Raw genomic sequence first — 54743 nt, forward strand, 5'->3', positions numbered from 1 at the left:
GGTGGTGGGGACGACTGTGGTGGTGGGGACGACTGTGGTGGTGGGGACGACTGTGGTGGTGGGGACGACTGTGGTGGTGGGGACGACTGTGGTGGTGGGGACGACTGTGGTGGTCGGGACGACCGTGGTGGTCGGGACGACCGTGGTGGTCGGGACGACCGTGGTGGTCGGGACCTGAGTGGTCGTGGGGGCCACCGTGGTCGTCGGGTGGCCGCAACCGTGACGATCGCGATCGCCGTGGCCGTGGTCGCAGTGCCAGCCGTGACGATCGCTGGGCCCGTCCCCGCTCTCGTTCGCTGCGATTGCGCCCTGATCGACCGAATCTGGGTATGCGGCAGCGATTCCCGGTGTCAGTGCCATAGACCCGACAAAGGCGCCGGCGGCCAGAATCCGCCAGCGCCCGGGTCGTCGCCGAGTTCCCCCCACCAGTGCTACTCGGTCGAATCAGGAGGTGTTGCGGGCAATCCCTCACTGCGACGGAGCTTCTCGGCCATGGCTGTGAGAAGTTCCTGCGATTCCGTCGAGAGGTCGAAGGCTCGGGCAGACAGGCGGCGCAATCCGTAGCCGCGAAGCTGGGCGAGCAGTTCCAGGTCGTGGTCGATGCGCGCGGCGTAGATGTCGTCGAAGAAGTAGTCCGACTTGACCTTGAAGAACTGGGCAAGTGCCGCAACGGTTTCCGGGGACGGATTGGTGCGTTGACCATTCCGCAGCTGCGAGATGTACGGCTTCGAGATCCGATGGCCTGCGGAGTTGAGGGCTTCGGCGACCTCGGTGTTCGTGTGGGGCTTCCGGCCGGCGGGATGAACAGTCTCGAAGAGCTTGTTCAGCCGAGAAGCGAAGTCTGACTCCATTGACGTAGGTCCCGATCCCTTCGTGTTTGTCTGACCCTCGTCAAGCGAGGACCGCCCCCCTGTGCGACTCATGGTAACCGATGGATAACCGACCGGGTAGAAGTTTGGGTACCGAACATAATGAATTCCATATTTGCAAATCTTCGCACGGCAAATGGCGCGGCCCCCGAAAGGGACCGCGCCATTTGCGTCTTGCTGAGAGTTAGCGAGGCTACCGCGCGAAGAGCAGCGCGCGCTTGACCTCCTGGATCGCCTTCGTCACCTGGATGCCACGGGGGCACGCGTCGGTGCAGTTGAACGTCGTGCGGCAGCGCCACACACCGTCCTTGTCGTTGAGGATGTCGAGCCGCTCGGCGGCGCCCTCGTCACGGCTGTCGAAGATGAACCGGTGTGCGTTCACGATCGCGGCCGGGCCGAAGTAGCTGCCGTCGCTCCAGTACACCGGGCACGAGGTGGTGCAGCACGCGCACAGGATGCACTTGGTGGTGTCGTCGAAGCGAGCGCGGTCGGCCTGCGACTGGATACGCTCGCGGGTCGGCTCGTTGCCCGACGTCATCAGGAAGGGCTTGACGGCACGGAACGCGTCGAAGAACGGCTCCATGTCGACCACGAGGTCCTTCTCCACCGGCAGGCCCTTGATGGGCTCGACGGTGATGGTGACCGGCTTGCCGTCCTTGGGCAGCAGGTCCTTCATCAGGATCTTGCAGGCCAGGCGGTTGACGCCGTTGATCCGCATCGCGTCCGAGCCGCACACGCCGTGCGCGCAGGAGCGACGGAAGGTCAGCGTGCCGTCCAGGTAGCCCTTCACGTACAGCAGCAGGTTCAGCATGCGGTCCGACGGCAACGCCGGAACCTGGAAGCTCTCCCAGTGCTGGCCCTCGCCGTCCTCGGGGTTGAGGCGAGCGATCTTGAGGGTGACCATCGTCGCGCCCTCGGGCACGGGCGGCAGCGCGGGTGCGTCCTTGTCTACAGCGGGTGCGGACATCAGTACTTACGCTCCATCGGCTCGTAGCGGGTCTGGACCACCGGCTTGTAGTCGAGACGGATGTCGGAGAGCAGGCCGTCGCCCTCCTTGTAGGCCATGGTGTGCTTCATGTACTCGGCATCGTTGCGATCCGGGAAGTCCTCGCGGGCGTGGCCGCCTCGCGACTCCTTCCGGTTGAGCGCGCCGACGACGGTGACCTCGGCCATTTCCAGCAGGAAGCCGAGCTCGACGGCCTCGAGCAGGTCGCTGTTGTAGCGCTTGCCCTTGTCCTGCACGGTGATGTGGTTGTAGCGCTCCTTGAGCGCCCGCACGTCGTTGAGTGCCTGGGTCAGCGTGGCATCGGTGCGGAACACCGACGCGTTGTTGTCCATGGTCACCTGCAGTTCCGTGCGGATGTCCGCGACCCGCTCGTGACCGTGGTCCGAGAGGATGACCGCGAGCCACTCCTCGACCATCTTGGCCGGCTCGTCGGGCAGCGGCACGAACTCGGAGTTGTTCGCGTGCTCGGCGGCGGCGATGCCGGCCCGGCGGCCGAACACGTTGATGTCGAGCAGCGAGTTGGTGCCGAGGCGGTTCGCGCCGTGCACCGAGACGCAGGCGCACTCGCCGGCGGCGTACAGGCCGGGGACGTGGTCCTCGTTGTTGCGGAGCACCTCACCGTTGATCTTGGTGGGAATGCCGCCCATCACGTAGTGACAGGTGGGGTACACGGGCACCAGCTCGGTGACCGGGTCCACGCCCAGGTAGGTGCGGGCGAACTCGGTGATGTCGGGGAGCTTCTCCTCGAGCACCTCCTCGCCGAGGTGGGTCACGTCGATGTAGACGTAGTCCTTGTTCGGGCCTGCGCCGCGGCCCTCGAGCACCTCGAGCACCATCGAGCGGGCGACGATGTCGCGGGGCGCGAGGTCCTTGATGGTGGGCGCGTAGCGCTCCATGAACCGCTCGCCGTCGGCGTTGCGGAGGATGCCGCCCTCGCCGCGGACGGCCTCGGAGATGAGGATGCCGAGTCCGGCCAGTCCTGTCGGGTGGAACTGGTGGAACTCCATGTCCTCCAAGGGGAGACCCTTGCGGAAGATGATGCCCATGCCGTCACCGGTGAGGGTGTGGGCGTTGGACGTCGTCTTGTACATGCGTCCCGAGCCGCCGGTGGCGAACACGATGGACTTCGCGTGGAAGACGTGGATCTCGCCGGTCGAGAGCTCGTAGGCGATGACGCCGGTCGCGACCGGGCCGTTCTCGGTCTCGGTGAGGGCGATGTCGAGCGCGTAGTACTCGTTGAAGAACTCGACGTCGTGCTTGACGCAGTTCTGGTACAGCGTCTGCAGGATCATGTGGCCGGTGCGGTCCGCGGCGTAGCAGGCCCGGCGAACCGGGGCCTTGCCGTGGTCGCGAGTGTGGCCGCCGAAACGACGCTGGTCGATCTTGCCTTCGGGGGTGCGGTTGAAGGGCAGACCCATCTTCTCCAGGTCGAGCACCGCGTCGATGGCCTCCTTGGCCATGATCTCGACGGCGTCCTGGTCGGCGAGGTAGTCGCCGCCCTTGACGGTGTCGAAGGTGTGCCACTCCCAGTTGTCTTCCTCCACGTTCGCCAGCGCGGCACACATGCCGCCCTGCGCCGCGCCGGTGTGGCTGCGGGTGGGGTAGAGCTTGGTCAGGACCGCGGTGCGTGCGCGCGGGCCGGCCTCGATGGCGGCGCGCATCCCGGCGCCGCCTGCGCCGACGATGACCACGTCATAACGATGTTCCAGCATGAAGTTTCTGCTCCCCTAGGCCGAGATGTTGGGGTCGAAGGTGAAGATGACATACGTGCCGAGGCCCATGATCAGGATCATCGACACCACGAGAATCGCGTTCAGCCAGAACCGCGTGGAGTCCTTGCGCGAGTAGTCCGCAATCACCGTGCGCAGGCCGTTGCCGCCGTGCAGCTGGGCGAGCCAGAGCATGGTCAGGTCCCAGAACTGCCAGAACGGGCTGGCCCACCGGCCGGCGACGAAACCGAAATTGATGCGGTGCACGCCGTCGTCCATCATCAGCATGATGAACAGGTGACCGAGCACCAGCACGATCAGCGCGAGGCCGGACAGGCGCATGAACAACCAGGCGTAGAGCTCGAAGTTGTTCTTCGCCTGACGCCGCGGCGAACGCGGGTTGTCCAGGCTGGCGGGACGGTCGTAGGACGTTCCCAGGCTCTTCGCTTCAGTCATCTCAGTGCCCCGCAAACATGTTGTAGAAGATGCGGCCCGCGCCGGGAATCATCACGACGAACCAGATCGCGATGATGATCCAGAGCATCGGGCGCTGGTACTGCGGACCCTTCGACCAGAAGTCCACGAGCATCACGCGGACGCCGTTGAGTGCGTGGTAGAGCACCATCGCGACCAGAGCGAGCTCCATGAGCCCGACGAGCGGGTTCTTGTAGGTCTCGATGACCCGGTCGTAGGTGTCCGGATTGACTCGCACCAGTGCGGTGTCGAGTACGTGGACGAAGAGAAAGAAGAATGTCGCGACGCCGGTGATCCGGTGTAGAACCCAGGACCACATTCCGGGGTCGCCCCGGTATAGCGACCGTGTGCGCTCCTTCGCCGGAGCGGCTTCAGTCGTGCTACTCATCGAGTGCTGTGCCTCCAACGTCTTTGGTGGACGTGTCGCACCCCGTTTGGCTGTTTCATCTGGGACGACCCTGGAGTTTTCAGCCTTGGCGCGACGTGTACCTGAACCGACTTCCTGCACTGTAATCCCCGGCCAATCTGGGAACTAATTCGACAGGCGGTTCGTACGAGCGCCCCGGAGGCATCTTAGGTTTGCCTGTCCAATGCCGTCGGCGGGGTTCGCGACGATCTTCTGCATCCATTCAGTGCGCGTGCTTTGATGGTGAACTGTGCCCGAGATTGACTGGAAGATGTTGCGCGACAAAGCAGATAGCGTCATGAGGTGTGCGTACGCGCCGTACTCGAACTTCCCGGTGGGGGCGGCGGCCCTAGTCGACGACGGTCGTGTTGTCACCGGATGCAATGTGGAAAATGTCTCATACGGACTCGGCCTGTGCGCCGAATGTGGACTCGTCAGTAACTTACACGCGACCGGCGGCGGCCGCCTGGTGGCGTTCTCCTGCCGCGACGCGCTCGGCCAGGTACTGATGCCCTGCGGGCGGTGCAGGCAACTGCTTTTCGAACACGGCGGGGTGGAGCTGCTGATCGACACCGCGACCGGTGCGGTTGCGCTCGGTGACCTGCTGCCGCAGGCGTTCGGCCCTGACGATCTGGCCAGGGTGCGGCGCAGCGACCAGGGACCGACACCGTGATCGCCGACGCGGTCTCGCTCATCACCGCAAAACGCGACGGTCGCGAGCTGACGGACGCGCAGATCGGGTGGCTGATCGGCGCGTACACCCGCGGCGACGTCGCCGACGAGCAGATGTCCGCGCTGGCCATGGCCATCGTCTTCCGTGGCATGACCCGCGCCGAGACCGCCGCCTGGACCCACGCGATGATCCGCACCGGACGCCGCATGGACCTCAGTGCGCTGGCCAGGCCGACCGTCGACAAGCACTCGACCGGCGGGGTGGGGGACAAGATCACCCTGCCGCTGGCGCCGCTGGTCGCCGCCTGCGGCGCGGCGGTTCCCCAGCTGTCCGGTCGGGGGCTCGGCCACACCGGCGGCACCCTCGACAAGCTGGAGTCGGTGCCGGGCTGGCGCGCGGATCTGTCACCCGCGGAGATCGGCGCCATCCTCGCGGACCCGGCGGTCAGCGCGGTGGTCTGTGCGGCGGGCGCCGACCTGGCGCCGGCGGACCGCAAGTTGTACGCGCTGCGGGACGTGACCGGAACCGTCGAGTCCATACCCCTGATCGCCAGCTCGATCATGAGCAAGAAGATCGCCGAGGGCGCGGGCGCGCTGGTGCTGGACGTGAAGGTTGGATCGGGCGCGTTCATGAAGAACGCCGCCGACGCCCGCGAACTCGCCACCACGATGGTCGAACTGGGCGCGGACGCAGGCGTGCGTACCGTCGCGCTGCTCACCGCGATGGACACCCCGCTCGGTTGCTCGGCGGGCAATGCGCTCGAGGTCGCCGAGTCCCTGGAGGTGCTCGCCGGGGGCGGGCCTGCGGACGTGGTGGAACTGACGCTGACACTGGCCCGCGAAATGCTCTGCGCCGCAGGACTCGACGGGCAGGACCCGGCCGAGGCGTTGCGCGACGGCAGGGCGATGGACCGGTGGCGGGCCATGCTGCGGGCCCAGGGCGGCGATCCCGCCGCGCCGTTGCCGACCGCGCGCGAGCGGGACGTGGTGACCGCGACGGAATCCGGTGTGCTGACACGCCTCGACGCGATGGCGGTCGGCGTGGCCGCCTGGCGGCTCGGCGCCGGGCGCGAGCGGCAGGGGCAGCCGGTGCAGTCCGGTGCCGGGGTGCAGTGGCACGCCCGGCCCGGCGACACCGTCGTTGCGGGGCAGCCGCTGCTCACCCTGCACACCGACACCCCCGCCAGGTTCGCCGCCGCGCGGCTGGCGCTCGACGGCGCCTGGTCGGTCGGCGACACGCCGCCGGAGGAGCCGCTGGTCATCGACCGCATCGGGCTCGTGCGGGTCTAGCGTCGACACATGAGCCCGGCACCTCTCGACCTCCCGACCGTGCGGACCGCTCCGAAGGCGCTGCTGCACGACCACCTCGACGGCGGACTTCGGCCCGCCACCGTCCTCGAACTGGCCCACGACTGCGGGTACGACCGACTACCCGCGAACGACGCGGACTCCCTCGCCGCCTGGTTCGCGGACGCGGCGGGCAGCGGCTCGCTCGAGCGGTACCTCGAGACCTTCGAGCACACCGTCGCGGTCATGCAGACGCCCGAGGGGCTCGCCCGGGTCGCCCGCGAGTGCGCGCTCGACCTCGCGGCGGACTCGGTGGTGTACGCGGAGGTCCGCTTCGCGCCCGAGCAGCACCTCGAGCAGGGCCTGAGCCTCGACGAGGTGGTGCACCACACGCTCCTCGGCTTCGAGGAAGGTGTGGCGCTCGCGCGCGAGCAGGGGCAGCAGATCCGGATCGGCTGCCTGCTCACCGCGATGCGCCACGCCGCCCGCTCGCTCGAGATCGCCGAGCTCGCGGTCCGGTTCCGGGACCGGGGTGTGGTCGGGTTCGACATCGCCGGCGCCGAGGCCGGGCACCCGCCGAGCAGGCACCTGGACGCCTTCGAACACATGCGGGCGAACAACGCGCACTTCACGATTCACGCGGGTGAGGCGTTCGGCCTGCCGTCCATCCACGAGGCCATCGCCTTCTGCGGCGCCGACCGGCTCGGCCACGGGGTGCGGATCACCGACGACATCGCGGTGAGTTCCGCGGACTCGGCAGAGCTGGGACGGCTCGCGAACTACGTGCGGGACAAGCGCATCCCGCTGGAGCTGTGCCCGAGTTCGAACGTGCAGACCGGCGCGGTGTCCAGCCTCGAGAAGCACCCGTTCGACCTGCTCGCCCGGCTGCGGTTCCGGGTCACCGTCAACACCGACAACCGGCTGATGAGCGCGACCAGCATGAGCGAGGAGATGGTCAAGCTCGCCACCACCTTCGGCTACGGGTGGAGCGACCTCGAGCGGTTCACGATCAACGCGATGAAGTCGGCCTTCATCCCGTTCCCGGACCGGCTCCGGCTGATCGACGAGGTCGTCAAGCCGGGCTACGCGGTGCTGATCGGGTGAGCGGCCGCCGCTACTCCGGGCGCAGTCGCGTCTCGAACTCCTGCTCGAGTGCCCGCCAGGACTCGGACTCGGCGGTGAACGGCGCGCTCGGCGACATCCGGTTCGGATCCGGGTCGAGCACGTAGGAGACGTACCAGCCGAGGGGAGTGGACGCCGCGAGCGCCTGCTCGGTGGACTCGTCGCGCGCGTACTCCGCGGCGTCGGTGAACAGTTCGACCGCCAGGTCCAGCTGGTCGGCGTCCACGGCCCGCGGTCCCGCGGCCAGGTCGTCGGCGAGTCCGGGCAGCACGTAGACGTTCTCGTCGGTGACCTCGACCTCCAGCGAGCCGTCCACCGCCGCGGCCTGAACGTCCCCGTAGGTGCTCACCCGCGCGAGGTCGTGGTCGTGGTTGTCGGCGAGGTAGCGGGCCAGCGCCCGCTCCGAGGTGAAGACCAGGATGCGTCCGGACTTGCCGAGGAACACCGGGTCGTCGTCGAGGTAGCACCGCAGGGTGAAGTAGGTGGCGGACGAGGTGATGATCTTCACCGGGTCGATGCCGACCGAGGTCCAGAACGAATCGTCTTCCGCGGCAAGGGCGGTCGGGTCGACGATCTCGTCGTCGAGGTTGAGCGTCATGAATTCGAGGTCGTCGGCGTCCTCGTCGGACTCCTCCGCCGCGTCGTCCGCGTCGACGACGTTCTCCTCCGCGGCCAGGATCTCCGCCTCGGCGACCGCGACCGCGGCCGGGTCGACCTCGGGCACCGCGACGATCCCGTCGACGGCGTCCAGCACGTTGTCCCAGCCGGCCGCGACCGCGGCACCGACCTGGTCCCACAGCTCCTCGCCGTCGCGTCCGACGAAGGTCGCGACCCCACTCGGAAGCGCCCGCAGGATGGGGTGCGAGCTGAAGAATCGGATGACCACGTCGAGTTCGCAGACCTCGCCGATGGTGCGCACCATCTCGAGCGTCGCGTCGAGTTCGTTCAGGGTCTCCGCGTCCGGGTCGCCCGCGGCGAGCTCGGGCACCCCGATCAGGTCGTAGGCGTGTTCCTCGTCCGGCTCGAACTCGTCCGCGGACAGCGCCGCCACCGTCGGCCACGAGGGGTGCTCGACCAGGTCGTGATCGGTCTCGACCCGGATGAATGCGGTCAGGTCGGCGACCGACGCGAAGGCGTAGAGGTTCTCCTCGTGCCCGAGGAACGCCTCCCACTCGTCGTCCCCCTCACGCCACCGCGGGGCCCACAGGGTGACGAGGTCTCCGTCGGTGAGACCGAGTTGGATCGGGACGATGTCTCCAGCCATGGCGCGAAGCCTAGTAGGTCAGTGCGTCGTGAAGCGATGCCAGGATCTGATCCCGTCGCCCGGCGACGATCTCGGCGGCCGCCGCGGTCGCCTCGACGACGGCACGCCCGAGGTCGCGGGCATCGACGCGGTCGAGCGCTTCGACGATCCGAAGGTCGCGCAGACCGCCCTGCTCGTCGACCTCCACGGTCACCAGACCGGACTCGTGGGTGACTCGGGCCCGCAGTGTCGTCAGCCCGCGCAGGGCCTGTTCCAGGTTCTCGATGCGCTGCGCTGCGCGGGCGACGACGGGGTCCATCTCGTTCGCAGTGTGAACGTTTCGCTCGCCCATGATGTTTCGCTCGCTCACAGGGTCATGGTTTCGCTCGCTCACAGGGCTATGGTTTCGCTCGCTCACAGCGGCCGCATCCAGCTCGTCGGTGCGGGCTCGTCCAGTTCGTCGGTCCGCTGTGAGCGGGCCAACTCCTCGCGGGTGGGCAGGCCGAGGCGGTCCAGTATGTCCGCCCGCACCCCGGCGCGGGCGAGGTCCTCACGCCGACGGACCTTGGCCTCGGCCGCCGACGCGTGGCAGATCTCGAGGATCGCGGCGGCCAACCGACCGCTGCCGTAGCGCAGCTCTCGCTGGTCGATGCAGACCTCCGACGGCTGACCACGGTCGGTCGCCGTGACCGTGACCGTGCCGGACCGGTTGCTCGTCGTCGCCGAGGCGGTGTCGGGGACGCCGGCGGCCGGTGAATCGGCGTCGTGCGGGGCGCTCATGCGGTCGGCCTGTAGAAGCCGCGGAATCCCATTCCGATGTTGTCGGTTCGCACCGCGCTCACGCTGACCGGATCGCCCGCTTCGACCATCTGGTTGTTCCCGATCACCATCGCGACGTGACCGTCCCAGACCGCGAGGTCGCCGGGCATGAGATCCGACCGGTCGACCTGGATACCGATGTCCTGCTGATCGGCCAGGCGGGGCAGGTTCACGCCCGCCTCCCCGTACGCCCACTGGGTCAGACCCGAACAGTCCAGCCCCTCGCCCGGGGAGGTGCCGCCCCACACGTACGGGACACCCTGCTGGGTCAACGCGTTGCGGACGGCGTCGGCGGCCTCCTGGTTCGGCGCCACCGCGGTGCTGCCGTCGGGCAGCGAGACCAGGACGCCGCCGCGGCTGCCGAGAGGATCGACGCTGCCGCCCCGAGGGTGCACCACCGGCCGGCCGCCCGCGGACGGCTCACTGCTCGATCCGGGTCCGAACATGCTGCTCCCGCCGAATCCCGCGTAGCTCTCGCCCGGTGTGGTGGACGCCGCCTGGGCGAAACCCCGGCCGAAGCCGCTGAACGCGTCGCCGCCCTGCAGTGCGGGCGGCCGCGACATGCTCGGCCCGGCACCGGACGGGCGCACCGATGCCTGCGCGAGCGCCGGGTCCGTCGTGCCCTGGGACGGGTCCGGCGCGGTGAGTTCGGTCATCGCCGAGGTGTGCGCGGTCAACTCGGCCCGCACCCGGGCCACCACGGCGAGGCCGCGGGACAGGTGGTCGATGGCCGACGCGACGACGGCGATCTGGCCGGCCGGCGTCGCGAGGGCGGGTCCGGCGGCAACGGCGACCGAGACGAAGGACTGCACGATCGCCTCGAGTTCGGCCATGCCGGCATTGACGTCCCGTGACGCGGCGGTGAGCACCCGTGCGATCTCCTGCCCGCGGTCGGACAGCACGACGTGCTGGGACTGGGCCTGCTCGGCCTTCGCGCTCGCGGTGCGCGCGGCGTTGCCCGACCACACGCCGCCGAGCTCGGCGAGGCCGAGTTTGCCGACCGCGTAGGCCGAGTCGAGGGCAGCGGAGGCGACCCGAAGTGCGTCCGCGGGTCCGTCGGAGGGCATGACCCCGGTGCCGAAGGTCTCCAGCAGCTCGACCAGGGGACGGGCGAGCAGGTCGATGCCGATCATGCTCACGCCTCCAGGCCTTTGCCGGACGCGTCGAGTCCGTCGGCGGCACCGAGGTCGGCGGTGTCGTAGGCCAGAGCGGAGGCGGCGGCGGTCGAACTCATGCTGCCGAGGTCGTCCGCGAGGTCGCGCAGTGCGGCGGCGTGCCCGCCGTGCGCGGAGGCGAACGCGACGAGGAAGTCGCCGCCGATCAGGCCGAACACCGGCCCGAGCATCGCCGGGCCCGCCGCCGCGGCCCCCACCGCAGCGGCGCGCACCTGGGCCGACATCGTCTCGGCGGTCACGCCATAGGCGCGAATGCCGTCGGTCACCGCAGAAATCTGTGTCATCTCGGCAATCCCCCCGGTCGTCGGTTGCAGATCGGTGACAGTGCCCGCCGCGAGGCCGGACGTGCTGTCACGAGTTTGGACGCAGTCCACCGTGGTCCGGTTCCACCGCGACGTCGCCGGCGCATATTCTGTCGGCCATGGACACGCGAGTGGTGGATCATCCGTTGGCGGCTTCCCTGTTGACCACGATGCGTGACGCCCGCAGCGACAATCCGGCCTTTCGGGCCGCGTTGCGCGAGCTGACCCAGATGCTGATCTACGAGGCCATCCGGGATGCCGAGGTCGAGGTGTTCGAGGTGCAGACGCCGGTCGCGCCTGCCCGCGGCGTCCGGCTGGCGCACCCGCCGCTGCTGGTGCCGGTGCTGCGCGCGGGCCTCGGCATGGTCGAGCAGGCGAGTTCGCTGATCCCGCAGTCGCAGGTGGGCTTCGTCGGGATGGCCCGGGACGAACAGACCCATCAGCCGGTGCCGTATCTCGAATCGCTGCCGAGCGACCTGTCCGCCGTCCCCGTCTACGTACTCGACCCGATGCTCGCGACCGGTGGGTCGATGGTGCGCACCATCGAACTGCTCGTCGACCGCGGCGCCACCGACATCACCGCCGTCTGCGTCGTCGCGGCGCCGCAGGGCGTCACCGCGCTCGAGGAGTCCGGGTTCCCGGTCCGCCTCGTCACCGCCAGTGTCGACCAGGGACTGAACGAGGACGCGTACATCGTGCCCGGTCTCGGCGATGCGGGCGACCGTCAGTTCGGTCCTCGCAACATCTAGCGGATGCCGGTCAGCGCGATGCGAACTCGAGCATTGGCTCGCGCGCGAGGATGGTCGTGCCGCGGGTGATGACGAGCGCACCGGGCGAGAGCGAGTAGGACGTCGACCCGTTCGTCACGACGAACAGGTCGCCGATGCGCAGTGGCCCGTCGAGTTCGATCGTCGCGCCGTCGCTCAGTCGCACCGCGCGGTAGTACAGGCCGCCCGTGCCGGTCTGGCAGATCGACACCAGCGACCGCGACGTCCGGCCCACGGCCACCGCGGGATTGACGGAATCGCACCGGGCGCCGGAATAGCTCACGAACCCCTGGGCGTCGGTGCCGCTGACGCCCAGCCCCGGCGCGGAGGGTGCGGCGACGGGCTCGGGCGCCTCGCGCGGTGGCGCGGCCTCGACGACGACGGTGGTGGGCGCGGGCGGCGGTGCCGGTGCCGGGGGAGCGGGCGGTTCGACGGTCGCGGTCACCGTGACCACGACGGTGCTCGGCGCGGGCAGTGCCGCGGGCGCGGCGTCCGTGCCCGATTCCCGGATCACGACCAGCGCGGTCGCGATGATCGCGGTCGCGACGATCAGTCCGACCGCGAACGACCCGAGCAGGATCGGCAGTCGCCAGTGGTGCGGATGTGCGGGTCCGCCCGTGGCGGGGGGATTGTGGGGGTACTCACCCGAATCGGGTTCCGGCTCTTGGGTCGGTGCGTACCGCGACGGGTCCTCGTTCATTGCCCCGCAGTCTAGGGACAGCTCACAGCCGGCGTGCGTGTTCGGCCACCGCTGTCAGCCGGGCGGTGGCCGCGGCGCGGGCGCGGGCCAGGTCCGCCGGGCCGCTGACCTGCTCCACCACCTCGAGGTAGCACTTGAGCTTCGGCTCGGTTCCGGACGGCCGCACCACCATTCGCGTGCGCCCTCCCTGCAGCACCACCGCGTCCGTGCGTTCCTGGCCCCGCCGGTCCGACAGGTCCTCGGCGGTCACCGCGTCGCCGGCCAGCTGCGTGGGCAGGTCGGACCTCAGCCGGGTCATGAGGTCGACCAACTCGTCCTGGTGCCCGACCCGCCGGGAGACCTGGGCGGTCGCGTGCACGCCGAACTCGAGCGCGAGATCGTCGAGGACGTCGAGCAGCGACCGGCCGCCGGCCTTCAGCGCGGCGGCGAGTCCCGCCGTGAGGACCGCCGTCGCGATACCGTCCTTGTCCCGCACGGAGTCCGGGTCGACGCAGTACCCGATCGCCTCCTCGTACGCGTACACGAGGCCCGGCCCCGACCTGACCAGCCACTTGAATCCGGTGAGTGTCTGCGCGAACCGTGCCCCGCGTGCCGCGGCGATCCGTGCCAGCAGTTGCGAGGACACGATCGTGGTGGCGACGAGGGGGTCCGGGCCTGCAGTGCCAAGCACGTGCTCGCCGAGGACCGCGCCGAGTTCGTCGCCGCTGAGCATCCGCCACCCGTCGGGACCGGGCACACCCACCGCGCAGCGGTCCGCGTCCGGATCGAGCGCGATCGCCAGGTCCGCGTCCACCCGCGCCGCCAGTTCGAGCAGCGCGTCGGTGGCCCCCGGCTCCTCCGGGTTCGGGAAATCGACGGTCGGGAAGTCCGGATCGGGTTCGAATTGTTCTGCGACGGTGTGCACATCGGTGAACCCTGCTGCTGTGAGCGCAGCGATCGCGGTCGCTCCGCCCACCCCGTGCAGGGGGGTCAGGGCGATCCGCAGGCGACGCTCCTCGCCACGCGGCAGCGCCGCGACCCTCGCCAGGTACTCGCAGACCAGGGTGTCGTCGGCCGGCGAGACCGGCAGCCGGGGCACCGACGCGGCGGGACCGACGGATTCGACGGCCTGTTCGATCTCCCGGTCTGTCGGTGAGATCAGCTGCGCGCCACCGTCGACGTACACCTTGTACCCGTTGTCGGTGGCCGGGTTGTGCGATGCGGTGATCTGGACTCCGGCCTGCGCGCCGAGCCGGCGGACCGCGAAGGCGAGTACCGGGGTCGGCAGCGGCCGGGGCAGCACGACCACGGAGAAGCCCTCCGCGGCAAGCACTTCGGCGGCCGCCTCGGCGAACTCGGCGGAGCCGTGACGAGCGTCCCGGCCCACCACCACCGTGGAGCCGCCGAGGCAGCGGCCCCGCAGCCAGGCGGCGAGGCCGGCGGTGGTGCGGACGACGACGGCGAGATTCATGCAGTCCGGTCCGTCGCCGAGTGGACCGCGCAGGCCCGCCGTGCCGAAGAGCAGACTCACAGCGCGGCCACCAGTTCGCGGAGCAGGACTCCGATCCGGCCCGCGGAGGCGGCGCCCGCGGCGAGCACCTCGGTGTGGTCGAGCGGCCGGCCGGTGATCCCGGCGGCGAGGTTGGTCACCAGCGACAGTCCGAGCACCCGTGCACCGACCGCCCGCGCCGCGATCGTCTCGTGCACGGTCGACATCCCGACCAGGTCCGCGCCCAGCGTGCGGAGCATCCGGATCTCCGCGGGTGTCTCGTAGTGCGGCCCGGGCAGCGCGGCGTACACGCCCTCGGTGAGCGACGGCTCGATGCGCCGTGCGAGGTCACGCAGTTCGGGGGAGTAGGCGTCGACCAGATTGACGAACTCGGCTCCCACGAGCGGCGAGCGCGCAGTGAGGTTCAGGTGGTCGGCGATCAGCACCGGCTCGCCGACGCTCAGGCCCTCCCGGATCCCGCCCGCCGCGTTGGTCAGGACGACGGTGCCCGCGCCCGCGGCGCACGCGGTGCGCACCGGGTGCACGACCCGGGACAGGTCGTGCCCCTCGTAGGCGTGGGTGCGCCCGAGCATCAGCAGGACCGAGTGGTCACCGACCCGGACGGACCGCAGTTCGCCGGCGTGCCCGGACGCGGTGGGGGCGGCGAAACCGGGCAGGTCGGCCATCGGCACCGTCGCCTGCGGCGGGCCGAAGGCGTCCGCGGCCTCCTGCCAGCCGGAGCCGAGGACGATCGCGACGTCGTGCCTCGGGACTCCGGTGCGTTCACCGAGGACGTGCGCGGCCTGCTGCTCGAGGTTGCCCATGACCGGACACAGTACTGACGACAGGCGAAGTTACTCGTAGGTAGTATTCGGCCATGCCTTATCTCGAGCGCGACGGCGACGTCTTCATCCTGTACCTCGGCAACGAGGGTCAGACCGACAGCGAGAACCGCTTCCATCCCGACTGGATCGACGCGATTCACGCCAAGCTGGACGAGGTCGAGGCCCACGACGGTCCCGCCGCGCTCGTCACGGCGGCCACCGGCAAGTTCTTCACCAACGGGCTCGACACCGACTGGCTGTTCGGAAACCTGGACAAGTCGCACTGGTACCTCGACCGCGTGCACACCGTGTTCGCGCGGCTGCTCACCTTCCCGATGACCACGGTCGCGGCCGTGCAGGGGCACGCGTTCGGTGCCGGGGCGATGCTCGCGACCTCGCACGACCTCCGGGTGATGCGGTCCGACCGCGGGTACTACAGCCTGCCCGAGGCCGCGCTCAACATGCCCTTCACTGTCGGCATGAACGCACTGATGACGCTGCAGTTGCCGCGCCCGACCGCGGTCGAGGCCATGACGACCAGCCGGCGCTACGGCGGGGCGGACGCCCTCGCGGCAGGCATCGTCAACGACACCGCGGAGGGCGAAGGCGTGCTGGCCGCCGCGGTGGCCCGCGCCGCCGCGACGACGAACCTGCGCGGCCCGAACCTCGCGGGCATCAAGCGTGGAATCCACGGCCCGATCCTCGCCGGGCTCGCCACCGCGACGGACCCGAGCAACCTCAGCTTCGGGTGAGTCCCCGGCCGATGGTGCCCTGATCGGGCACCATCGGCATCCGCCGGAGGGGCTCCTCGGGCGAAGCCTCGGGTTGGTCGAGGTGGCTCCTCGGGCGAAGCCTCGGGTTGGTCGAGGTGGCTCCTCGGGCGAAGCCTCGGGTTGGTCGAGGTGGCCTGCAGCGGTAGATGAGAGACTGAAACCGTGAACTCGGAAGTGGACGACGCGGTCGCCTCGGCGCAGGCCGACCTGATCGGGTTGTCCCATTCCATCCACGCCGAGCCCGAGCTCGCGTTCGCGGAGTATCGCAGCGCCGCGAAGACGGCGGACCTGCTCTCCCAGTACGGGTTCGAGATCGAGGCGCCGATCGCAGACCTGCCGACTGCTTTCAGTGCGACGTACGGCAGCGGTGAACTCGTGATCGGGATCTGTGCAGAGTACGACGCGCTGCCCGAGATCGGTCATGCCTGCGGGCACAACATCATTGCAGCCGCGGCGGTCGGCGCGGGTCTCGCGCTTGCGCCGCTGGCCGATCGGCTCGGCATCACGATCCGCGTGCTCGGCACCCCGGCCGAGGAGAGCGGCGGCGGCAAGGTCCTGATGCTCGAGCGCGGTGCGTTCGACGGACTCGGCGCGGCTCTGATGGTGCATCCGGGGCCCGAGGACATCGCGGGCGCCACCTCGCTCGCGATGGCAGATCTGGCGGTCACCTTCAGCGGGCGGGAGGCGCACGCGTCGGCTGCCCCGCAGCTCGGACGCAATGCCGCCGACGCCGCCACCGTCGCTCAGGTGGGGCTCGGGTTGCTGCGTCAGCACCTGTCCGCTGGGCAGCAGATGCACGGGATCGTCAGCGACGGCGGGACCGCGCCGAACATCGTGCCCGCGCGCACCGAGATGCTGTACTACCTGCGTGCCCGGACCGCCGACTCGCTCGCGGATCTGACCGACCGGGCCCTGGCGTGTTTCGAGGCGGGGGCGCTGGCCGCCGGCTGCAGTCACGAGATTCGAACCGTGTCACCGAATTACACGGAACTGCGACCGGACCCCTGGCTGGTGCAGGTCTACCGTGAACTGATCGAGAAGGCGGGGCGCACGCCGCTGGCCCCGGAATGGGAAGGATCTCGTCCGTTGGGCAGTACCGACATGGGGAACGTCACGCACGTGCTCCCGGGCATCCATCCGGTGATCGGCATCGACTCGGCCGGCGCGGTGACCCACCAGCCGGAGTTCGCCGCGGCCTGCGTCACCGCCTCGGCGGATCGCGCGGTGCTCGACGGTGCCCGAGCGCTGGCGGGCACCGCGATCGCCGCCGCCACCGATCGCGCGCAGCGTGAGCGACTGCTCCAGGGTGCGCAGCGACGCAACGAGGAGCGTCGGCGTGGGGTGGGCCGGTCGTGACCGCATCGATCGACCGCTGGATCGCCGAGCACACCGAGGACCTCTCGCGGTGGCGGCGGCACATCCACGCGCATCCCGAGCTGGCCCGCCGCGAGTTCGCCACCACCGAGTTCGTCGCGACACGGCTGATCGCGGCCGGGCTCGAGCCGCGAATCCTGCCCGGGGGGACCGGACTGACGTGTGACATCGGCCCGGACGGCCCGCGGATCGCGCTGCGCGCGGACATGGACGCGCTGCCTCTGCAGGAGGACACCGGTGCCCCGTACGCGTCCACCGTCGCCGGCGTCTCGCACGCGTGCGGTCACGACGCCCACACCACCATCCTGCTCGGAACGGGCCTCGCGCTGGCGAGGATGCCGGACCTGCCGGTCGGCGTCCGCCTGATCTTCCAGCCGGCCGAGGAGGTCATGCCGGGCGGCGCGTTGGACGTCGTCGCCGCGGGTGCCATGCAGGACGTGGCGAGAATCTTTGCCCTGCACTGTGATCCGCGGCTCGCGGCGGGTCAGGTCGGGGTGCGGCTCGGCGCGATCACGTCCGCGGCCGACACGGTCGAGCTGGTGCTCGACTCGCCCGGTGGACACACGTCGCGGCCGCACCTGACCACCGACCTGGTCTACGCGCTCGGCACCGTCATCACCGGACTGCCCGGCATGCTCAGCCGCCGGATCGATCCTCGGACGAGCACGGTGATGGTCTGGGGCGCGGTCACCGCGGGCCAGGCGCCGAACGCGATCCCGCAGTCGGGCAGGCTGGTCGGCACGGTGCGGACCGGGGACCACGAGACCTGGGCGCTGCTCGAGCCGCTGGTGCGCGAGATCGTCAACGGCCTGCTCGCCCCGACGGGCGTGCGCTACGAGCTGAACTATCGCCGCGGGGTGCCGCCGGTGGTCAACGACGAGGTCTCGACCCGGATGTTCGAGCGCGCGATCTCCGCGCTCGGTCCCGGCGCACTGGCGGACACCCCGCAGTCGGGTGGCGGCGAGGACTTCTCCTGGTACCTCGAGGAGGTGCCGGGTGCGATGGCGCGTCTCGGCGTCTGGTCGGGTATCGGCGAGCAGCTCGACATCCACCAGCCGACCTTCGACCTGGACGAGCGGGCGCTCGCCGTCGGGGTGCGGGTGCTGGTCAACCTCGTGCTCGGCGGAGCCGCGATCTAGGCGGTTCAGCCGGAGAAGCCCGAGGTCCCCGGGCCGACATTGCGGCTGTTGCGGGTGCGCAGATCGCGGACGTAGTCGGCGGGTGCGCCGGCGATCTCCGCCGCGTCGGCCATCACGCCGAGGTACCGCGCCGAGGGGAGCCCGCCCTCGTAGGCGTCGAGCACGTACAGCCAGGCCAGGACGGGCTCGCCGTCGGTGTCCACCCGCAGCCGGATCTTGCGGTGGATCCCCAGCTCGGACCCCTCCCAGCGGTCGAGGCTGACCTCGTCCTCGTCGGGGACGTCGTAGAGCACCACGAACACGCGGGAGTCGGGGTCCTCGACCACGGTCGCGAGCGCGCCCTCCCAGCCGATGTCGCCACCGCTGAAGGTCAGCCGCCAGCCGCTCAGCCAGCCGGTTCCCGCCATGGGGGAGTGCGGGCAGCGCTCGAGCATCTGCTCTGGGTGCATGTTGGATCCGTAGGCGGCGTAAATCGGCACGGCGAAAGCCTAAACCGTACCGGGCGGACCGCGAACCGCACACAGCATTTTCCGACCCGTTCGGCGCATGGAACTCGTGCCAGAGTGCGAGCGCGAGCTGCGGTGGAATAGCGTGGACACACCGAGATATGCGCGAACCTGCCGAAACATGGAGGATGAATGACCCGGATCGTGATCATTGGTGGCGGACCGGCGGGCTACGAGGCTGCCCTGGTTGCGGCCCAGCACGGCGCGACCGTGTCGTTGGTCGATTCGGACGGCGTCGGCGGCGCCTGCGTGCTGTGGGACTGCGTGCCGTCGAAGACATTCATCGCTTCCACCGGTCTGCGGACCGACATGCGCAAGGCGAGCGATCTCGGAATCAGCTTCGACCTGTCGCAGGCCACCGTCTCCCTGCCGAAGATCAACTCCCGCGTCAAGAGCCTCGCGCAGGCGCAGTCCGCCGACATCCGCGACAAGCTGCAGAGTGCCGGCGTGGACCTGCTCTTCGGCACCGCGGAACTGATCGACTCCGTGATCGGGATGGCCGTGCACCAGGTGCGGGCCAACCTGGAGAACGGGTCCGAGCGGATCCTCGACGCGGACGTGGTGCTCATCGCGACCGGTGCGTCCCCGCGCATCCTGCCCACCGCGCAGCCCGACGGTGAGCGGATTCTGAACTGGCGTCAGCTCTACGACCTGGAGGCGCTGCCCGAGCACCTCGTCGTGGTCGGTTCGGGTGTCACCGGTGCCGAGTTCGTCTCGGCCTACACGGAGATGGGCGTGCAGGTGACCATGGTCTCGAGCCGGGACCGGGTGCTGCCGCACGAGGACGCGGACGCGGCCCTGGTGCTCGAGGAGGCGCTCTCCGAGCGCGGAGTGAACCTGGTCAAGCACGCCCGCGCGGACGCCGTCGAGCGCACCGCCGACGGCGTGCTGGTCAAGTTGGCGGACGGTCGCACGGTGACGGGCAGCCACGCGTTGATGACCGTGGGGTCGACGCCGAACACCGCGGGTCTGGGGCTCGAGAAGGTGGGCATCGACCTCGACAAGGGCGGATACCTGCGGGTGGACCGGGTCTCGCGCACCTCGGTCTCGGGGATCTACGCCGCAGGCGACTGCACCGGCCTGCTGCCGCTGGCCTCGGTCGCGGCCATGCAGGGGCGCATCGCGATGTACCACGCCCTCGGCGAGGGCGTGAGCCCGATCAAGCTCAAGACCGTCGCGTCCGCGGTGTTCACCCGCCCGGAGATCGCGACCGTCGGCGTCAGCCAGGCCGCCATCGACGGGGGCGAGGTGCCCGCCCGCACGGTGATGCTGCCGCTGAACACGAACCCGCGCGCCAAGATGTCGGGGTTGCGGCGCGGCTTCGTGAAGATCTTCTGCCGACCGGCGACCGGCGTCGTGATCGGTGGTGTGGTGGTCGCGCCGACGGCGTCCGAGTTGATCCTGCCGATCGCGATCGCGGTCCAGAACAACCTCTCGGTCAACGACCTGGCGCAGACCTTCTCGGTGTACCCGTCGCTGACCGGTTCGATCACCGAGGCCGCGCGCCAGCTGATGCGGCACGACGACCTCGACTGACCGTTCTCGACATGTGAGACGAATGGTTCACTTGGTGGACGATTTCGTGCGATAGTCGGAGGGTCGGCCGGTACCCCCGGCCCCTTCGACGCCTCCCGCCCCGCGGATCCGCCGGCGATCAGGTGCCCTCACCTCGTTCGTTCCGCTGCCTCCTGGGAGGTCTCATGTCCCTCACTCTCGCCCGTCGGATGGGCGCACTGCGCAGTTCCGCCATCCGCGACCTGCTCACCGTCACCGCGCGCCCCGACGTCGTCAGCCTCGCCGGAGGCCTGCCCGATCCCGAACTCGTTCCGCGTGAACGGATTCGGCAGGAGTCCGAACGGGTGCTCGGCGCGTCGGGCGCGCTGCAGTACACGGAGACGGCGGGGTGGTTCGGCCTGCGGGAGGTGATCGCGTCGCGCGAGGTCGGGGGTGCGGTGAGCCCGCACGAGGTGGTCGTCACCCACGGCTCCCAGCAGGCGCTGAGCCTGCTGGCCCAGGTCCTGCTCGATCCGGGTGCGAGTGTGGTGGTCGAGGAACCCGCATACACCGGTGCGCTGCAGGTCTTTCGGGCCGCGGAGTCCCGGGTGCTCACGGTGCCCGTCGACGTCGACGGCATGCGCACCGACCGCCTCGAGGAGTTGCTCGACCAGGGCGAGAGGCCGGTGGTGGTGCACACCGTGAGCAACTTCCACAACCCGCGCGGCGCCACCATGACCGCCGCGCGGCGCGCGCACCTGGCCGGGCTGGCCGAGCGCTTCGGGTTCTGGATCGTCGAGGACGATCCGTACGGTGAGTTGTACTACGGCAGCGCGCCACCGGATCCCGTTGCCGCACAATCAGACCGGGTGATCAGGCTGTCGAGCGCGTCGAAGATCCTCGCGCCCGCACTCCGGGTCGGCTGGCTGCGCGGACCCCGGGAGCTGTGCGCGGCGGTCGAGTTGGTCAAGCAGGGCGCCGACCTGTGCGGGTCGACCCTGACCCAGCAGATTGCGGCCGGACTGCTGGCCGACGCGCCGTGGCTGGACGAACACCTGGCTGCGATCCGCGCCGCGTACGGGGCGCGGGCGGAGGCGCTGCACGCCGCGCTCACCGCCGAGTTCGGCGAGTCGGTGGAGTCGACCCCGGCGGGTGGCGGCATGTTCAGCTGGGTGGAGTTTCGCGACGGCACCGACACCGACGCGTTGCTGCAGAGGGCGGTCGAGCGGCGCGTCGCCTTCGTCCCCGGCTCGGCCTTCGCGGTCGACGGCGGACATCGCCACGGGGCACGGCTGTGTTTCACGACGAACACCGCGCAGACCCTGGAACTGGCGGTCGAGCGGCTCGGGCAGGCGCACCACTCGCTCACCCCCTGACCGCCCACCTCCCCGATGTCACACTGGTTCGACCCACCCGAACCGATGCGACATTGGGAAGGTGTGGGGGTGGGTCAGTCGACCCAGTCGTAGGTCCGCTCGACCGCCTTGTTCCATTCCCGGTAGAGCCGATCGCGTTCGGTGGCGGTCATGGCGGGAGTCCAGGTCTGCCCGACCTCCCAGTTGGCCCGGATGTCCTCCTCGCTCGACCAGAAGCCGACCGCGAGCCCGGCCGCGTAGGCCGCGCCGAGCGCGGTGGTCTCGTTGACCACCGGCCGGATCACCGGGACGTCGAGGATGTCGGACTGGAACTGCATCAGGGTCTGATTGAGCACCATGCCGCCGTCGACCTTGAGGGAGGTCAGCTTCACCCCGGAATCGGCGGCCGCGGCCTCGATCACCTCGCGGGTCTGAAATGCCGTGGCCTCGAGCGCGGCTCGCGCCAGGTGTCCCTTGTTGACGAACCTGGTCAGGCCGACGATGGCGCCGCGCGCGTCCGACCGCCACCGCGGGGCGAACAGTCCGGAGAACGCAGGCACGAAGTAGGCGCCGCCGTTGTCGGGTACCGAGGTCGCGAGCTCCTCGACCTCCTTGGCGGAGCCGATGATGCCGAGGTTGTCACGGAGCCACTGCACCAGCGAACCGGTGACCGCGACCGAACCCTCGAGTGCGTACACCGCCGGAGCGTCGCCGATGCGATAGCAGACCGTGGTGAGCAGGCCGTGCCTGCTGTGCACCGGCGTCGTGCCGGTGTTGAGTAGCAGGAAGTTCCCGGTGCCGTAGGTGTTCTTGGCCTCGCCGGGACTCAGGCACGCCTGGCCGAAGGTGGCGGCCTGCTGGTCGCCGAGGATGCCGGTGATCGGCACACCGGCGAGGCCGGTGCCCTCGCGGACCTGCCCGTACCGTTCGGAGGAGCTGCGGATCTGCGGCAGCAGGGACATCGGGACGGCCATGTCGGCGCAGATCTGCTCGTCCCAGTCGAGGGTCCGCAGGTTCATCAGCATCGTCCGGGACGCGTTCGTCACGTCGGTGACGTGCAGCCCGCCGTCCGGGCCGCCGGTGAGATTCCACACGATCCAGCTGTCCATCGTGCCGAAGCACAGTTCGCCGGCCTCCGCTCGGGCTCGAACGCCCTCGACATTGTCGAGGATCCAGCGCACCTTCGGCCCGGAGAAGTAGGTCGACAGGGGCAGCCCGGTGCTCTCGCGGTACCGGTCCGGCCCCTCCGCGCCCCCGAGCTCGGTGCACAGTTCGTCGGTCCGGGTGTCCTGCCAGACGATGGCGTTGTAGACGGGCTCGCCGGTGCGCCGGTCCCAGACGACGGTCGTTTCCCGCTGGTTGGTGATGCCGACCGCGACGATGTCGTGTCCGGTCAGGTCCGCGCCGGCGAGAGCCTTCGCGGTCACCTCGCGGGCGGCCCGCCAGATCTCGAGCGGGTCGTGCTCGACCCAGCCCGCCCGCGGGAAGATCTGCTCGTGCTCCTGCTGTGCGACGGCGACCACACCACCCGCGTGATCGAAGATCATGCAGCGGGTGGAGGTGGTGCCCTGATCGATCGCGGCGACATACACGGCTTGAAACTACTAGCCTGGACAAGAATCCGTCGACAACTCACGGGAGCTCACGTTGGCCAAGCATCAGGAAGCACAGTTTCTCGGTCCGCAGCAGCGGGCAGAGGCCTGGGACAACCTGCAATCCGAGCAATTCGACGTGGTGGTGATCGGTGGTGGGATCGTCGGTGCCGGCGCGGCGCTCGACGCCGCGACCAGGGGCCTGCGGGTGGCGCTGGTCGAGGCGAGGGACTTCGCCTCGGGCACCTCGTCCCGGTCGTCGAAGATGTTCCACGGTGGCCTGCGCTACCTCGAGCAGCTCGAATTCGGGCTGGTGCGAGAGGCATTGCACGAGCGGGAGCTCTCGCTCTCGACGCTGGCCCCGCATCTGGTCAAGCCGCTGAAGTTCCTGTTCCCGCTGACGCACCGGGTCTGGGAGCGGCCGTACATGGCCGCCGGTTTCCTGCTCTACGACCAGATGGGCGGGGCGAAGTCGGTGCCGCACCAGAAGCACCTGACCCGCTCGGCTGCGCTGCGAATGTCGCCGGGGCTCAAGCGAAGTGCGCTGATCGGTGGTATCCGCTACTACGACACCGTCGTCGACGACGCCCGCCACACCATGACGGTCGCCCGCACCGCCGCGCACTACGGCGCGGTGGTGCGCACGTCGACTCAGGTCGTGGGGTTCCTGCGGGAGGCGGATCGTGTTTCCGGTGTGCGCGTACGTGATTCGGAGGACGGCAGCACCGCGGAGGTGCGCGGCCACGTCGTGATCAACGCCACCGGCGTGTGGACCGACGAGATCCAGTCGCTCTCGAACCAGCGCGGCCGATTCCGGGTCCGCGCCAGCAAGGGCGTGCACATCGTGGTCCCGCGCGACCGGGTGGTCAGCGAGGCCGCCATCATCCTGCGGACCGAGAAGTCGGTGCTGTTCGTCATTCCGTGGGGTGGTCACTGGATCATCGGGACCACCGACACCGACTGGAATCTCGATCTCGCCCACCCGGCCGCGACCAAGGCCGACATCGACTACATCCTCGGTCAGGTGAACAAGGTGCTGGTCACCCCGCTCACCCACGCGGACATCGACGGGGTCTACGCGGGACTGCGACCGTTGCTGGCGGGGGAGAGCGACGAGACCTCGAAGCTCTCGCGCGAACACGCGGTGGCCCGCGTGGCGCCGGGATTGGTCGCGATCGCGGGCGGCAAGTACACCACCTACCGGGTGATGGCGGAGGACGCCGTCGACGCCGCGTCCGAGGACATTCCGGCCCGGGTGGCGCCGTCGATCACCGAGAAGGTTCCGCTGGTCGGCGCGGACGGGTACTTCGCGCTGGTCAACCAGGCCGTGCAGGTGGGTCAGAGCTACGGACTGCATCCGTACCGGGTCAAGCACCTGCTGGACCGGTACGGCTCGCTGATCCACGAGGTGCTCGACCTCGGTGCGGCGTCGCCGGAGCTGCTGCAGCCGATCACCGATGCCCCCGACTACCTGCAGGTCGAAGCCGTGTACGCGGCGGCGGCCGAAGGTGCGTTGCACCTCGAGGACATCCTCGCGCGGCGCACTCGGATCGCCATCGAGTACCCGCACCGCGGCGTCAACTGCGCCGAGCAGGTCGCGCAGTTGGTGGCGCCGATCCTCGGCTGGGACCAGGCCACCGTGGACCGTGAGGTCGAGACCTATCGCGCACGGGTGGTGGCGGAGGTCGAGTCGCAGGCGCAACCCGACGACGCGTCCGCGGACGCGTTGCGGGCCGCCGCGCCCGAGGCCCGGGCGGAAATCCTGGAGCCGGTGCCGCTCTCGCGCTGACGACCGGCGGTGCGGCGGTCAGTGCGTGAGGAGTAGCTTGACGCCGACGATCGCGATCGCCACGAGACTCAGCGTGATCGACGCGGCGAGCGTGCCCCGGTTGGGCCGCTCGCCGCGCAGCCGCGTGATCACGTAGGTGATGCCGGCAATGCGGGTGACCACCCAGATCTCGGCGAGCAGCAGGGCGGTCGAGAGGTCGATCCAGCCGAGCCCGCCCATCCCCACCACCATCGCGGGGATCAGCGCGGAGGTGAGCACGGGTACCGAGTCGCGCAACTCCTCGAGCTTCTCGATCCGGGTCAGGGACCGGCCGGACCGGGTGCTGCGCCCGACGGATTCGGCGAAGGCGTGTGCGATGAATGTCGAGATCCCGGTGCCGATGACGACGAATCCGGCGTGCGCGACGCTGGTGTTGTTCAGCGGGACGAGGGCGGTCAGCACCAGGATGTTGCCGTAGACGTAGGCGCTGATTCGGCTTGCGTAGTCCTCGGGGGACAGGGGCTCGCGCGTCATGCGATACAGCTTCGCACGACGCACAGCGCGCGGATCGGTCAGTGAGGGCGCGCGACGGATCGCGGGACCGACCGGGCGGCGATCCCGGAGTACGCCATGACGAGGAGGCTGACGACGGCGAGGGGTGCGATGATCATGCCTTCGATCCTCGCTGGCGAAGCCGTGACGCACATCGACGTGAAGTGTGAACTCGCTGAGAGTCGAGTAGTCCGAAAGTCGGACCCGTGGTCATCCCGCAGACGGATCCAGGGCCGAGCCCACCCCGGCGGTGAGGGCTCGGATGCAGCGGACGGCGATGTCGGCGGGAGTCGGGCCGGTGTCCTCGTCGCCCGCGGTGTCTCCGGTTCCGGCCCAGGTCTGGATGGCCAGGCGCATGGCGGTGTTGCCCGCGACCGCGAGCAGTCGGACCTCGAGCGGGTCCGCGTCGGGGCCGAGTCGCTCGCCGAGCACCGTCACCAGCGCCTCCTCGGTGTCGTGTACGACGCGGAACCACACCGCCTCGAGCGCGGGGTCGCCGGGGACGGCGCGCAGCAGGGCGCGGGTCAGGCGCAGCGAGTCCACGCCGAACCGGTCGGTGCGGGTCAGGGTGAGGCGGGCCGACGACTCGAGCGCCGCGGCGGCGGGGACGTCGGCAGGGGTGGCGGTGAGCTCGGTGATCCAATCCGTGACGCCGCCGGCGAGCAGCGGGCCGACCGCGTCCTCCTTGGTGCGGAAGTAGCGGTAGAACGTGCGCAAGCTGATGCCGGCCGCGGTCGCGATGTCGTCGGCGGTGACAGTGGAGACACCGCGCTCGGAGAACAGTTCGGCCGCGCAACGGGCGATGTCGAGCTGGGTCTTGGCCTTGCGCCGTTCGGTGAGCGAGAGGGGGGCTTGCGCAATCGGGTCCACCATGGACACCATCATGGCACGTTGTGCCACTCCGGCGTAGCGTGCAACTTAGGCTATCGACATCGTGAACTAGAGGGAGTGCTGAACATGAATCGCTTCGACGGACGCAAGGTGATCGTCACCGGCGCGGGATCGGGCATCGGCCAGGCCACCGTGGCCCGGATCCTCGACGAGGGTGGCGTCGTCGTCGGCGCCGACATCAACGCGGAGGGCCTCGAGGTCACCCGGCAGCGGGCCGAGGAGGCCGGCACCGCCGACCGCCTGAGCGTCACGACCGTCGACATCTCCAACGAGGACTCGGTCCGGGAGAACATCGGCGGCGCCATCGAGCGGCTCGGCGGGCTCCAGGTGCTGGTCAACGCCGCCGGCATCCTGCGGTCCTCGCACACAGCCGAGACCTCGCTCGAGTTCTGGAACACCGTGGTCGGCATCAACCTGACCGGCACCTTCCTCGTCACGCGGCAGGCGCTGCCGGCGCTGCTCGAGAACGGCAAGGGCGTGGTCGTGAACTTCAGCTCCACCTCCGCGCACTTCGCGCACCCGTACATGGCGGCCTACGCGGCGACCAAGGGCGGCATCCGGTCCTTCACCCACGCGATCGCGCTCGAGTACGCCAAGCAGGGCCTGCGTGCCGTGGCGGTCGAGCCCGGCTCCATCGCGTCCGGCATGACCAGCAACCCGGGCTTCCCGGAGGAGGGCCTGGACCCGAGCCTGATCGGCAAGCTGTACCCGTGGATCGGCGAGGGCTTCGCGCCGCCGGAGGACGTCGCCGGTGTCATCGCGATGCTCGCGTCCGACGACGGAAAGTTCGTCACCGGCACCGAGATTCGGATCGACGGCGGCACCCACATGTGACCGACTCGGCCCGAATACACTGGGGCCGATGAGCACCACCGACCGCCCCGGCCTCGACCAGCGCCGTCTGCAGAGACGGACCCGCCTGGTCGAGGTCGGGGTGGACCTGCTCGGCGACGCCGACGGGCCGGCGGTGAGCGTGCGTGCGGCGTGCCGCGCGGCAGGGGTCACCGAGCGGTACTTCTACGAGAGCTTCGCCGACCGTGACGCCTACATCCGCGAGGTCTACGCGGAGGTCGGCGAGCGGGCCCGAACGGCGCTGGTGTCCGCGGTCGCCGGCGCCGAGACCCCGACGGAGATCGCGGAACTCGCGGTCCGCGCGTTCGTCGCGCTCGTTCTCGACCACCCCGAGGCGGGTCGGGTCCTGCTGCTGGCGCCGCTGCGTGAACCCGCACTGGGCGGCCGGGGGCTCGCGCTGGCCCCGAGTTTCGTTGTGCTGGTGCAGGATCAGCTGCGAGAGGTCGCCGATCCCGACGAGCGTGCCCTGCGGGCGCTCGGTCTCGTCGGTGCTCTGACGAGCTTGTTCATCGGAGTCCTCGACGGCACCGTCGCCGTGCCGCGGGAGACGTTGATCCGGCACTGCCTGGGCCTGCTCGACCGGGCGAGCCGGGCGTAGCCCGAGGGGGCCTCCACCGCACCTGGCGGACACGCGTATCAGGATGCGCGCTCGGGTTGTCGACGGGTGACCCTGATCAGGTGGGCTCGCAGGGCGTCGGAGACGATTCCGGGGTTCTCGAGCATCGGAATGTGTCCGACGCCGGGGAGGACGACTTCCTCGACGTGGTCGGGCAGTTCGTCGATCAGCCGCTGCATGCATTCGTTCCGGGTCAGGAAGGTGTCGAACTCGGACAGGATCAACGATGTCGGGGCGGCGACCCGGTGGAGCTCCGTGAGCGGTCCGTCGCGGAGAAATGCCAGCTGGATCGGCAGGTAGACGGGGCAGTGAGAAACCGCGCGGAGCACATTCGCCGCATCGTCGGGGTCGACGGCGGTGGTGTCCCGGCTGCAGTTCCGGATGATCGGGCGTTGGAACCTCTCGCGAGTTGCGACTCGATCACCGAACACGCGGGCAGCGGCAGCGAGGGGGAATTGTGCAGTGAACCCAAGTCCGAGGCGAAACTCCGTGTAGGAGAAGCGCTTCCAACCTCCGCCGGGATTGATCGCAGCGAGGGATCTCGCGCGACCTCGGCGCTCGAGTTCGAAGCCGACCTGGCCGCCCAGCGAGTTTCCCGCGACGTGGCAGGTGTCCCAGCCAAGCGCGTCGAGTTCACGTTCGATTCCATCGGTTATCCCGCGGACCCCGAGATCGCGCAGACGCAGCCGAGGGCCACCCCAGTGCCCGGGCATCGTCATCGCAAGGACCTCGTAGTCGCTCGAGAGTCGGTCCACGACGCCGTGCCACACATGGTGCGACAGGGTGAATCCGTGGAGAAGGAGCACGGGCTCACCCGATCCCGCTCGGTTCACAGATGGCATCAGGTCCCCTCCCGCCACTGACCACTCAGTAGTAGCAGGGTTGGGCCGGAGGTGTCCACAGGTGATTTCCGTGAACGGCGTTCCCCCGCAGGTCGGTCGCTGCATGCGGTGCCCCACGGTATCCGGCGGTCAGGCTGCCCGTGGGTGGCGGCGTCGCTGGCGACCGAGCCTGGTGCGAACCGGTGGATGCGTGGGAGTGCCTGTTCGCCGCCCGATTGTCGAGGGTGTCGCGTCGAATGCGGCGCCGAGCCCGTCCGCGTCGCCGAGTCGGTCGGCCGCGAAGTCGTCAGCCCGGAACTCGAGCAACCACCTCAGGGGAGCGACGATCGCCACCCCGATGAGGATCGAAGCCACCGCCGGCAACAGTGTGTCGGTTTCGAAGACGAAGTCATTCTTCACGGCATCGGAGATGCTGCGCCACAGGCCCCATACGAGCGCGGCGACCGGAATGACGACGAGCACGGCAAGTCCCGTCATCCACGCGACCGTCGAGGCATTCTTGTCGCCGCGGTGCCCGAGTTCGTGGTGGATCGTCCAGGTGACAGCGTCGGACTCGGGTCCGCCGGCAGCGTCCATCCATCCGCGCTGGAAGGTGAGGGTGTCGTGGCGGGTGTCGTAACGCGCCATGAACGAGTTGCCGTCGACGAAGAGGACTTCCCGGATCGCGGTTTGACCCAGATCGGTGGCGATCTGCCGGACCCGATCCCGTACTCGGGATTCCGCCCCGGTCTGCGCTGGCTGCGGCTGTTGACGAGAGCTGCTCGGGCTCTGGTCGTGCATACGTGGGTCCCCTGATCTTCCGAGTCCGGACAGCACTCCGCAAACTACCCGGCGGTTGGCGTTATGTGGCGTTTGCCGGGTGTTCGGGGGGCGGTTGGCAGTTCGGGCACCAGAAGACCCGTCGCTCGCTGTCGGGACCCTCGCCGAGGGCGCCCGACTCGACGAGGGTGCCGCAGCGCAGACACGGTCGGCCGGCGCGGCCGTACACCCACGCCGTGCGGCCGCGGCGGCGGTCGCCGGTGGTCACCCGGACGGGGCGGTCCCGGTTCGCGACGAGCAGGCGACGGGCCAGGTCCATCCAGGCGGGTAGCTCGCCGACGGAGCCGACCGGCGTAGCCGGGTGCGCCCCGCGCAGGAAGCACAGTTCGCTGCGGTACTCGTTGCCGATGCCGGCCAGCACTCGCTGGTCGAGCAGCGCGACGCCGATCGGACGATCGAGGTCGGCGGACAGGTTCGCGGCCGCGAGCGCGGGATCCCAGTCGGGTCCGAGCAGGTCCGGCCCCAGGTGTCCGACCGCCGTACGTTCCTGCTCGCGAGTGAGCACCTCCACCGTCCCGAGCTCGAAACCGACGGCCAGGTGCCGCTCGTTGCCGAGCAGGATGCGGGCCTGCCAGGCGGGCCGACGCCACCGCGCCCCCGGCCGGTACACCTGCCACACGCCCTCCATCTTCAGGTGCGTGTGCACCGTGCGGCCGCCCACCCGGATCAACAGGTGCTTGCCGCGGCTGAGCACCTCGTCGACCGGTGCCGGTGTCAGGTCCACCGTCGCGTACCGCGGAACCCGGATGTCGCACACCGTCAGCGGCGCGCCCACCAGCGCGTCGCGCAACTGCCCCGCGGTCCGCCAGACGGTGTCACCCTCGGGCACGGTCAACTCCGGGCATACGAGGCCCGCTTCCGCAGTCCGCGTGGTGTCGCGGCGAAGCCCGCCTCCACCAGCACGGGCGAGAGCGTACTGCCGTGCACCGACTCGCCGTTCACCTTCTCGACCACGATCTTGTCTATCGCGCCGCCGTCGACGACACCCCCGAGCGCGCCCGCGGCGAGGCGAAGCGCCTCGCCGTCCTCGGCGAAGGTGAGCAGTGTCTTGCCGCCGCGTTCGACGTACAGCACCAGCTCCCCGTCGACCAGGACGACCATCGCTCCGGCCTTGCGTCCGGGCCGGTGCCCGCCCTCGGTCGACGGCCACGGCAGCGCAGCGCCGTACGGATTCGCCGGGTCGGCGGCGGCCAGGATGACGGCGCCGCCCGTCGGATCGGCGCGGGCGGTGGCGCGGTCGCCGGTCGTCTCCGCGTACCCGCGCAGCCGGTCGACCACCTCGGATGTGGAGAACTGCGCGGCGCCGAGACCGTCGACGAAGTAGCCGCGCCTGCACCGGCCGCTGTCCTCGAAGCCGCGCAACACCTTGTACATCAACGCGAATCCGCCGGGCACGTCCTCGGCGACGACGGCGCCGCGGGTGAGCACCCCGTAGCGGTCGAGCAGCAGGTCGGCGCGGGCGTGCGCGCGGACGGTGGGATCCGGTTCCGGTTCCGGCAGCAGGGACCACCGGCCGCCGACCGACGGCGGCCCGGTACGCGACGGCAGCGTCGGCCTGGGCAGGGCCCGGTACGCGCGGGTCCGTGGCGCCCGGCGCGGGGCCCGGTGACTGGGCGTCGCGCGGGTGGTGCCCGACAGCAGCGCACGCAGCGGAGCGAACGAATCGTTGCTCACATGCCCGGCCCACACCAGCTGCCACAGGGCATCGACCAGCACCGCATCGTCGGTGGATCCGATCTGGTCGGACAGGTTGCGGAAGAAGAACGCGCCGCCCGGTGTCAGGGCGTCGAGGATCGCCCGGTGCGTCTCGGACAGCTCGACGTCCTGCGGGGCCGGCAGCGTCAACGGCGCGGCGTCGGCCAGGTGCAGGCGCACCCAGCCGTCGCTCCCGGAGATCTGCCCGGCCCCCGACCACAACACCTCGCCGGTGGTGGTGAGTTCGTCGAGCATCGCGGGCCGGTAGTCGCGCACGCGCGACGGCAGCACCATCGACTCCCACGCCGAGGCCGGGATCGGGACGCCGGCCAGCTGGTCGATCACGGCGGCGACGCCGTCGACACCACGCAGCCCGCCGCCGACGTGCTGCCACTCCGGCAGGAACCGGCCCAGCACCTTCGGGTCGACGGGCTCGACCTCCTTGCGGGCGGCGGCCAGGGACCGGCGCCGCAGCCGGCGCAGCACCTCCGTGTCGCACCATTCCGAACCCGTTGCCGCCGGCCGGAACTCGCCCTCGACGACCCGCTTGTCCAGGGCGAGCCGGTGCAGGACGTCGCGGACCACCGAGGTGCCGAGGCCGAACCGGGCCGCGGCGTCGGCGAGCGTGAACGGTCCGTGGGTGCGGGCGTACCGGCCGATCAGGTCGCCGAGCGGGTCGTCGACCGGCTCGATGAACGCGGCCGGGGTGCCGATCGGCAGCGGCACGCCGAGGGCGTCGCGCATCCGCGAGGCGTCCTCGATGGCGACCCACCAGGACTGCCCGGCGAACCCCACCCGCATGGCGCGCTTGCGGGATTCGAGCTGCCCCAACCACTCCCGCGGATCGGCGACGCAACGGGCAGCGACCTCGACATCGGTGAGCGGGCCGAGCAGGCGCAGCAGATCCGCGACCCCTTCGGCGTCGCGGGCCCAGCGGTCCTCGACCAGGCGTTGCAGTTCGCGTTCGGTCTGCTCGATCACCGCCTCGTCCAACAGTTCCCGCAGCTCCACCCGCCCGAGCAGTTCGGCGAGCAGAGTCGAGTCCAGGGACAGGGCGGCGGCGCGACGTTCGGCGAGCGGGCTGTCGCCCTCGTACATGAAGGCGCCGACGTAGTCGAACAGCAGCGACGTCGCGAACGGGGACGGTGACGGCGTCTCCACCTCCACGATCCGGATCCGCCGACGGCCGACATCCGTGAGCAGCCGGGTCAGCGACGGCAGGTCGTACACGTCCTGCAGGCACTCGCGGACGGTCTCGAGCAGGATCGGAAACGTCGGAAACTTGCGGGCCACGTCCAGCAGTTGCGCGGACCGCTGCCGCTGCTGCCACAGCGGGGCGCGCCGGCCGGGATTGCGGCGCGGCAGCAGCAGGGCGCGGGCCGCGCACTCGCGGAACCGGGACGCGAACAGCGCCGAGTGACCGACCTGCTCGGTGACGATGTCCTCGATCTCGTCGCGGTCGAAGACGAACAGGTCCGCCCCCGGCGCCGCGTCCTCGGTGTCGGGCAGCCGGACGATGATGCCGTCGTCGGATGCCGTTGGCGCGGAGTCGATCCCGTACCGCTCCTGCAGCCGCGAGCCGATGGCCAGCGCCCACGGTGCGTGTACCGGCTGCCCGTACGGTGAGTGCAGCACGAGCCGCCAGTCGCCGAGCTCGTCGCGGAACCGTTCGAGCACCAGGGTGCGGTCGCTGGGCACCTGCCCGGTCGCCGCCCGCTGCTCCTCGACCAGGGCCAGCAGATTGTTCGTCGCGTTCTCGTCGAGGCCCTGCGCGGTCAGTCGTGTCCGCAGGTCCGCCGGGTCGCCGAGCGCGGTTTCACGCAGGAACCCGCCGAGCGCGGCGCCGAGTTCGGCGGGCCGGCCGAGGCCGTCGCCGTGCCAGAACGGCAACCGGCCCGGCATCCCGTACGCGGGGGAGACCAGCACCCGGTCGTGGGTGATCTCCTCGATCCGCCAGCTGGTCGCGCCGAGCGCGAACACGTCCCCGACCCTGGACTCGTAGACCATCTCCTCGTCGAGCTCACCGACCCGGGCGTTGCGTTCGCCCACCATGTACACCGTGAACAGCCCGCGGTCGGGGATCGCGCCGCCGGAGGTGACGGCCAGGCGCTGGGACCCCGGCCGGCCGGTCAGCACGTCGGCGTCCCGGTCCCACACCAGCCGCGGCCGCAGTTCGGCGAACTCGTCGGACGGATAGCGGCCGGCGAGCAGGTCGAGGGTCGCGTCGTAGGCCGAGCGGGGCAGGGTCGCGAAGCTCCCGGTGCGCCGGACCGCGTCGAACCACACGCCGGCGTCGATCGGGTCGAGCGCGCACACCGCGACCGTGTGCTGGGCCAGGATGTCGAGCGGATTGGCCGGTACCGCAAGGGCCTCGATCTGCCCGGTCGTCATCCTCTCGACGGTGACCGCGCAGTGGATCAGGTCGGTGCGATGCTTGGGGAACAGCACGCCGCGGGAGATCTCGCCGACCTGGTGCCCGGCCCGGCCGACGCGCTGCAGGCCGCTGGCCACCGACGGCGGCGCCTCCACCTGGATGACCAGGTCCACCGCGCCCATGTCGATGCCGAGCTCGAGGCTGGACGTGGCGACCACGCACCGCAGCCGGCCGGACTTCAGGTCGTCCTCGATCAGCGCGCGCTGGTCCTTGCTGACCGATCCGTGGTGGGCCCGCGCCAGCAGCGGATCGGCGCCGTGGTTCACCTCCGACGTCGACCCGATCTGCGAGGCTGGTGCGTGCACGGTCGCGACCGGCTCGCCGAGCCGCGACGCGTACACCTCGTTCAGGCGCGCGGTCAGTCGTTCGGCGAGCCGGCGAGAGTTGGCGAACACGATCGACGAGGAGTGCGCGAGCACCAGGTCGACGATCTGCTCCTCCACGTGCGGCCAGATCGAACCCTGCTGCGGTGCAGTGGATTCCGATGTCGGATCCGGGTCGGTGACGCCGAGCTCCGTCATGTCCTCGACCGGTACCCGCACGGTGAGGTCGAAGGTCTTCGGCGCGGGTGGCGCGACGATGTGCACCGGAGCCGACCCGGCGAGGAACCGGGCCACCTCCTCGTGCGGGCGGACGGTGGCGGAGAGCCCGATCCGCTGCGCGGGCCGGTCCAGCAGCATGTCGAGACGTTCGAGTGAGAGGGCGAGGTGCGCACCGCGTTTGGTGGCGGCGACCGCGTGCACCTCGTCGACGATCACCGTCTGCACGGTCGCCAGGGTCTCGCGCGCCGCGGAGGTGAGCATCAGGAACAGCGACTCGGGGGTGGTGATCAGGATGTCCGGCGGGGTGCGCAGCATGGTGCGCCGCGCGGCGGGCGTGGTGTCCCCCGACCGAACCCCCACGGAGATCTCCGGCGGTGTCACGCCGAGGCGCTTCGCGGTCTGGGTGATCCCGACCAGCGGGGCCCGCAGGTTCCGCTCGACGTCGACGGCGAGCGCCTTGAGCGGCGAGATGTACAGGACCGTGGTGCCCGGCCGACGTTCCTCGTCGGGCGGACGGGCGGCGAGCTGGTCGAGCGCCCACAGGAAGGCGGAGAGGGTCTTGCCGGATCCGGTCGGTGCCACGACCAACGCGTGCGAGCCGTCGGCGATCGCCTCCCACGCGCCCAGCTGGGCGGCAGTGGGCCCGGGAAAGGCACCGGCGAACCACTCCCGGGTGGGGGCGGAGAACCTGCCGAGCACCGTGTCCATGGTCTCCATAGTGCCCCGGCCCCCCGACACGGGGCGCACACTGAGGGTGGCGTGGCACATCCGAGGAGTCGGTAAACGCCGGCTCCGCTTCGCTTGGTCCGGAGAGGTGAACCGTCGTGTCCGAGAAGTCGAGCGTCAAGCAGGAGGTCGCGGCCCGCACGTCGATCGGCGCCGCGGTGCTCCTGGTCGTCGTCGGGGTGCTCCAGGTGCTCCAGGGGATCGCCGCGGTCGGCAACGACGAGATCTTCACCGTCGGCGTCGACTACACGTACGAGCTCGATCTGACCGCGTGGGGTTGGATCCACATCGCGCTCGGTGTGGTGATCGCGCTGGTGGGTGTCGCCTTGTTCGGCGCAGGGATATGGGCGCGGACGCTGGCGATCGTCATCGCGGGACTGTCGATCGTCGCCAACTTCCTGTGGCTGCCCTACAGCCCGTGGTGGGCAGGCCTGATCATCGCGCTCGACGTGGTCGTCATCTGGGCGGTCTGGAACTGGATCCCGAGCTCCGGCTGGGAGTAGCCGGTGCGGTAGGTGGAGGTAGCCGTGGCGCCGAAGGTCCTGGACTCGTCCGGCGGTCCGCCGGGTGCTGGAGTCGACGACGGTGTGCCGTCCGAATCCGGCGAGCAGCGGAAGCTGCTGTACCTCACCCTTCCCGGGTGTTGGGGCGCACTCGTTTTCGCGTGCCTCTCGTTCACGCCGTCGCTGCTCCCTCGCGGAGGACTCCTGCAGGGAGTGGTCGGTGGAATCACCGCAGCGATCGGGTACGGGCTGGGGGTGCTGGTGGCATTCGTCTGGCGCGCGTTCGCCGACCGAGGTCCTCGGCGTCCACGACGCGGCGCCTGGCGTGCTTTCGTCGTCGTCGGGGTGGTGCTGTTCGCTGTTGCGTTCGGCGTCGGGCAGTACTGGCAGCACCAGATCCGCGCGCTGATGGGGGTGACCGAACACAGCATCCCGCTCGTGGTTCTCGCACCCGTCATCGCGGCGGCGGTGTTCTGCCTCATCGTGGCGGTCGGGCGCGGCATCCGCGGCCTGTACCGCTGGAGCGCGAGGCTGCTCGACCGGTGGATCGGGCGGCGGGCGGCGGGCGTCGTCGGGTGGTTTCTGATTGCCGGACTCGTCTACGCGGTGGTGTCGGGGGTGCTGCTCGGCGGCCTCGTCGGTGTCGCCAACAGTGCCTTCTCGTTGCGGGACACGAAGACCCCCGAAGGCGTGCAGCAGCCGGTGACCGGCCTGCGCTCGGGTGGCCCCGGATCGGTGGTGCCGTGGGATTCGCTCGGGTGGCAGGGGCGCAGCTTCATCGGCGCAGGCCCGTCGACCGACCAGATCAGCCAGTTCGTCGACCACCCGGCCCTCGAACCGATTCGCACCTATGCCGGTCTGGCGTCGTCGGCGGATTCCGAGTCCCGCGCGGCGTTGGCGGTCGAGGACCTCACCCGGGCCGGGGGTTTCCAGCGCGGCAACCTGCTCGTGGTGACGACGACCGGGAGCGGATGGGTGGACCCGGCCCTGGTGGACACCTTCGAGTACCTCACCGGCGGCGACGCGGCGACCGTCGCGATCCAGTACTCGTATCTGCCGTCGTGGATTTCGTACCTGGTCGACCAGTCGAAAGCCCGGGAAGCCGGGCGCGATCTGTTCGACGCGGTCTACGACGTGTGGTCGAAACTGCCGCAGGACCACCGTCCCCGGCTGTTCGTCGCCGGCGAGAGCCTGGGCTCGTTCGGCGGCGAGACCGCCTTCAGCGGCGAATACGACCTGCGCAACCGAACCTCGGGAACGTTGTTCGCGGGCCCGCCCAATTTCAACACCCTTTTCCGCGAGTTCAGCGATCGGCGTGAGGCGGGGAGCCCGGAGGTCGAGCCGATCTACAAGGACGGGCGAACCGTGCGCTTCAGCAACGACCCCGGGGGCGGAATTCCACCCGCGGCGCGGCCGTGGGACGGCAGCCGTGTCCTGTACCTGATGCATCCGTCCGACCCGATCGTCTGGTGGAGTCCGAACCTGATCCTGACCGAGCCGGACTGGATCGGTCAGGCGCCCGGGCGGGACGTGCTCGAGGACATGGTCTGGATACCGTTCGTGACGTTCTGGCAGGTCACCGCCGACCTACCGTTCTCCACCGGAGTTCCGGGTGGTCACGGCCACACGTACACCAGCGAGTACGTCGACGGATGGAACGCTGTCCTGCGACCGGCGGGTCTCACCGCCGAGAAGCTCACCACCCTCAGGGGCGTGATCGGCGCGGGTGAGTAGCAGCCCCACGGACAGGGCGGCTGGCCGGAAATCGCAGAATCGGGGCGTACACCGTCCTACCGTGGAGAAATGGACTCGAGCGGGACTCCGTATCGCAGGGTGGGCAGCGGTGACCCCGTGCTCCTGATCCACCCGTTCGCCCTCTCTCACCACGTCTGGCACGCGACCGCCGACCTGCTCGCGGCCGAGTACGACGTGCTGGCGGCGTCGTTGCCGGGCCACTGGTGCGGTGAGCGGATTCGCGCCCGGGACGTGAGCATCGGCTCGTTCGCCGACGGGCTGGAACGGGTGCTCGACGGCCTCGGCTGGGACACCTGCCACCTGGTGGGTAACTCGCTCGGGGGGTGGCTGGCCTTCGAACTCGAACGACGCGGACGCGCCAGGTCGGTGACCGCGATCGCGCCGGCGGGTGGATGGGTGAACCCGTCGTGCGACGAGCTGCGGTTGGGTGCGATCTTCCTGGGACTGGCTCCGCTGATCGGCCTCGGCCGGGTGCTCGGCGACGCGGCGGCACGGATCCCGCTGGTGCGCAGGCAGTCGCTGCGGCTGCTCAGCCGCGACGTCGAGGCGGTGTCCGAGCGAGATTTCCGTACCGTCGTGCGGGCCGCCACGCACTGCAGTGCCTACCTGCCGACCGAGTGGATGGGGCTGCGGGACGGCGGGATTCGCGGCCTGGGTGCGGTGCGGGCGCCCACCCGGCTGGTGCTGTGCGACCACGACGTGCTGCTGCCCGTCGAGCGGTACGCGCGCAGGTTCCTCGACGAACTGCCGCCCGCGGTCACCAGCACGGTGCTGCCCGGTGTCGGACACGTGCCGATGCTGGAGGACCCGGTGTTGGTGGCCGACGTCATTCGTTGGCACGTCGAGCAGGTGCGTGCGGGCCGGGCGATCGATCAGTCCAGGTAGCGCAGGACAGCCAGCACGCGGCGGTGGTGCCCCTCCGACGGCGGCAGGTCCAGCTTGGTGAAGATGTTCCCGATGTGCTTCTCCACGGCTCGCTCGGTGACCTGCAGCGACGCGGCGAGCGCCGAGTTCGACAGCCCCTGCGCCATGAGGCCGAGCACCTCGCGTTCGCGTGGCGTCAGCCGGTCCAGCGCCTCGGTCCGCCTGCTCGAACCCATCAACTGCGTCACCACCTCCGGATCGAGCGCGGTCCCGCCCGCCGCGACCCGTTCCAGCGCGCCGACGAACTCGGCGACGTCGGCGACCCGGTCCTTGAGCAGGTACCCGACCCCCGCCGCCCGGCCCCCGAGAAGTTCGGTGGCGTAGCGGGTCTCGATCCACTGCGAGAACACCAGCACCCCGACGTCCGGGGACCTGCGGCGCAGCGCGACCGCCTCGACGAGCCCCTCGTCGGTGAACGTCGGGGGCATCCGGATGTCGACCACCGCGACGTCCGGCCGGTGCGCGGCGACCGCCTCGCCGAGCGCGGTCGCGTCGCCGACGGTGGCGGGCACCTCGTGGCCGCGCTCGATCAGCAGCTGGGCGAGGCCGTCCCGGAGGATCGCGTTGTCCTCGGCGATCACGATGCGCATCAGCGTGTCCCGTCGACCGGCAGGCAGAGGGTGACCACCGTCGGACCGCCGGCCGGGCTGTCCACAAGCAGTGATCCGTCCACGGTGCCGGCACGCGCAGCCAGGCCGGCGAGCCCGCTGCCCGCCCCGACGACGGCCCCGCCGACACCGTTGTCGCGCACCACGACCGACAGCGAATCGCCGTGCAGGCCGGCGGACACCCAGGCCCGCGTCGCACCGGAGTGGCGGGCGGTGTTGGTCAACAGTTCGGCGACGGTGAAGTAGGCGATGGTCTCGGTTCCGCGTGAGGGCCGCGGATCGATCGCGACGGACAGTTCGACCGGGACGGCGCTGCGGGCGGCCAGGGTCTCGAGTGCCGGGCCGAGCCCCAGGTCCAGGGCGGGTGGATGGATGCCGCGGACCATCTCCCGCAGCTCGGCGAGTGCATCCTTCGCCGCCGAGTGCGCGTCGTGCACCAGGTCGGACGGATCCTGGCCGGTTGCGATGCGTTCCTCGGCGCGGCCGAGGGTCATGGCCATGGCCACCAGCCGGGCCTGGGTGCCGTCGTGCAGGTCGCGTTCGACCCGCCGCAGCCTGGTCGCGGAGTCCTCCACCACCGCGGAGCGGCTGCGTTCGAGTTCCTCGACCCTGCGATCGCGCGGGGACGGGCCGAGCAGGAGCTGGATCAGGATGCGGTCGAGCGAGGCAAGCCCGCGAATCGGCCACGGCGCGAGGAACAGTCCCACGACGCCGACGGCCGACAATGCCAGCACCCCCGGCCAGCTGTCGACGTACACGTCGCCGAACTGGGCGATCGAGCGCCGGGGCGTGCCGGAGGCGTCGATGTTGACGGGGTCGATCAGCCACCACAGCAGCGGTGACGCGGTCAGGAACATGGCAATCGCCGAAAACAGCAGTGCGCCGAACACCGACACCACCGACAGCATGGACTTGATCAGCACGAACAGCACTGCGCGCCAGCCCGTCCGGTCGGTCAGGCAGGAGCGGACGAAGCCGAGGACCCCGGGCCGCGGCGCGAACACAGGCGGTTCGTCGACGTGGAGACGCAGCAGCGCCGCAGCGAGTCGGCGGTGGAGCAGGCCGAATCCCCTCGTGCCCACGATCATCGCCGCGAGCAGTGGAATCCCGATCAGCGTGACGACGAGCACCGCCCCGAAAATCGTACCTACGAACAGATACGTGAAGCCGATGACGGCCACTGCCGCCGAGGCCGCCAGATAGCCCGCCTCGCGCCAGGTCTTCGCGGCCACGGGCGCGCGGAGGAAGTCGGTGAATGTCATGACTGCGATGCTTCCCGAAAGGTGCTGTCGGTTCGAGGGGGCTGGCCCTCGGGCCGGGAGTGTGGCTACCCACACCCTCCTCGACGGCGCCGCGATCGTTCGGTCAGCGCTCCGCGTTCGCGCCGAACCGGTCCAGCAGCGCCGACCTGATCTGTGGCCGGGACGCGGCGACCATCGTCAGGGTCGCCTCCCGCACGAGCCGTTCGGCGGTGCTGCCGCTGAGCGCCGCGGCACTACCGGTGGCCGCCACCAGCGCGGCGGCCGCCCGCAGGGCGAGCTCGGAGGCCTGCGCGCGTGCGGCGAAGAGATCTCCGCGACCGGACTGCGCGGCGTCGAGGTTCGCGCGCACGCCCGACACCTCGTCCGCCAGCCGGGTGGTGTCACAACCCGTCTCGGCGAGTTCGGCGAGGCAGCGTCGCGTCACGCCCGTCGCCATGCACGCGTTGAGCCACGATCCGAAGGTCTGCCCGGCCCGGAACTGTTCGGGGGAGGCCACGTTCACCACCCGGTCGTCGGCCACCTCGAATCCGTCGAAGCGCATGCGCACGGTGTTGCTGCCGCGGGCCGCGATCAGCGGCAGGTCCTCGACGGCGATCCCGTCGGCCGGGCCGGCGGTGACGAGCGCGTGCACGATCGAGTCGTCGAACTCGTCGCGCGCGCTCAGCTGCAGGACGTCGACGATGCCCCAGCCGGTGACGAAGGGGGCCACCCCGTCGAGGACGTAGCCGCCGTCGACCCGGCGCGCGTACAACAGCGGTGGTTGCGGGATCGCCCCGGCGAAGGCGACCCCGGCGCGAACGGTTCCGGCCAGCAGGCCGTCCCAGTACCGTTCGCGCAGTGCCGGATTGGGGCTGCCGGCAAGTCCGGCGACCACGCCGTGGTGCTGCATCCAGGTGAAACTTGTGGCCAGGCATCCGCCGCACAGCGTCTCCACCACGGCGACCAGGTCTTCGAGTTCGAGTGTGGGACCGCCCGTCTCGGGTGGCGCCGCCATGGCGTAGAAGCCGGCCTCGGCCAGCGCCTCGAAGTGGCTCACCGGGATCTCACCGTCGGCGTCGACGCTGCTCGCGGCCGGGAACAGCACGTCCTCGGCGATGTCGTGCGCGAGTTTCGGCCAGTTCGTCACCGAAGTCAGGGTAGTGCGGTGGACCTCGAAGCGGTGAGAAGCGCGCGGACGTTTCGGGTGAGCGCGCCGGTGGAGATCGTCGGGTCGATCGCGCGCTGGATGCCCAGGCCCACACCCATGCTCAGCGCGCTCGTCGCGGCGTCCTCCGCCGATACCGGCAGGGTGACCTCGCCGGACGCCACGAGCGAGGCGAGCACGGCGGCCACCATGCTGTGTACCGTGCCGAGGCCGGCGCCGAGCGCGGCCCGCAGTTCCGGGTCGTGGCGGGCCAGCACGATGACCTCGAACTCGAGCATCGTCCACCCGACGTCGCCGAGGGTGCGCTCGGCCCACTCCTCGAACGCGGCGAGCCGCTCCTCCAACGGCGCCTGCCGTGCCAGCACCGCGGCGACCTCGGCGCCCTTGGTGGTGTGGATGAGTTGCAGCACCTCCAGGCACAGCTCCTTCTTGTTGCGGAAGTTCGAGTACACCGCCCCCTTGGAGTAGCCGGCCTCCTCGGCCACCTTCTCGAGCGAGGTTGCGGCGTACCCGTCGGCGAGGAACAGGTCGCGCGCGGTCGCCACCAGGTGTGCCCTCGTCTGGGCCTGACTCTCCGACCTGGTCATTCGCGCCATGACGACTCCGTTCCGAGAAAACTCTCCGATTTGGCATACCCATCGTATTCGAATACTGCTAGTTTCTGAATATGACTGCGAGTGACAGACAACTTCGTCGGGGCCTGGTGATCGGCTGCGGCGGCACGCTCGGTGCGGCGTGGACGGTCGCGGCGCTGGCCGCGGTCCGTGACGCGCTGGACTGGGATCCGCGCGAGGCCGAGGTACTGGTCGGCACGTCGGCAGGTGCGGAACTGGTCACCATGCTCGGCGGTGGGGTGGGGGTGGACGAACTGCTCGCGATGCAGCTGGGGGAGCAGGTCACCCATCCGGCGCTGCGCGCCCACCTCGCCGACGCGCCGGGACGGATCCCGCCGCTGCCGCGGTTCGGGCTCGGCTCGCCGCGGCTGGCGCGTTCCGGCCTGCGTCGCCAGGTCGCGCCCGTCACCGCGCTGAGCGGCCTGCTGCCGACCGGCCGTGGCGACGCCGGCTGGCTGCACCGGCTCGCGCTCGGTGTGGCCCCGGGCGGCACCTGGGTCTCGCACCCCGCGACCTGGCTCGTCGCGATGGACTACGACAGCGGAGAGCGTGTCGCGTTCGGCTCGCCCGGTGCCCCGGAAGCGACACTCTCGCAGGCACTTCGGGCCTCCTGGGCGATACCGGGCTGGCTGCCGCCCGTGCGGGTCGGCGACCGCCGGTTCGTCGACGGCGGCGCGGCGTCGACCGCCTCGGCGGACCTGGTGGCACCCCTCGATCTCGACGAACTGGTGGTGCTGGCGCCGATGGCCTCTACCGGGCGGGTCCCCGGCCGTGGCGCCGCGCGGGCCGAGCGCCTGGTCCTGCGCGGCTGGATGAGCGCAGGCCTGGACGCGGAGGTCGCCGCCGTCGAGGCGGCGGGCACCCGGGTTGTCCGGCTCGATGCCACCGCCGAGGACCTGGCCGTGATGGGCCCGAACTTCATGGACGACCGCAGGCGACTCGCCACCCTCGAGTCCTCGCTGCGGACCACCAGGGCCGCCCTGGCCCACCGACTCGCAACGGGAGACGTGCGATGACGCAAGCACAGCATTTCGAGTTCCTCATCGTCGGCGCCGGGATATCCGGCATCGGCGCGGCCATCACCCTGCGCAGGATGGGGATCACCGATTTCGCGATCCTCGAGAAGAGCGACTCGTTCGGCGGGACCTGGCGCGACAACAGCTATCCCGGGTGCGCGTGCGACGTCCCGTCCGGCCTCTACTCCTACTCGTTCGCCCCGAACCCCGAGTGGACCCGGCTCTTCGCCGGGCAGGAGGAGATCCGTCGGTACATCGACCGCACCGCCGCCGAGCACGGCATCGAGGCGCACGTGCGTTTCGGCACCGAGATGGCCCGCGCCCAGTGGGACGAGCCGCGCAGGCGGTGGATCGTGGAGACCTCGGCGGGCACGTTCACCGCGAACTCCGTCGTCGCCGCCGCGGGCCCCTGGAACGAGCCGCTGACTCCCGACGTCCCGGGCCTGGACACCTTCGAGGGCGAGGTCTTCCACTCGTCCCGGTGGAACCACGCCTACGACCTGACCGGCAAACGGGTCGCGGTGGTCGGAACCGGTGCCTCCGCAGTGCAATTCGTACCCGCGATCCAGCCCGAGGTGGAGCGGCTGCACCTGTACCAGCGCACCGCGCAGTGGGTGCTGCCGAAGCCCGACCACTACGTGCCGAGGATCGAGCGATGGGCGATGCGGCGCATCCCCGGCGCGCATCGGGCACTGCGCTCGGTCGAGTACGCGATCATGGAGGCACTCGGCGTCGGGTTCCGGAACCCGTGGATCCTGCGGATCGTGCAGCAGATCGGCCGCGCCCAGCTGCGGGCCCAGGTCCGCGACCCCGAACTGCGCAAGGCCCTCACCCCCGACTACACGCTCGGCTGCAAGCGGCTGCTGCTGTCGAACACCTACTACCCGGCGCTGACCGAGCCGAACGTCGAGGTGCACGCGAACGCGGTCGCGGCCGTGCGCGGGAACACCGTCGTCGGCGCCGACGGCTCGGAGCGGGAGGTCGACGCCATCATCTTCGGCACCGGCTTCCACATCCTGGACATGCCGATCGGCAGCAAGGTCTTCGACGGCGGTGGCCGCAGCCTCGACGACCACTGGAAGGGCAGCCCCCAGGCGTACCTCGGCACCACCGTCGCCGGGTTCCCCAACGCGTACGTGCTGCTCGGTCCCGCCCTGGGCACCGGCCACACCTCCGCGTTCATGATCCTCGAGGCGCAGCTCGAGTACATGGCGCAGGCGATCGCGGCGGCCCGCGCGGGCGGCTGGACCAGGATGGAGACCCGGCCCGAGGTGCAGGCGGCGTTCAACGCCGACGTGCAGCAGGCGCTGGCCACCACCGTCTACAACGCAGGCGGATGCCAGAGCTACTTCCTGGACGTCAACGGGCGCAACAGCTTCAACTGGCCGTGGTCCACGGACCGGATGCGGACCCGGCTCGGCGAGTTCGACGAGCGTGCGTACGAGACCTCCACCGACCTCCCCACAGAAATGGCGACCCGATGAACCTCACAGCACAGCAGCGGTACCCCGCGATCGACCTCGCCGGGGCCGTCGTCCTCGTCACCGGCGCCGGGCGCGGGATCGGCCGGGCCACCGCGCTGGCCATGGCCGCGCGCGGCGCCAAGATCGCGGTCGCCGACCTCGACCGCGCCGCGGCCGACGACGTCGCCGCCGAGATCGGTTCGGCGGCACGGGCCTACACCCTGGACGTGCGCACTCGAGCGTCCTGGGACGCCTGCGTGGCGGCGGTGACCGCCGACCTCGGCCCGATCGACGTCCTCGTCGGCAACGCCGGCGTGATGCCGGTCGCCCGGTTCCTCGAGGAGCCGGACGAGATCGGCGAGGCCACCATCGACGTGAACGTGTGGGGCCTGATCCACGGGATGCGGGCGGTGGCCCCGGCGATGATCGAGCGCGGTCGCGGGCACATCGTCAACGTCGCCTCGCTCGCCGGGAAGATCGCCATCCCCGGCCTCGCGGTCTACAACGCCAGCAAGTTCGCGGCCGTGGGACTCTCGTCCGCGGCGCGGCTGGAGTTCGCCGACCACGGGGTGAGCGTGTCCACGGTGCTGCCGAGCGCGGTGCGCACCACGCTCACCTCCGGGCTGCCGTTGGGCAAGGGCCTGCCGACGGTGGAGCCCGAGGACATCGCCGCCGCGGTCGTGCGCACCTGCCGCACCCGCCGGGCGCAGACCCCGGTGCCCGGCTACCTGGCCGCCCTCGACCTCGGCCTGGCGCTGGCCCCCGAACCGCTCATCGTGCTGGTGCGCCGGGTGGTCGGCGGGAACCGGGCTGTCACATCCGTCGACCAGACCGGGAGGGCGGACTACGACGATCGGGTTCAGGCGCTGACGCGCAGTGGTGCGGATACGGAGGGTCCGGACTCCGAAAGCACACCACTGCGGCGGAGCCGCATCAGCCGAACCTGACGCCCTGGGCGAGGGGCAACTGGGTCGAGTAGTTCACTGTGTTCGTGGCCCGGCGCATGTAGGACTTCCATGCGTCGGAGCCGGACTCGCGGCCGCCGCCGGTCTCCTTCTCCCCGCCGAACGCGCCGCCGATCTCCGCGCCGGAGGTGCCGATGTTCACGTTGGCGATTCCGCAGTCGGAGCCGTCGGCGGCCAGGAACCGCTCGGCCTCGCGCTGGTCGAGGGTGAAGATCGACGAGGACAGGCCCTGGGGCACGTCGTTGTGCAGGGCGATGGCCTCGTCGAGGGAGTCGTAGCCGAGTACGTAGAGGATGGGGGCGAACGTCTCCTCGCGCACGACCTCGGTCTGCGCCGGCATCCGGACCAGGGCCGGCGTGACGTACACACCCTCGCGGGGGAGTCGTTCGCCTCCGCAGACGAGCGTCCCGCCGTCGGCCGCGGCCCGGTCCAGCGCGGACGTCATCGCGGTCCAGGACTGTTCGCGGATCAGGGGGCCGACCAGCACGCCGTCGTCGCCGGGGTCCCCGACCCGCAGCTGTCGGTACGCGTCGGCGATGCGGCCGACGACGGCGTCGACGATCGAGGTGTGCACGATCACCCTGCGCAGGCTGGTGCACCGCTGGCCGGCGGTTCCCGCCGCGGAGAACACGATTCCCCGCACGGCCAGATCGAGGTCCGCCGACGGCGCGACCACTGCGGCGTTGTTGCCGCCCAGCTCCAGCAGGCACCGGCCGAACCGGGACGCCACACGCGGCCCGACCGCCCGGCCCATCCGGACCGAACCGGTCGCGCTGACGAGTGCGACGCGCGGGTCGTCGACCAGTTGCTCGCCGACCGGTCCCGCACCGAGTACCAGCCGGTGCACGCCGTCCGGCGCGCCGACGTCCCGTGCGGCCCTGCGCAGCAACGCATCACACGCGATCGCGGTCAACGGGGTCAGCTCGGACGGCTTCCACACCACGGTGTCGCCGCAGACCAGGGCCAGCGCGGTGTTCCAGGACCACACCGCGACGGGGAAGTTGAACGCGGAGATCACCCCGACCACGCCGAGCGGATGCCAGGTCTCCATCAGCCGATGGCCGGGCCGCTCGGAGGCCATCGTCCGCCCGTACAGCTGCCGGGACAACCCGACCGCGAACTCGCAGATGTCGATCATCTCCTGCACCTCGCCCAGCGCCTCGGAGGTGACCTTCCCCGCCTCGACGGTGACAAGCTCGGCGAGGTCGGCCTTGTGTTCGGTCAGTAGTTCCCCCAGTCTGCGGACCAGGGTGCCGCGCTGCGGGGCGGGAACCGTGCGCCAGCGCGAGAAGGCCTGGTGTGCATCGTCGATCGCGTTCGACACCTGCCCGGCATCGCTCGGGGCGAGTCGGTACAGGACGGAGCCGTCGATCGGGGTGGACGCGAGCAGGTCGCCGCCCGCGTCCGGGGCGGCAGCGCCGCAGGCGCGCAGCGCACGGTCGGCGCGGGTACGCAGTGATGCGCTCATCGGACACTCCTCGTGGGTACGTGGACGGGGCGTACTGGGTTAGCCTGCCCAGATGCCGGAGCCATTGGACGAGATCGACACGCTGCTCGTGCGTGAACTGGTCGACGACGGCCGCGCGACGCTGGCGACGCTGGCGCAGAAGGCCGGGCTGTCGGTCTCCGCGGTCCAGACGCGTGTGCGCAGGCTCGAGACGCGCGGGGTGATCCGTGGGTACACCGCGCGCGTCGATCCGGCGGCGCTGGGGGAGGCGTTGTCGGCATTTGTGGCGATCACCCCGTTCGATCCGTCGAGTCCGGACGACGCACCCGCTCGGCTCGCGCACATCCCGGCGATTCGATCGTGCCACTCGGTCGCGGGGGAGGAGAGCTACGTGCTGGTGGTGCGGGTGGCGTCGCCGCGCGAACTCGAGCAGTTGCTGCAGGAGATCCGCACGACCGCGAACGTCCGAACGCGCAGCACCATCGTTTTGCAGACATTTTACGACAGGGAAGTCCAGTAGAGGCAAAGTTACTGTTTGACGTGCCATATTCAGGATGTTTGACATAACCTGAACGTATGAGTGGTGCGATCGGACGCCGCTTCGGCGGCGCGGACCTGGACGCGGAGCAGGTGCTCGGCGTGTTGTCGACGAGCATGCTCGTCGACGGATTCGACCTGGTTCTCGATCTCGAGAACTCGCGCGGCCGGTGCCTGGTGGACCTGCGGGACGGCACCGAGTACCTGGACATGTTCGGCTTCTTCGCCTCGTCGGCCCTCGGAATGAACCACCCGGACCTGGCCGGCGACCCTCGGTTCCTCGCCGAACTGGCGGAGGCCGCCGTGAACAAGCCGAGCAACTCGGACGTTTACACCGTGCCGATGGCGCGGTTCGTGCAGACGTTCGTCCGGGTGCTCGGCGACCCGCGACTGCCACACCTGTTCCTCGTCGACGGCGGCGCCCTGGCCGTCGAGAACGCGCTCAAGGTCGCGTTCGACTGGAAGAGCAGGCACAACCAGGCACGTGGCCGCGATCCGGCGCTGGGCACGAAGGTCCTGCACCTGACGCACGCGTTCCACGGCCGCAGCGGCTACACCCTGTCGCTGACCAACACCGAGCCGATCAAGGTCGCCCGGTTCCCGAAGTTCGACTGGCCGCGGGTCGACGCGCCGTTCCTCGAGTCCGGGCGGGACGTGGCCGCGGACGAGGCGAGGGCGCTGGCCCAGGCGCGGGCGGCGTTCGACGAGAACCCGGACGACATAGCCTGTTTCATCGCCGAGCCGATCCAGGGCGAGGGCGGCGACCACCACTTCCGCCCGGAGTTCCTGCAGGCGATGGCGGTCCTGTGCCGCGAACGGGACGCCCTGTTCGTGCTCGACGAGGTGCAGACCGGGGTGGGCATGACCGGATCGGCCTGGGCGTACCGGCAACTCGGCCTCGAGCCGGACGTGGTCGCCTTCGGCAAGAAGACGCAGGTGTGCGGAATCATGGCCGGCGGCCGGGTGGACGAGGTGCCCGACAACGTCTTTCGGGTGAGCTCGCGGATCAACTCCACCTGGGGCGGCAATCTCGGTGACATGGTGCGGGCCCGGCGGATCCTCGAGGTGATCGAGCGGGACCGGCTGATCGATCGCGCGAGGCTGCTCGGTTCGCAACTGCTCGCCGGGCTGACCGCCCTCGCGGCGCGGCACGCATGCGTCACCGACCCGCGCGGCCGCGGACTGATGTGTGCGGTGACGCTCGACACCGCGGACCATCGCGACGCGGTGCTCACCCGACTGCGCGAACGCGAGCACGTGCTCATGCTCGGGACCGGGGATCGGGGGCTGCGATTCCGTCCCCCGCTGACGGTGACCTCCGCGGAACTCGACACCGCCGTCGCGGCGCTGGATCGGGTGCTCACCGGGTAGCCACCGCCGCGAGGCGGGTCAGTCCCGCGCGAGCGCCGCGTCGATCCGGCCCAGGCGGGTGCGGTCGGCCACGATGAACATCTCGACGATCCGGCCGTTCGCGATGGTCACGGCCATGACCGACTGCATGCGACCGTCGGGGGCGGTGACGAGCCCGACGGCGCCGTTGACGAGCGTCGGCACGGACGAGTGGGCGAACCGGGCGAAGCTGAGGGCCTGCGCGGACACGGCCTCGGCCCCGCGAACGACCTTGAGGATTCCCGCTCCGGTGTCGACCCTGAGCACCACGTCCGGGTCGAGAACCGCGACGAGGGCGTCGAAGTCGCCGCCCCGGGAGGCGGCGAGGAATGCGTCGACGACCTCCCGCTGCCGGCCGAGGTCGGGGGCAGGGGGCGGGGTCGAGCCCCGCACGCGGCGGCGTGCGCGGCTGGCGAGCTGCCTGGTGGCGGCGGTGGACTTCCCCACGACGAGCGCGACCTCCTCGAAGGACACCGCGAACATGTCGTGCAGCACGAAGGCGAGGCGCTCGGCGGGGGTCAGGGTGTCGAGCACTACGAGGAGTGCAAGTCCCACCGAATCGCCCAGCAGCGCCTCGTGTTCGGGGTTGGTGCCCTCCACCGGACTGACGATCGGATCGGGCAGTTGCCGGTCGTCGATGGAATCCTCGCGGCGGACCTTGCGCGAACGCAGCATGTCCAGGCACACCCGTCCCATGACGGTCGTCAGCCACCCACCGAGATTCGCGAGGGTGTCGGCCTCGGACCGGCTCAGCCGCAGCCACGTCTCCTGGATCGCGTCGTCGGCATCGCTCAGCGAGCCGAGCATCCGGTAGCCGACCGCCCGAAGATGGGTGCGATGGTCCTCGAAACGCACCGCCAACCAGTCGTTTCCGTCCATCTGTCACATTCTCCCGTCGAGTTCCGTCACCACTGTGACGGACGAAAACCTGGACAACACTGGAGGAGTCATTATGCAGGCACGAATGGGCAACCCGGCGATGGTCGTTCCCGATGCGATGGACGCCCTGCTCGCGTTGGGGAAGGTGAGCGCGAAGGGCACGGTGCCGGCGGTGACGCACACGATGGTCCACTTGCGCGCCAGCCAGATCAACGGCTGCAGCGTCTGCGTCGACATGCACGCCCGCGAGCTGAAGAAGGAGGGCGAGTCCGACGAGCGGGTGTTCGCGGTCGCGGCCTGGCGGGAGACGCCGTACTTCACCGACGCCGAGCGTGCGGCCCTGGCACTGACGGAGGCGGTCACCCGGCTCAGCGATCGCGCCGACGCGGTGCCGGACGAGATCTGGGACGAGGCCGCGGACCACTACGACGAGCAGGAACTCGCCTCGTTGATCCTGTCGATCGCGACGGTGAACCTCTGGAATCGCCTCAACGCCGCCACCCGGCAGGTGGCGGGGGCGTGGGGACAGTGACGTCGTTGTCGCGGTCGAACACGAGCTGCGCGCGCCGGGCCATCTCGGCGCCGATCTCGAGACCTTGGGCGACCAGCTGCTCGTGCACGTGCGGGTCCGCGGTCTCCGCGCCGTAGAGCAGCTGCACGGACGCGTCCTCGATTCGCGAGTACCCGGCGATGCCGTGCTGCATCTGGGTCGTCATCGACTCCTTGTATCCGCGCCGATCGTAGGAGCCCTCGTCGACGGCGGCGACCCCGACGAAGTGCAGTGCCCTGATCGCGCTCGGACCGCCGCCGGGGCCGTCGTCGTAGGCCCAGCCCCGCGTGAAGACCCGGTCGACCCAGCCCTTGGCGAGGGCGGGCATAGCCCACCAGTACACCGGGAAGAGGAGGACGACCACCTCCGCGGTATCGAGGAGTTGCTGCTCGCGCAGCACGTCGGCGGGAACGGTCGCGCGACCGCGGTAGTGCGCGAGATCCTGCTCGCCGAACACGGGATCGAATCCCGATCTCGACAGGTCGTGTGTCGTCACGGTCGCGGTTCCGTCGGTTCGGATCCCCTGCTCGATCGCGCGGCCGATGGCCCAGGTCGCGGACTCCTGATCCGGGTGCGCCACCACGAGAACTACGTTCGGCCGACTCGCTTCGTTCGTCATGCGGCCAAGGTAAAGTATGACATTAACGTCAATGTCAAGGTGGAGGCCCGAATGCGGATCAGCGAACTGAGTGCGGTCACCGGTGCGACCGCACGAATGCTCCGCCACTACGAGGACGCCGGCGTCCTCTCGCCCGGTCGGGACGCCAACGGCTACCGCCGCTACCGATCCGAGGACGCCAAAACCGTCGACGACATCCGGTGCCTGCTGGCGTCGGGTCTGTCGCTGGCCGAGGCCTCCTCGATGCTGCACGTCGTGTGCGGCGACGAGCCGGACACGCCGGCGGCCGAACTCGAGGCTGCACTGGTCAAGCTCGACGAGCGGAGTCGCCAGTTGGATGCGGCGATCGCGCGACTGGTCGACGAGAAGGCCGGTATCCAGGAGATTCGTTCAAGTATCGAACGAAATCGTGGGCGGGCCTGAGAGGGGGCCGCGATCGTGGTTTACCGTGCAGGTATGAGTACCACGCCCATCGGCGCCCCCATCCCCATCTCGTCGGTCCCGAACCTGCGCGACCTCGGCGGCTACGCGGCCGCCGACGGCGCCCGGGTGCGCTCCGGCGTGGTGTACCGGTCCACCGACCTCGGGCGGGTCGCCGACGGTGACGTGGCCGCGCTCGACGCGCTCGGCATCACCGCGGTGTTCGACCTGCGCACGGCGGCCGAGCGCGAGCTGCTGCCCGACCGGGTTCCGCAGGGCGCCAAGGAGATCGCCCTCGACGTGCTCGCCGACACCGACCCCGGTGCGGCCCCCGCGATGATGCAGGGGATCCTCACCGATCCGGCCCTCGCGGAGAGGCTGCTCGGCACCGGCGACACCAACCAGTACCTGCTCGGCAGCTACCGCGACTTCATCACCTTGCCCAGCGCCGTCGCGTCCTACCGGGCGCTGTTCACCGAGCTGGCGCACGGCCCGACCACCCCGGCCCTGATCCACTGCACCACCGGCAAGGACCGGACCGGCTGGGCCTCGGCGTCGCTGCTGTTGCTGCTCGGGGTAGACGAGGCGGACGTCTTCACCGAATACCTGCTCACCAACGAACAGCTGCTCCCGTCGTTCGAGCCGGTCTTCGACTCGTTCCGTGCCGCCGGCGGCAACCCGGACATCCTGCTGCCGATCCTCGGCGTGCGGCGGGTGTACCTCGAGGCCGCGCTCGACCAGGTGCGCATCGACTTCGGCGGCATCGAGAACTACTTCGCAACCGGGCTCGGCCTGCCCGACACCACCCTCGCCTCGCTCCGCGAGCGGTTGCTCACCCGCGACTGACGGTGAACCCCAGGGCGCCCTCGGCGAACCGCGAGATCACCTCGAGCGCGGTGTCGAGGGCGTCCTCGTGTCCGGTCCGTGCCCAGCCGGTCAGGGCAGCGTCGGACCCGGCCGGCGTCAGGACGACCTCGGCGAGCAGTTCGCCGGTGTTCGGCTGGCACACCGCCCACGAATAGTGCTCGTCGGCCGCCCACTGCGCGGTACGGGTGGCGACGTAGTCCGGGTCCGTGACACCGCCGTCGGCGAGCGCGGGCCGGTCGTCCACCCGGTCGTCGGCGCGCAGGGCTCGCAGGTACCAGGCGCCGGCGTTGACCTCGATCGGTTCCATCAGTCGCGGCCTCGGCGATCGCGCCCGCGGGAGCGCTTCCTTCGTTCGCGGTCGCCGCCGTACAGCAGCGCACCGGCGATGGGTACCGCGAGGAACCACAGCCAGGAATGGGTGACGAAGAACAGCACCAGCGCGATCAGCGGGACGACGGCCATGACGCGTCCGGCCCAGTCCGGACCGGAGTCTCCGTCGGCGGGCGCGGGCAGCTCCGGGTCGACCGTGGTGGTCTCGGGCTCCGCGGGCAAGTCCGCGAAGACCTGCACGAGCTCGCCGCGCGTGGTCGCGGACGTGATCAGTCCGCTTCGCTCGTCGAACTCGGTGACGGTCAGCCTGCCGTCGCTGAAGTGCTTGCCGAGCTGCTCGAGCGCCTGCTCGCGCTCGGCGGTACCGATCCGGATCTCGGGGGGTTCTGCCATGGCCACAGCCTAGTGCGACGGACCGCACCCGCACACAACGCAAACGCCCCCCGGCCGCGTGAGCGGCCAGGGGGCGCAACGGAACTGCGACGACTACTTGAGCTCGGCGAGCACGGTGCCCTGGGTGATGGCGGCGCCGGGCTCGACGGCCAGACCGGTCACGATGCCGGCCTTGTGCGCGTTGACCGGGTTCTCCATCTTCATCGCCTCGAGCACGGCGATCAGATCGCCCTCGGCGACCTCCTGGCCCTCCTCGACGGCGACCTTGACGACGGTGCCCTGCATCGGCGCGGTGACGGCGTCACCGGACGCCGCGCCGCCGCCTGCGCCGCCGCGCTTGCGCGCCTTCGGCTTCTTGCGGACGGCCCCGCCTGCGGCACCGCCGTTGCCGAGGGAGAACTGGCCGGGCAGCGAGACCTCGACGCGACGGCCGCCGACCTCGACGACCACGGACTGACGCGGCAGCGCCTCGTCCTCGTCGGCCGCGGCACCCGCACCCGCGTACGGCTCGATGGTGTTCTCCCACTCGTTCTCGATCCACTTGGTGTAGACCTCGAACGACTCGCCGTTGCCGATGAACGCGGGGTTCTCGACGATGTGCCGGTGGAACGGGATGACCGTGGCCAGGCCGTCGACCTCGAACTCGGCCAGGGCGCGCGCGGCGCGCTGCAGGGCCTGCTCGCGGTTCTCGCCGGTGACGATCAGCTTGGCGAGCATGGAGTCGAACTGGCCGCCGATGACGTCACCCTGGATGACGCCGGAGTCGACGCGCACACCCGGGCCCGACGGCTCGCGGTAGGTGCTGATGGGGCCGGGGGCGGGCAGGAAGCCGCGGCCGGCGTCCTCGCCGTTGATGCGGAACTCGAACGAGTGGCCGCGCGGGGTCGGGTCCTCGGTGAACTCGAGGGCCTCGCCGTTGGCGATCCGGAACTGCTGGCGGACCAGGTCGATGCCGGCGGTCTCCTCGGTGACGGGGTGCTCGACCTGCAGGCGGGTGTTGACCTCGAGGAAGGAGACGGTGTCGCCCTGGACGAGGTACTCGACGGTGCCCGCACCGTAGTAGCCTGCCTCGCGGCAGATCGCCTTGGCGGAGTTGTGGATCCGCGAGCGCTGGTCGTCGGTCAGGAACGGCGCGGGGGCCTCCTCGACGAGCTTCTGGAAGCGGCGCTGCAGCGAGCAGTCGCGGGTGCCGGCGACGACGACGTTGCCGTGCATGTCGGCGATGACCTGCGCCTCGACGTGGCGGGCCTTGTCGAGGTACTGCTCGACGAAGCACTCGCCGCGACCGAAGGCGGCGATGGCCTCACGGGTCGCGGACTCGAACAGCTCCGGGATCTCCTCGATGGTGTGCGCGACCTTCATGCCGCGGCCGCCGCCACCGAAGGCGGCCTTGATCGCGACGGGGACGCCGTACTCCTTGGCGAACGCCACGACCTCGTCGGCGTTCTTGACCGGGTCCTTGGTGCCCGCGGCCATCGGCGCCTTCGCGCGCTCGGCGATGTGCCGGGCGGTCACCTTGTCACCGAGGTCGCGGATCGACTGCGGGGACGGGCCGATCCAGATCAGCCCGGCGTCGATGACGGCCTGTGCGAAGTCGGCGTTCTCCGACAGGAAGCCGTAGCCGGGGTGGATGGCGTCGGCGCCGGAGCGCTTCGCGGCGTCGAGAATCTTGTCGAAGACCAGGTACGACTCGGCCGAGGTCTGGCCGCCGAGGGCGAAGGCCTCGTCCGCGAGCTTGACGAACTGTGCGTCCGCATCGGGCTCGGCGTAGACGGCGACGCTGCCGTATCCGGCATCCTTCGCAGCTCGGATGACCCGCACAGCGATCTCGCCGCGGTTGGCGACGAGCACCTTGGTGATGTGCGCGCTGGCATGACTGGGCACTGAGCCTCCTGTTGGTCGCAAGGGGTAGCCGCTGATGGATCCCCTGCCGGGGGTCTGACCCGGCTCGTTGTGTTCGGGCATTGCTTCGGAGTGTAGGCACCGGCCGACACCACAATGTAATCGGCTAGCGAATTCGGTCTCTGGGGCTCGCCCGCCCCGCAAACACTACTGACCAGTAGTTCATCGCAGGTGCGATTTGATGCGCGCGAGCATCGCCGACATCCCGCGCAGGCGCAGCGGACTGACCGCGTCCGCCAGGCCGAGCGCGGCGTAGAAGTCGCCGGGCACGTCCAGGATCGTGGTGGCACTGTGCCCGTCGAGACCCTGATGCAGGATCGACGCGAACCCCCGGGTGGTCGGC

General features: G+C 70.3%; 55 protein-coding genes (1 of these 55 cut by a window edge). 23 read left to right on the forward strand and 32 right to left on the reverse strand.

Features of this window, described 5'->3' with window-relative positions; all coding sequences use genetic code 11:
- Positions 1-431: 431 nt before the first annotated feature.
- The 5 genes from ACFXGJ_RS03290 to sdhC form a co-directional block, all read right to left on the reverse strand.
- Positions 432-851 carry a helix-turn-helix domain-containing protein gene (locus tag ACFXGJ_RS03290; RefSeq protein WP_378422331.1) on the reverse strand — a complete coding sequence of 140 codons (420 nt, stop codon included), beginning with the start codon at positions 849-851 and terminating at the stop codon, positions 432-434.
- Positions 852-1062: 211 nt separating this feature from the next.
- Entirely contained in the window at positions 1063-1836 is a 774-nt protein-coding gene (locus ACFXGJ_RS03295; RefSeq protein ID WP_378616442.1) for a succinate dehydrogenase iron-sulfur subunit, read from the reverse strand.
- A complete protein-coding gene (gene sdhA, locus ACFXGJ_RS03300; protein WP_378616444.1) occupies positions 1836-3587 on the reverse strand; it encodes a succinate dehydrogenase flavoprotein subunit in 1752 nt (583 codons plus the stop codon). The genes ACFXGJ_RS03295 and sdhA overlap by 1 nt, the downstream gene beginning before the upstream one ends.
- A 15-nt stretch (positions 3588-3602) precedes the next feature.
- On the reverse strand, positions 3603-4040 hold the full coding sequence (locus ACFXGJ_RS03305; protein WP_378422336.1) for a succinate dehydrogenase hydrophobic membrane anchor subunit: 438 nt from the start codon (positions 4038-4040) through the stop codon (positions 3603-3605).
- A gap of 1 nt (position 4041) precedes the next feature.
- Positions 4042-4446 carry a succinate dehydrogenase, cytochrome b556 subunit gene (gene sdhC, locus ACFXGJ_RS03310; protein WP_072753666.1) on the reverse strand — a complete coding sequence of 135 codons (405 nt, stop codon included), beginning with the start codon at positions 4444-4446 and terminating at the stop codon, positions 4042-4044.
- Positions 4447-4714: 268 nt separating this feature from the next.
- Between sdhC and ACFXGJ_RS03315 the strand changes: the two genes are divergently transcribed.
- From ACFXGJ_RS03315 to ACFXGJ_RS03325, 3 genes are read left to right on the forward strand one after another with little or no spacing between them, the layout of a single operon-like run.
- Positions 4715-5137 carry a cytidine deaminase gene (locus tag ACFXGJ_RS03315; protein WP_378616446.1) on the forward strand — a complete coding sequence of 141 codons (423 nt, stop codon included), beginning with the start codon at positions 4715-4717 and terminating at the stop codon, positions 5135-5137.
- Positions 5137-6426 carry a thymidine phosphorylase gene (locus tag ACFXGJ_RS03320; RefSeq protein WP_378616555.1) on the forward strand — a complete coding sequence of 430 codons (1290 nt, stop codon included), beginning with the start codon at positions 5137-5139 and terminating at the stop codon, positions 6424-6426. The genes ACFXGJ_RS03315 and ACFXGJ_RS03320 overlap by 1 nt, the downstream gene beginning before the upstream one ends.
- Before the next feature lie 9 nt (positions 6427-6435).
- Positions 6436-7527 (forward strand): adenosine deaminase, encoded by a 1092-nt coding sequence (locus tag ACFXGJ_RS03325; RefSeq protein ID WP_378616449.1) that lies wholly within the window; start codon positions 6436-6438, stop codon positions 7525-7527.
- Positions 7528-7537: 10 nt separating this feature from the next.
- On the opposite strand, the gene ACFXGJ_RS03330 is transcribed toward ACFXGJ_RS03325, so the two are convergent.
- Genes ACFXGJ_RS03330 through ACFXGJ_RS03350 form a run of 5 tightly spaced genes read right to left on the reverse strand, consistent with a single transcriptional unit; the run spans position 7538 to position 11066 of the window.
- On the reverse strand, positions 7538-8809 hold the full coding sequence (locus ACFXGJ_RS03330; RefSeq protein ID WP_378616451.1) for a primosomal protein: 1272 nt from the start codon (positions 8807-8809) through the stop codon (positions 7538-7540).
- Between the two features lie 10 nt (positions 8810-8819).
- The gene (locus ACFXGJ_RS03335) at positions 8820-9158 is read right to left on the reverse strand and encodes a YbaB/EbfC family nucleoid-associated protein (protein WP_378616453.1); all 339 of its coding nucleotides are present in this window, start codon (positions 9156-9158) and stop codon (positions 8820-8822) included.
- A 44-nt stretch (positions 9159-9202) separates the two neighbouring features.
- Positions 9203-9568: a hypothetical protein gene (locus tag ACFXGJ_RS03340; protein WP_378616455.1), complete on the reverse strand. Its 366-nt coding sequence runs from the start codon at positions 9566-9568 to the stop codon at positions 9203-9205.
- Complete coding sequence (locus tag ACFXGJ_RS03345; RefSeq protein ID WP_378616457.1) at positions 9565-10740, reverse strand: C40 family peptidase; 1176 nt, start codon at positions 10738-10740, stop codon at positions 9565-9567. Before ACFXGJ_RS03345 ends, ACFXGJ_RS03340 begins: the two co-directional genes overlap by 4 nt.
- 2 nt (positions 10741-10742) lie before the next feature.
- Entirely contained in the window at positions 10743-11066 is a 324-nt protein-coding gene (locus tag ACFXGJ_RS03350) for a type VII secretion target (protein ID WP_378616459.1), read from the reverse strand.
- A gap of 137 nt (positions 11067-11203) precedes the next feature.
- Here ACFXGJ_RS03350 and upp point away from each other — a divergent pair, with 137 nt between their 5' ends.
- Entirely contained in the window at positions 11204-11833 is a 630-nt protein-coding gene (gene upp, locus ACFXGJ_RS03355; RefSeq protein WP_378616461.1) for a uracil phosphoribosyltransferase, read from the forward strand.
- 10 nt (positions 11834-11843) lie between these two features.
- Here upp and ACFXGJ_RS03360 read toward each other — a convergent pair whose 3' ends face one another.
- The 3 genes from ACFXGJ_RS03360 to ACFXGJ_RS03370 are packed head-to-tail and all read right to left on the reverse strand — an operon-like array spanning position 11844 to position 14843.
- Positions 11844-12551, reverse strand: a complete 708-nt coding sequence (locus ACFXGJ_RS03360) for a hypothetical protein (protein WP_378616463.1) — start codon at positions 12549-12551, stop codon at positions 11844-11846.
- Between the two features lie 22 nt (positions 12552-12573).
- Positions 12574-14061 carry a phospho-sugar mutase gene (locus ACFXGJ_RS03365; RefSeq protein WP_378616465.1) on the reverse strand — a complete coding sequence of 496 codons (1488 nt, stop codon included), beginning with the start codon at positions 14059-14061 and terminating at the stop codon, positions 12574-12576.
- Positions 14058-14843, reverse strand: coding sequence for a purine-nucleoside phosphorylase (locus ACFXGJ_RS03370; RefSeq protein WP_378616467.1), 786 nt, complete (start codon positions 14841-14843; stop codon positions 14058-14060). The genes ACFXGJ_RS03365 and ACFXGJ_RS03370 overlap by 4 nt, the downstream gene beginning before the upstream one ends.
- A 53-nt stretch (positions 14844-14896) precedes the next feature.
- On the opposite strand from ACFXGJ_RS03370, the gene ACFXGJ_RS03375 reads away from it, so the two are divergent.
- The 3 genes from ACFXGJ_RS03375 to ACFXGJ_RS03385 all read left to right on the forward strand — a co-directional run bounded on the left by ACFXGJ_RS03375 (position 14897) and on the right by ACFXGJ_RS03385 (position 18129).
- Positions 14897-15595, forward strand: coding sequence for an enoyl-CoA hydratase/isomerase family protein (locus ACFXGJ_RS03375; RefSeq protein ID WP_378616469.1), 699 nt, complete (start codon positions 14897-14899; stop codon positions 15593-15595).
- Between the two features lie 183 nt (positions 15596-15778).
- Positions 15779-16972 carry a M20 family metallopeptidase gene (locus ACFXGJ_RS03380; protein ID WP_378616471.1) on the forward strand — a complete coding sequence of 398 codons (1194 nt, stop codon included), beginning with the start codon at positions 15779-15781 and terminating at the stop codon, positions 16970-16972.
- Positions 16969-18129: a M20 family metallopeptidase gene (locus tag ACFXGJ_RS03385; RefSeq protein WP_378616473.1), complete on the forward strand. Its 1161-nt coding sequence runs from the start codon at positions 16969-16971 to the stop codon at positions 18127-18129. Before ACFXGJ_RS03380 ends, ACFXGJ_RS03385 begins: the two co-directional genes overlap by 4 nt.
- Positions 18130-18134: 5 nt before the next feature.
- Here ACFXGJ_RS03385 and ACFXGJ_RS03390 read toward each other — a convergent pair whose 3' ends face one another.
- On the reverse strand, positions 18135-18608 hold the full coding sequence (locus tag ACFXGJ_RS03390; protein WP_378616475.1) for a gamma-glutamylcyclotransferase: 474 nt from the start codon (positions 18606-18608) through the stop codon (positions 18135-18137).
- Positions 18609-18767: 159 nt separating this feature from the next.
- Between ACFXGJ_RS03390 and ACFXGJ_RS03395 the strand changes: the two genes are divergently transcribed.
- The gene (locus ACFXGJ_RS03395; RefSeq protein ID WP_378616478.1) at positions 18768-20171 is read left to right on the forward strand and encodes an NAD(P)H-quinone dehydrogenase; all 1404 of its coding nucleotides are present in this window, start codon (positions 18768-18770) and stop codon (positions 20169-20171) included.
- A 164-nt stretch (positions 20172-20335) separates the two neighbouring features.
- Positions 20336-21505, forward strand: a complete 1170-nt coding sequence (locus ACFXGJ_RS03400; protein ID WP_378616480.1) for a PLP-dependent aminotransferase family protein — start codon at positions 20336-20338, stop codon at positions 21503-21505.
- Between the two features lie 74 nt (positions 21506-21579).
- Here ACFXGJ_RS03400 and glpK read toward each other — a convergent pair whose 3' ends face one another.
- Positions 21580-23076, reverse strand: coding sequence for a glycerol kinase GlpK (gene glpK, locus ACFXGJ_RS03405; protein ID WP_378616482.1), 1497 nt, complete (start codon positions 23074-23076; stop codon positions 21580-21582).
- Positions 23077-23131: 55 nt separating this feature from the next.
- Here glpK and ACFXGJ_RS03410 point away from each other — a divergent pair, with 55 nt between their 5' ends.
- The gene (locus ACFXGJ_RS03410) at positions 23132-24865 is read left to right on the forward strand and encodes a glycerol-3-phosphate dehydrogenase/oxidase (RefSeq protein ID WP_378616484.1); all 1734 of its coding nucleotides are present in this window, start codon (positions 23132-23134) and stop codon (positions 24863-24865) included.
- Between the two features lie 18 nt (positions 24866-24883).
- On the opposite strand, the gene ACFXGJ_RS03415 is transcribed toward ACFXGJ_RS03410, so the two are convergent.
- Both ACFXGJ_RS03415 and ACFXGJ_RS03420 read right to left on the reverse strand, forming a co-directional pair.
- Positions 24884-25378 (reverse strand): hypothetical protein, encoded by a 495-nt coding sequence (locus ACFXGJ_RS03415; protein ID WP_378616486.1) that lies wholly within the window; start codon positions 25376-25378, stop codon positions 24884-24886.
- 228 nt (positions 25379-25606) lie between these two features.
- Entirely contained in the window at positions 25607-26296 is a 690-nt protein-coding gene (locus ACFXGJ_RS03420; RefSeq protein WP_378616488.1) for a TetR family transcriptional regulator, read from the reverse strand.
- 57 nt (positions 26297-26353) lie between these two features.
- Between ACFXGJ_RS03420 and ACFXGJ_RS03425 the strand changes: the two genes are divergently transcribed.
- Both ACFXGJ_RS03425 and ACFXGJ_RS03430 read left to right on the forward strand, forming a co-directional pair.
- Positions 26354-27121, forward strand: a complete 768-nt coding sequence (locus tag ACFXGJ_RS03425) for an SDR family NAD(P)-dependent oxidoreductase (protein WP_378616490.1) — start codon at positions 26354-26356, stop codon at positions 27119-27121.
- A 28-nt stretch (positions 27122-27149) separates the two neighbouring features.
- A complete protein-coding gene (locus ACFXGJ_RS03430) occupies positions 27150-27737 on the forward strand; it encodes a TetR/AcrR family transcriptional regulator (protein ID WP_378616492.1) in 588 nt (195 codons plus the stop codon).
- A 38-nt stretch (positions 27738-27775) separates the two neighbouring features.
- On the opposite strand, the gene ACFXGJ_RS03435 is transcribed toward ACFXGJ_RS03430, so the two are convergent.
- The 4 genes from ACFXGJ_RS03435 to ACFXGJ_RS03450 all read right to left on the reverse strand — a co-directional run bounded on the left by ACFXGJ_RS03435 (position 27776) and on the right by ACFXGJ_RS03450 (position 34804).
- Positions 27776-28561: an alpha/beta fold hydrolase gene (locus tag ACFXGJ_RS03435; protein WP_378616494.1), complete on the reverse strand. Its 786-nt coding sequence runs from the start codon at positions 28559-28561 to the stop codon at positions 27776-27778.
- Positions 28562-28726: 165 nt separating this feature from the next.
- Positions 28727-29377 (reverse strand): hypothetical protein, encoded by a 651-nt coding sequence (locus ACFXGJ_RS03440; RefSeq protein ID WP_378616496.1) that lies wholly within the window; start codon positions 29375-29377, stop codon positions 28727-28729.
- A 61-nt stretch (positions 29378-29438) separates the two neighbouring features.
- Positions 29439-30245 carry a DNA-formamidopyrimidine glycosylase family protein gene (locus tag ACFXGJ_RS03445; RefSeq protein WP_378616498.1) on the reverse strand — a complete coding sequence of 269 codons (807 nt, stop codon included), beginning with the start codon at positions 30243-30245 and terminating at the stop codon, positions 29439-29441.
- 2 nt (positions 30246-30247) lie between these two features.
- Positions 30248-34804 carry an ATP-dependent helicase gene (locus ACFXGJ_RS03450; RefSeq protein ID WP_378616500.1) on the reverse strand — a complete coding sequence of 1519 codons (4557 nt, stop codon included), beginning with the start codon at positions 34802-34804 and terminating at the stop codon, positions 30248-30250.
- Between the two features lie 107 nt (positions 34805-34911).
- Between ACFXGJ_RS03450 and ACFXGJ_RS03455 the strand changes: the two genes are divergently transcribed.
- The 3 genes from ACFXGJ_RS03455 to ACFXGJ_RS03465 all read left to right on the forward strand — a co-directional run bounded on the left by ACFXGJ_RS03455 (position 34912) and on the right by ACFXGJ_RS03465 (position 37956).
- Positions 34912-35316 carry a hypothetical protein gene (locus ACFXGJ_RS03455; protein WP_378616502.1) on the forward strand — a complete coding sequence of 135 codons (405 nt, stop codon included), beginning with the start codon at positions 34912-34914 and terminating at the stop codon, positions 35314-35316.
- An 84-nt stretch (positions 35317-35400) separates the two neighbouring features.
- Positions 35401-37050, forward strand: a complete 1650-nt coding sequence (locus ACFXGJ_RS03460; protein ID WP_378616557.1) for an alpha/beta hydrolase — start codon at positions 35401-35403, stop codon at positions 37048-37050.
- 69 nt (positions 37051-37119) lie between these two features.
- Complete coding sequence (locus tag ACFXGJ_RS03465; protein ID WP_378616504.1) at positions 37120-37956, forward strand: alpha/beta fold hydrolase; 837 nt, start codon at positions 37120-37122, stop codon at positions 37954-37956.
- Here the strand turns inward: ACFXGJ_RS03465 and ACFXGJ_RS03470 are convergent.
- The 4 genes from ACFXGJ_RS03470 to ACFXGJ_RS03485 form a co-directional block, all read right to left on the reverse strand.
- On the reverse strand, positions 37944-38585 hold the full coding sequence (locus ACFXGJ_RS03470; protein ID WP_378616506.1) for a LuxR C-terminal-related transcriptional regulator: 642 nt from the start codon (positions 38583-38585) through the stop codon (positions 37944-37946). The two genes, ACFXGJ_RS03465 and ACFXGJ_RS03470, sit on opposite strands and share 13 nt — an antisense overlap.
- Entirely contained in the window at positions 38585-39865 is a 1281-nt protein-coding gene (locus ACFXGJ_RS03475) for a sensor histidine kinase (RefSeq protein WP_378616508.1), read from the reverse strand. The genes ACFXGJ_RS03470 and ACFXGJ_RS03475 overlap by 1 nt, the downstream gene beginning before the upstream one ends.
- Before the next feature lie 103 nt (positions 39866-39968).
- Complete coding sequence (locus ACFXGJ_RS03480; RefSeq protein WP_378616510.1) at positions 39969-40991, reverse strand: acyl-CoA dehydrogenase family protein; 1023 nt, start codon at positions 40989-40991, stop codon at positions 39969-39971.
- A 5-nt stretch (positions 40992-40996) separates the two neighbouring features.
- Complete coding sequence (locus ACFXGJ_RS03485) at positions 40997-41605, reverse strand: TetR/AcrR family transcriptional regulator (protein ID WP_378616512.1); 609 nt, start codon at positions 41603-41605, stop codon at positions 40997-40999.
- A gap of 71 nt (positions 41606-41676) precedes the next feature.
- Between ACFXGJ_RS03485 and ACFXGJ_RS03490 the strand changes: the two genes are divergently transcribed.
- The 3 genes from ACFXGJ_RS03490 to ACFXGJ_RS03500 are packed head-to-tail and all read left to right on the forward strand — an operon-like array spanning position 41677 to position 45049.
- Entirely contained in the window at positions 41677-42639 is a 963-nt protein-coding gene (locus ACFXGJ_RS03490; protein ID WP_378616515.1) for a patatin-like phospholipase family protein, read from the forward strand.
- Complete coding sequence (locus ACFXGJ_RS03495; protein ID WP_378616517.1) at positions 42636-44123, forward strand: flavin-containing monooxygenase; 1488 nt, start codon at positions 42636-42638, stop codon at positions 44121-44123. Before ACFXGJ_RS03490 ends, ACFXGJ_RS03495 begins: the two co-directional genes overlap by 4 nt.
- Positions 44120-45049: an SDR family oxidoreductase gene (locus tag ACFXGJ_RS03500; protein ID WP_378616519.1), complete on the forward strand. Its 930-nt coding sequence runs from the start codon at positions 44120-44122 to the stop codon at positions 45047-45049. The genes ACFXGJ_RS03495 and ACFXGJ_RS03500 overlap by 4 nt, the downstream gene beginning before the upstream one ends.
- Here the strand turns inward: ACFXGJ_RS03500 and ACFXGJ_RS03505 are convergent.
- Positions 45036-46535 carry an aldehyde dehydrogenase family protein gene (locus tag ACFXGJ_RS03505; RefSeq protein ID WP_378616521.1) on the reverse strand — a complete coding sequence of 500 codons (1500 nt, stop codon included), beginning with the start codon at positions 46533-46535 and terminating at the stop codon, positions 45036-45038. The two genes, ACFXGJ_RS03500 and ACFXGJ_RS03505, sit on opposite strands and share 14 nt — an antisense overlap.
- A 52-nt stretch (positions 46536-46587) precedes the next feature.
- Here ACFXGJ_RS03505 and ACFXGJ_RS03510 point away from each other — a divergent pair, with 52 nt between their 5' ends.
- Together ACFXGJ_RS03510 and lat are read left to right on the forward strand one after the other, a co-directional pair.
- Positions 46588-47034 carry an Lrp/AsnC family transcriptional regulator gene (locus ACFXGJ_RS03510; RefSeq protein ID WP_378616523.1) on the forward strand — a complete coding sequence of 149 codons (447 nt, stop codon included), beginning with the start codon at positions 46588-46590 and terminating at the stop codon, positions 47032-47034.
- Between the two features lie 56 nt (positions 47035-47090).
- On the forward strand, positions 47091-48422 hold the full coding sequence (lat, locus tag ACFXGJ_RS03515) for an L-lysine 6-transaminase (protein WP_378616525.1): 1332 nt from the start codon (positions 47091-47093) through the stop codon (positions 48420-48422).
- An 18-nt stretch (positions 48423-48440) separates the two neighbouring features.
- Here lat and ACFXGJ_RS03520 read toward each other — a convergent pair whose 3' ends face one another.
- A complete protein-coding gene (locus ACFXGJ_RS03520) occupies positions 48441-49319 on the reverse strand; it encodes a sigma-70 family RNA polymerase sigma factor (RefSeq protein ID WP_378616527.1) in 879 nt (292 codons plus the stop codon).
- A gap of 73 nt (positions 49320-49392) precedes the next feature.
- Between ACFXGJ_RS03520 and ACFXGJ_RS03525 the strand changes: the two genes are divergently transcribed.
- Positions 49393-49851, forward strand: a complete 459-nt coding sequence (locus ACFXGJ_RS03525; RefSeq protein ID WP_378616529.1) for a carboxymuconolactone decarboxylase family protein — start codon at positions 49393-49395, stop codon at positions 49849-49851.
- On the opposite strand, the gene ACFXGJ_RS03530 is transcribed toward ACFXGJ_RS03525, so the two are convergent.
- Entirely contained in the window at positions 49808-50488 is a 681-nt protein-coding gene (locus tag ACFXGJ_RS03530) for an NAD(P)H-dependent oxidoreductase (protein ID WP_378616531.1), read from the reverse strand. The two genes, ACFXGJ_RS03525 and ACFXGJ_RS03530, sit on opposite strands and share 44 nt — an antisense overlap.
- 51 nt (positions 50489-50539) lie before the next feature.
- Between ACFXGJ_RS03530 and ACFXGJ_RS03535 the strand changes: the two genes are divergently transcribed.
- Together ACFXGJ_RS03535 and ACFXGJ_RS03540 are read left to right on the forward strand one after the other, a co-directional pair.
- Positions 50540-50911: a MerR family transcriptional regulator gene (locus tag ACFXGJ_RS03535; protein WP_378616533.1), complete on the forward strand. Its 372-nt coding sequence runs from the start codon at positions 50540-50542 to the stop codon at positions 50909-50911.
- A gap of 33 nt (positions 50912-50944) precedes the next feature.
- Positions 50945-51754, forward strand: a complete 810-nt coding sequence (locus tag ACFXGJ_RS03540) for a tyrosine-protein phosphatase (protein WP_378616535.1) — start codon at positions 50945-50947, stop codon at positions 51752-51754.
- Here ACFXGJ_RS03540 and ACFXGJ_RS03545 read toward each other — a convergent pair.
- The 4 genes from ACFXGJ_RS03545 to ACFXGJ_RS03560 form a co-directional block, all read right to left on the reverse strand.
- Positions 51741-52082: a hypothetical protein gene (locus ACFXGJ_RS03545; RefSeq protein WP_378616537.1), complete on the reverse strand. Its 342-nt coding sequence runs from the start codon at positions 52080-52082 to the stop codon at positions 51741-51743. The two genes, ACFXGJ_RS03540 and ACFXGJ_RS03545, sit on opposite strands and share 14 nt — an antisense overlap.
- Positions 52082-52498, reverse strand: coding sequence for a DUF1707 domain-containing protein (locus ACFXGJ_RS03550; RefSeq protein WP_378616539.1), 417 nt, complete (start codon positions 52496-52498; stop codon positions 52082-52084). The genes ACFXGJ_RS03545 and ACFXGJ_RS03550 overlap by 1 nt, the downstream gene beginning before the upstream one ends.
- A gap of 93 nt (positions 52499-52591) precedes the next feature.
- On the reverse strand, positions 52592-54382 hold the full coding sequence (locus ACFXGJ_RS03555; protein ID WP_378616541.1) for an acetyl/propionyl/methylcrotonyl-CoA carboxylase subunit alpha: 1791 nt from the start codon (positions 54380-54382) through the stop codon (positions 52592-52594).
- Between the two features lie 180 nt (positions 54383-54562).
- Positions 54563-54743, reverse strand: the end of a protein-coding gene (locus ACFXGJ_RS03560) for a SufE family protein (RefSeq protein WP_378616543.1). 230 nt of this gene lie beyond the right edge of the window; only the last 181 of its 411 coding nucleotides appear in the window; its start codon lies beyond the right edge, outside the window; its stop codon occupies positions 54563-54565.

This window comes from Rhodococcus sp. NPDC059234, assembly GCF_042754225.1.
Classification (GTDB): Bacteria; Actinomycetota; Actinomycetes; order Mycobacteriales; family Mycobacteriaceae; genus Rhodococcus_G.

Bases quoted from the DNA above. Each gene is read 5' to 3' on its own strand.
- ACFXGJ_RS03440 (WP_378616496.1), bottom strand. From the start codon at position 29,377: ATGCACGACCAGAGCCCGAGCAGCTCTCGTCAACAGCCGCAGCCAGCG.
- ACFXGJ_RS03485 (WP_378616512.1), bottom strand. From the start codon at position 41,605: ATGGCGCGAATGACCAGGTCGGAGAGTCAGGCCCAGACGAGGGCACAC.
- sdhC (WP_072753666.1), bottom strand. From the start codon at position 4,446: ATGAGTAGCACGACTGAAGCCGCTCCGGCGAAGGAGCGCACACGGTCG.
- ACFXGJ_RS03430 (WP_378616492.1), top strand. From the start codon at position 27,150: ATGAGCACCACCGACCGCCCCGGCCTCGACCAGCGCCGTCTGCAGAGA.
- ACFXGJ_RS03400 (WP_378616480.1), top strand. From the start codon at position 20,336: ATGTCCCTCACTCTCGCCCGTCGGATGGGCGCACTGCGCAGTTCCGCC.
- lat (WP_378616525.1), top strand. From the start codon at position 47,091: ATGAGTGGTGCGATCGGACGCCGCTTCGGCGGCGCGGACCTGGACGCG.
- ACFXGJ_RS03550 (WP_378616539.1), bottom strand. From the start codon at position 52,498: ATGGCAGAACCCCCCGAGATCCGGATCGGTACCGCCGAGCGCGAGCAG.
- ACFXGJ_RS03375 (WP_378616469.1), top strand. From the start codon at position 14,897: ATGCCTTATCTCGAGCGCGACGGCGACGTCTTCATCCTGTACCTCGGC.
- ACFXGJ_RS03345 (WP_378616457.1), bottom strand. From the start codon at position 10,740: ATGATCGGCATCGACCTGCTCGCCCGTCCCCTGGTCGAGCTGCTGGAG.
- ACFXGJ_RS03370 (WP_378616467.1), bottom strand. From the start codon at position 14,843: ATGGGCAACCTCGAGCAGCAGGCCGCGCACGTCCTCGGTGAACGCACC.
- ACFXGJ_RS03495 (WP_378616517.1), top strand. From the start codon at position 42,636: ATGACGCAAGCACAGCATTTCGAGTTCCTCATCGTCGGCGCCGGGATA.
- ACFXGJ_RS03305 (WP_378422336.1), bottom strand. From the start codon at position 4,040: ATGACTGAAGCGAAGAGCCTGGGAACGTCCTACGACCGTCCCGCCAGC.
- ACFXGJ_RS03395 (WP_378616478.1), top strand. From the start codon at position 18,768: ATGACCCGGATCGTGATCATTGGTGGCGGACCGGCGGGCTACGAGGCT.
- ACFXGJ_RS03490 (WP_378616515.1), top strand. From the start codon at position 41,677: ATGACTGCGAGTGACAGACAACTTCGTCGGGGCCTGGTGATCGGCTGC.
- ACFXGJ_RS03530 (WP_378616531.1), bottom strand. From the start codon at position 50,488: ATGACGAACGAAGCGAGTCGGCCGAACGTAGTTCTCGTGGTGGCGCAC.
- ACFXGJ_RS03525 (WP_378616529.1), top strand. From the start codon at position 49,393: ATGCAGGCACGAATGGGCAACCCGGCGATGGTCGTTCCCGATGCGATG.
- ACFXGJ_RS03295 (WP_378616442.1), bottom strand. From the start codon at position 1,836: ATGTCCGCACCCGCTGTAGACAAGGACGCACCCGCGCTGCCGCCCGTG.
- ACFXGJ_RS03350 (WP_378616459.1), bottom strand. From the start codon at position 11,066: ATGACACAGATTTCTGCGGTGACCGACGGCATTCGCGCCTATGGCGTG.
- ACFXGJ_RS03475 (WP_378616508.1), bottom strand. From the start codon at position 39,865: ATGACATTCACCGACTTCCTCCGCGCGCCCGTGGCCGCGAAGACCTGG.
- ACFXGJ_RS03510 (WP_378616523.1), top strand. From the start codon at position 46,588: ATGCCGGAGCCATTGGACGAGATCGACACGCTGCTCGTGCGTGAACTG.
- upp (WP_378616461.1), top strand. From the start codon at position 11,204: ATGGACACGCGAGTGGTGGATCATCCGTTGGCGGCTTCCCTGTTGACC.
- ACFXGJ_RS03500 (WP_378616519.1), top strand. From the start codon at position 44,120: ATGAACCTCACAGCACAGCAGCGGTACCCCGCGATCGACCTCGCCGGG.
- ACFXGJ_RS03415 (WP_378616486.1), bottom strand. From the start codon at position 25,378: ATGACGCGCGAGCCCCTGTCCCCCGAGGACTACGCAAGCCGAATCAGC.
- ACFXGJ_RS03425 (WP_378616490.1), top strand. From the start codon at position 26,354: ATGAATCGCTTCGACGGACGCAAGGTGATCGTCACCGGCGCGGGATCG.
- ACFXGJ_RS03545 (WP_378616537.1), bottom strand. From the start codon at position 52,082: ATGGAACCGATCGAGGTCAACGCCGGCGCCTGGTACCTGCGAGCCCTG.
- ACFXGJ_RS03470 (WP_378616506.1), bottom strand. From the start codon at position 38,585: ATGCGCATCGTGATCGCCGAGGACAACGCGATCCTCCGGGACGGCCTC.
- ACFXGJ_RS03340 (WP_378616455.1), bottom strand. From the start codon at position 9,568: ATGAGCGCCCCGCACGACGCCGATTCACCGGCCGCCGGCGTCCCCGAC.
- ACFXGJ_RS03325 (WP_378616449.1), top strand. From the start codon at position 6,436: ATGAGCCCGGCACCTCTCGACCTCCCGACCGTGCGGACCGCTCCGAAG.
- ACFXGJ_RS03535 (WP_378616533.1), top strand. From the start codon at position 50,540: ATGCGGATCAGCGAACTGAGTGCGGTCACCGGTGCGACCGCACGAATG.
- ACFXGJ_RS03450 (WP_378616500.1), bottom strand. From the start codon at position 34,804: ATGGAGACCATGGACACGGTGCTCGGCAGGTTCTCCGCCCCCACCCGG.
- ACFXGJ_RS03520 (WP_378616527.1), bottom strand. From the start codon at position 49,319: ATGGACGGAAACGACTGGTTGGCGGTGCGTTTCGAGGACCATCGCACC.
- sdhA (WP_378616444.1), bottom strand. From the start codon at position 3,587: ATGCTGGAACATCGTTATGACGTGGTCATCGTCGGCGCAGGCGGCGCC.
- ACFXGJ_RS03330 (WP_378616451.1), bottom strand. From the start codon at position 8,809: ATGGCTGGAGACATCGTCCCGATCCAACTCGGTCTCACCGACGGAGAC.
- ACFXGJ_RS03465 (WP_378616504.1), top strand. From the start codon at position 37,120: ATGGACTCGAGCGGGACTCCGTATCGCAGGGTGGGCAGCGGTGACCCC.
- ACFXGJ_RS03505 (WP_378616521.1), bottom strand. From the start codon at position 46,535: ATGAGCGCATCACTGCGTACCCGCGCCGACCGTGCGCTGCGCGCCTGC.
- ACFXGJ_RS03290 (WP_378422331.1), bottom strand. From the start codon at position 851: ATGGAGTCAGACTTCGCTTCTCGGCTGAACAAGCTCTTCGAGACTGTT.
- ACFXGJ_RS03540 (WP_378616535.1), top strand. From the start codon at position 50,945: ATGAGTACCACGCCCATCGGCGCCCCCATCCCCATCTCGTCGGTCCCG.
- ACFXGJ_RS03360 (WP_378616463.1), bottom strand. From the start codon at position 12,551: ATGAACGAGGACCCGTCGCGGTACGCACCGACCCAAGAGCCGGAACCC.